Source organism: Burkholderia cepacia, from assembly GCF_029962485.1.
Lineage (GTDB): Bacteria > Pseudomonadota > Gammaproteobacteria > Burkholderiales > Burkholderiaceae > Burkholderia.
Genome location: NZ_CP073637.1, coordinates 2,783,540 through 2,838,767 on the forward strand (window position 1 = coordinate 2,783,540; position 55,228 = coordinate 2,838,767).

The 55,228-nt window shown below is 66.5% G+C and carries 57 protein-coding genes, 1 tRNA gene, 1 other RNA gene and 1 riboswitch (2 of these 60 cut by a window edge); of the genes, 27 read left to right on the plus strand and 32 right to left on the minus strand.

The features are described 5' to 3' along the window. A protein-coding gene (locus tag KEC55_RS12970; protein ID WP_432625513.1) for a FecCD family ABC transporter permease crosses the window boundary here: on the minus strand, positions 1-1,017 show its 5' portion. It extends 99 nt beyond the left edge of the window; only the first 1,017 of its 1,116 coding nucleotides appear in the window; it begins with the start codon at positions 1,015-1,017; the stop codon falls past the left edge of the window. Between the two features lie 42 nt (positions 1,018-1,059). After that, a riboswitch (cobalamin riboswitch) is annotated at positions 1,060-1,311 on the minus strand. A gap of 154 nt (positions 1,312-1,465) precedes the next feature. Here KEC55_RS12970 and KEC55_RS12975 point away from each other — a divergent pair. From KEC55_RS12975 to KEC55_RS12995, 5 genes are all read left to right on the plus strand, one after another. Then, positions 1,466-1,816, plus strand: a complete 351-nt coding sequence (locus tag KEC55_RS12975; RefSeq protein ID WP_282505779.1) for an ATPase — start codon at positions 1,466-1,468, stop codon at positions 1,814-1,816. Further along, complete coding sequence (locus tag KEC55_RS12980) at positions 1,813-2,127, plus strand: cell division protein ZapA (RefSeq protein WP_006478091.1); 315 nt, start codon at positions 1,813-1,815, stop codon at positions 2,125-2,127. The genes KEC55_RS12975 and KEC55_RS12980 overlap by 4 nt, the downstream gene beginning before the upstream one ends. Before the next feature lie 81 nt (positions 2,128-2,208). Next, a non-coding RNA gene (gene ssrS / locus KEC55_RS12985) (6S RNA) lies at positions 2,209-2,390 on the plus strand. Positions 2,391-2,461: 71 nt separating this feature from the next. Next, positions 2,462-2,923 carry an EVE domain-containing protein gene (locus KEC55_RS12990; RefSeq protein ID WP_282505780.1) on the plus strand — a complete coding sequence of 154 codons (462 nt, stop codon included), beginning with the start codon at positions 2,462-2,464 and terminating at the stop codon, positions 2,921-2,923. Positions 2,924-3,104: 181 nt separating this feature from the next. After that, complete coding sequence (locus KEC55_RS12995; RefSeq protein WP_034186272.1) at positions 3,105-3,845, plus strand: SIMPL domain-containing protein; 741 nt, start codon at positions 3,105-3,107, stop codon at positions 3,843-3,845. Positions 3,846-3,956: 111 nt separating this feature from the next. Here KEC55_RS12995 and lgt read toward each other — a convergent pair whose 3' ends face one another. Both lgt and KEC55_RS13005 read right to left on the minus strand, forming a co-directional pair. After that, complete coding sequence (gene lgt, locus KEC55_RS13000; protein WP_282505781.1) at positions 3,957-4,847, minus strand: prolipoprotein diacylglyceryl transferase; 891 nt, start codon at positions 4,845-4,847, stop codon at positions 3,957-3,959. A gap of 88 nt (positions 4,848-4,935) precedes the next feature. Further along, on the minus strand, positions 4,936-5,850 hold the full coding sequence (locus KEC55_RS13005; RefSeq protein ID WP_282505782.1) for a LysR substrate-binding domain-containing protein: 915 nt from the start codon (positions 5,848-5,850) through the stop codon (positions 4,936-4,938). Positions 5,851-5,984: 134 nt separating this feature from the next. On the opposite strand from KEC55_RS13005, the gene ilvD reads away from it, so the two are divergent. Next, complete coding sequence (gene ilvD / locus KEC55_RS13010; protein ID WP_282505783.1) at positions 5,985-7,658, plus strand: dihydroxy-acid dehydratase; 1,674 nt, start codon at positions 5,985-5,987, stop codon at positions 7,656-7,658. Between the two features lie 126 nt (positions 7,659-7,784). Further along, positions 7,785-8,111, plus strand: coding sequence for a c-type cytochrome (locus KEC55_RS13015; protein ID WP_282505784.1), 327 nt, complete (start codon positions 7,785-7,787; stop codon positions 8,109-8,111). 143 nt (positions 8,112-8,254) lie between these two features. On the opposite strand, the gene KEC55_RS13020 is transcribed toward KEC55_RS13015, so the two are convergent. The 3 genes from KEC55_RS13020 to KEC55_RS13030 are packed head-to-tail and all read right to left on the minus strand — an operon-like array spanning position 8,255 to position 10,989. Beyond that, a complete protein-coding gene (locus KEC55_RS13020; protein ID WP_282505785.1) occupies positions 8,255-9,001 on the minus strand; it encodes a DUF2486 family protein in 747 nt (248 codons plus the stop codon). 25 nt (positions 9,002-9,026) lie between these two features. Continuing rightward, complete coding sequence (locus KEC55_RS13025) at positions 9,027-9,443, minus strand: DNA polymerase III subunit chi (RefSeq protein ID WP_282505786.1); 417 nt, start codon at positions 9,441-9,443, stop codon at positions 9,027-9,029. Positions 9,444-9,477: 34 nt separating this feature from the next. Continuing rightward, positions 9,478-10,989 carry a leucyl aminopeptidase gene (locus KEC55_RS13030; protein ID WP_176050656.1) on the minus strand — a complete coding sequence of 504 codons (1,512 nt, stop codon included), beginning with the start codon at positions 10,987-10,989 and terminating at the stop codon, positions 9,478-9,480. A gap of 122 nt (positions 10,990-11,111) precedes the next feature. Between KEC55_RS13030 and lptF the strand changes: the two genes are divergently transcribed. The 3 genes from lptF to KEC55_RS13045 are packed head-to-tail and all read left to right on the plus strand — an operon-like array spanning position 11,112 to position 13,766. Next, on the plus strand, positions 11,112-12,203 hold the full coding sequence (gene lptF / locus KEC55_RS13035) for an LPS export ABC transporter permease LptF (protein ID WP_282505787.1): 1,092 nt from the start codon (positions 11,112-11,114) through the stop codon (positions 12,201-12,203). Between the two features lie 3 nt (positions 12,204-12,206). Then, positions 12,207-13,355, plus strand: a complete 1,149-nt coding sequence (gene lptG, locus KEC55_RS13040) for an LPS export ABC transporter permease LptG (protein WP_176050658.1) — start codon at positions 12,207-12,209, stop codon at positions 13,353-13,355. 27 nt (positions 13,356-13,382) lie between these two features. Beyond that, on the plus strand, positions 13,383-13,766 hold the full coding sequence (locus KEC55_RS13045) for a sirohydrochlorin chelatase (RefSeq protein ID WP_282505788.1): 384 nt from the start codon (positions 13,383-13,385) through the stop codon (positions 13,764-13,766). An 81-nt stretch (positions 13,767-13,847) separates the two neighbouring features. Here KEC55_RS13045 and cobA read toward each other — a convergent pair whose 3' ends face one another. The 6 genes from cobA to KEC55_RS13075 form a co-directional block, all read right to left on the minus strand. After that, a complete protein-coding gene (gene cobA / locus KEC55_RS13050; protein ID WP_176050660.1) occupies positions 13,848-14,597 on the minus strand; it encodes a uroporphyrinogen-III C-methyltransferase in 750 nt (249 codons plus the stop codon). 86 nt (positions 14,598-14,683) lie between these two features. Next, a complete protein-coding gene (locus tag KEC55_RS13055; RefSeq protein WP_282505789.1) occupies positions 14,684-16,000 on the minus strand; it encodes a sulfate adenylyltransferase subunit 1 in 1,317 nt (438 codons plus the stop codon). A 22-nt stretch (positions 16,001-16,022) separates the two neighbouring features. Continuing rightward, complete coding sequence (gene cysD, locus KEC55_RS13060) at positions 16,023-16,985, minus strand: sulfate adenylyltransferase subunit CysD (RefSeq protein WP_282505790.1); 963 nt, start codon at positions 16,983-16,985, stop codon at positions 16,023-16,025. 76 nt (positions 16,986-17,061) lie between these two features. Next, the gene (locus tag KEC55_RS13065; RefSeq protein ID WP_282505791.1) at positions 17,062-17,805 is read right to left on the minus strand and encodes a phosphoadenylyl-sulfate reductase; all 744 of its coding nucleotides are present in this window, start codon (positions 17,803-17,805) and stop codon (positions 17,062-17,064) included. Next, a complete protein-coding gene (locus tag KEC55_RS13070; RefSeq protein WP_282505792.1) occupies positions 17,802-18,353 on the minus strand; it encodes a DUF934 domain-containing protein in 552 nt (183 codons plus the stop codon). The genes KEC55_RS13065 and KEC55_RS13070 overlap by 4 nt, the downstream gene beginning before the upstream one ends. A 25-nt stretch (positions 18,354-18,378) precedes the next feature. Further along, positions 18,379-20,058, minus strand: coding sequence for a nitrite/sulfite reductase (locus tag KEC55_RS13075; protein ID WP_176050665.1), 1,680 nt, complete (start codon positions 20,056-20,058; stop codon positions 18,379-18,381). A 215-nt stretch (positions 20,059-20,273) separates the two neighbouring features. On the opposite strand from KEC55_RS13075, the gene KEC55_RS13080 reads away from it, so the two are divergent. From KEC55_RS13080 to KEC55_RS13095, 4 genes are all read left to right on the plus strand, one after another. Further along, entirely contained in the window at positions 20,274-21,215 is a 942-nt protein-coding gene (locus KEC55_RS13080) for a CysB family HTH-type transcriptional regulator (protein WP_282505793.1), read from the plus strand. Positions 21,216-21,279: 64 nt separating this feature from the next. Next, entirely contained in the window at positions 21,280-22,437 is a 1,158-nt protein-coding gene (locus KEC55_RS13085) for an ABC transporter substrate-binding protein (protein ID WP_282505794.1), read from the plus strand. A 96-nt stretch (positions 22,438-22,533) separates the two neighbouring features. After that, positions 22,534-22,618 (plus strand) — tRNA-Leu (locus KEC55_RS13090). A 150-nt stretch (positions 22,619-22,768) separates the two neighbouring features. Then, positions 22,769-22,936 carry a hypothetical protein gene (locus KEC55_RS13095; RefSeq protein ID WP_282505795.1) on the plus strand — a complete coding sequence of 56 codons (168 nt, stop codon included), beginning with the start codon at positions 22,769-22,771 and terminating at the stop codon, positions 22,934-22,936. A 40-nt stretch (positions 22,937-22,976) separates the two neighbouring features. On the opposite strand, the gene KEC55_RS13100 is transcribed toward KEC55_RS13095, so the two are convergent. Continuing rightward, positions 22,977-23,867 carry an alpha/beta fold hydrolase gene (locus tag KEC55_RS13100; RefSeq protein WP_282505796.1) on the minus strand — a complete coding sequence of 297 codons (891 nt, stop codon included), beginning with the start codon at positions 23,865-23,867 and terminating at the stop codon, positions 22,977-22,979. Between the two features lie 106 nt (positions 23,868-23,973). Between KEC55_RS13100 and KEC55_RS13105 the strand changes: the two genes are divergently transcribed. After that, positions 23,974-24,870 (plus strand): LysR family transcriptional regulator, encoded by an 897-nt coding sequence (locus tag KEC55_RS13105; protein ID WP_282505797.1) that lies wholly within the window; start codon positions 23,974-23,976, stop codon positions 24,868-24,870. Between the two features lie 23 nt (positions 24,871-24,893). Here the strand turns inward: KEC55_RS13105 and KEC55_RS13110 are convergent, their stop codons facing one another. The 4 genes from KEC55_RS13110 to copC form a co-directional block, all read right to left on the minus strand. Beyond that, the gene (locus tag KEC55_RS13110) at positions 24,894-25,829 is read right to left on the minus strand and encodes a LysR family transcriptional regulator (RefSeq protein ID WP_282505798.1); all 936 of its coding nucleotides are present in this window, start codon (positions 25,827-25,829) and stop codon (positions 24,894-24,896) included. Positions 25,830-26,015: 186 nt separating this feature from the next. Continuing rightward, complete coding sequence (locus KEC55_RS13115; protein ID WP_124456186.1) at positions 26,016-26,789, minus strand: SDR family oxidoreductase; 774 nt, start codon at positions 26,787-26,789, stop codon at positions 26,016-26,018. Between the two features lie 179 nt (positions 26,790-26,968). Beyond that, positions 26,969-27,469 carry a DinB family protein gene (locus tag KEC55_RS13120; RefSeq protein ID WP_176050671.1) on the minus strand — a complete coding sequence of 167 codons (501 nt, stop codon included), beginning with the start codon at positions 27,467-27,469 and terminating at the stop codon, positions 26,969-26,971. Between the two features lie 65 nt (positions 27,470-27,534). Then, a complete protein-coding gene (gene copC / locus KEC55_RS13125; RefSeq protein ID WP_282505799.1) occupies positions 27,535-27,909 on the minus strand; it encodes a copper homeostasis periplasmic binding protein CopC in 375 nt (124 codons plus the stop codon). 114 nt (positions 27,910-28,023) lie between these two features. Here copC and KEC55_RS13130 point away from each other — a divergent pair, with 114 nt between their 5' ends. Then, positions 28,024-28,740 carry a pseudouridine synthase gene (locus KEC55_RS13130; protein WP_282505800.1) on the plus strand — a complete coding sequence of 239 codons (717 nt, stop codon included), beginning with the start codon at positions 28,024-28,026 and terminating at the stop codon, positions 28,738-28,740. 106 nt (positions 28,741-28,846) lie between these two features. Further along, positions 28,847-29,035: a hypothetical protein gene (locus KEC55_RS13135; RefSeq protein WP_166961267.1), complete on the plus strand. Its 189-nt coding sequence runs from the start codon at positions 28,847-28,849 to the stop codon at positions 29,033-29,035. Here KEC55_RS13135 and KEC55_RS13140 read toward each other — a convergent pair. Next, positions 29,018-30,055 carry an NAD-dependent epimerase/dehydratase family protein gene (locus tag KEC55_RS13140; protein WP_282505801.1) on the minus strand — a complete coding sequence of 346 codons (1,038 nt, stop codon included), beginning with the start codon at positions 30,053-30,055 and terminating at the stop codon, positions 29,018-29,020. The genes KEC55_RS13135 and KEC55_RS13140 overlap by 18 nt on opposite strands. A 107-nt stretch (positions 30,056-30,162) precedes the next feature. On the opposite strand from KEC55_RS13140, the gene KEC55_RS13145 reads away from it, so the two are divergent. The 3 genes from KEC55_RS13145 to KEC55_RS13155 all read left to right on the plus strand — a co-directional run bounded on the left by KEC55_RS13145 (position 30,163) and on the right by KEC55_RS13155 (position 33,143). Further along, the gene (locus KEC55_RS13145; RefSeq protein ID WP_174942003.1) at positions 30,163-31,194 is read left to right on the plus strand and encodes a CDP-6-deoxy-delta-3,4-glucoseen reductase; all 1,032 of its coding nucleotides are present in this window, start codon (positions 30,163-30,165) and stop codon (positions 31,192-31,194) included. A 295-nt stretch (positions 31,195-31,489) separates the two neighbouring features. Next, a complete protein-coding gene (locus KEC55_RS13150; RefSeq protein WP_176050676.1) occupies positions 31,490-32,674 on the plus strand; it encodes an acetylornithine transaminase in 1,185 nt (394 codons plus the stop codon). A gap of 13 nt (positions 32,675-32,687) precedes the next feature. Beyond that, a complete protein-coding gene (locus KEC55_RS13155; protein WP_282505802.1) occupies positions 32,688-33,143 on the plus strand; it encodes a GNAT family acetyltransferase in 456 nt (151 codons plus the stop codon). 24 nt (positions 33,144-33,167) lie between these two features. Here the strand turns inward: KEC55_RS13155 and KEC55_RS13160 are convergent, their stop codons facing one another. The 8 genes from KEC55_RS13160 to KEC55_RS13195 all read right to left on the minus strand — a co-directional run bounded on the left by KEC55_RS13160 (position 33,168) and on the right by KEC55_RS13195 (position 40,373). Then, positions 33,168-33,839, minus strand: coding sequence for a DUF2278 family protein (locus KEC55_RS13160; protein ID WP_176050678.1), 672 nt, complete (start codon positions 33,837-33,839; stop codon positions 33,168-33,170). A gap of 285 nt (positions 33,840-34,124) precedes the next feature. Beyond that, the gene (locus KEC55_RS13165; protein ID WP_282505803.1) at positions 34,125-34,841 is read right to left on the minus strand and encodes an ABC transporter ATP-binding protein; all 717 of its coding nucleotides are present in this window, start codon (positions 34,839-34,841) and stop codon (positions 34,125-34,127) included. Continuing rightward, complete coding sequence (locus tag KEC55_RS13170; protein ID WP_059233415.1) at positions 34,841-35,617, minus strand: ABC transporter ATP-binding protein; 777 nt, start codon at positions 35,615-35,617, stop codon at positions 34,841-34,843. The genes KEC55_RS13165 and KEC55_RS13170 overlap by 1 nt, the downstream gene beginning before the upstream one ends. A gap of 23 nt (positions 35,618-35,640) precedes the next feature. Next, positions 35,641-36,810: an ABC transporter permease subunit gene (locus KEC55_RS13175; protein WP_282505804.1), complete on the minus strand. Its 1,170-nt coding sequence runs from the start codon at positions 36,808-36,810 to the stop codon at positions 35,641-35,643. An 18-nt stretch (positions 36,811-36,828) separates the two neighbouring features. Next, positions 36,829-37,779 (minus strand): branched-chain amino acid ABC transporter permease, encoded by a 951-nt coding sequence (locus KEC55_RS13180; RefSeq protein ID WP_006488946.1) that lies wholly within the window; start codon positions 37,777-37,779, stop codon positions 36,829-36,831. Between the two features lie 211 nt (positions 37,780-37,990). After that, entirely contained in the window at positions 37,991-38,665 is a 675-nt protein-coding gene (locus KEC55_RS13185; protein ID WP_282505805.1) for an amino acid-binding protein, read from the minus strand. A gap of 269 nt (positions 38,666-38,934) precedes the next feature. After that, a complete protein-coding gene (gene ispH, locus KEC55_RS13190) occupies positions 38,935-39,915 on the minus strand; it encodes a 4-hydroxy-3-methylbut-2-enyl diphosphate reductase (protein WP_011352949.1) in 981 nt (326 codons plus the stop codon). Positions 39,916-39,917: 2 nt separating this feature from the next. Beyond that, positions 39,918-40,373, minus strand: coding sequence for an FKBP-type peptidyl-prolyl cis-trans isomerase (locus tag KEC55_RS13195; RefSeq protein WP_006488950.1), 456 nt, complete (start codon positions 40,371-40,373; stop codon positions 39,918-39,920). A 135-nt stretch (positions 40,374-40,508) separates the two neighbouring features. On the opposite strand from KEC55_RS13195, the gene radC reads away from it, so the two are divergent. The 4 genes from radC (at position 40,509) to nadB (ending at position 43,685) form a co-directional block, all read left to right on the plus strand. Continuing rightward, on the plus strand, positions 40,509-41,282 hold the full coding sequence (gene radC, locus KEC55_RS13200; RefSeq protein ID WP_282505806.1) for a RadC family protein: 774 nt from the start codon (positions 40,509-40,511) through the stop codon (positions 41,280-41,282). A 237-nt stretch (positions 41,283-41,519) separates the two neighbouring features. Further along, positions 41,520-41,753 carry a 50S ribosomal protein L28 gene (gene rpmB, locus KEC55_RS13205; protein WP_004186391.1) on the plus strand — a complete coding sequence of 78 codons (234 nt, stop codon included), beginning with the start codon at positions 41,520-41,522 and terminating at the stop codon, positions 41,751-41,753. Between the two features lie 17 nt (positions 41,754-41,770). Next, positions 41,771-41,938 carry a 50S ribosomal protein L33 gene (gene rpmG / locus KEC55_RS13210; RefSeq protein ID WP_006478046.1) on the plus strand — a complete coding sequence of 56 codons (168 nt, stop codon included), beginning with the start codon at positions 41,771-41,773 and terminating at the stop codon, positions 41,936-41,938. 160 nt (positions 41,939-42,098) lie between these two features. Then, the gene (nadB, locus tag KEC55_RS13215; protein ID WP_176050682.1) at positions 42,099-43,685 is read left to right on the plus strand and encodes an L-aspartate oxidase; all 1,587 of its coding nucleotides are present in this window, start codon (positions 42,099-42,101) and stop codon (positions 43,683-43,685) included. Between the two features lie 99 nt (positions 43,686-43,784). Here the strand turns inward: nadB and nadC are convergent, their stop codons facing one another. From nadC to purN, 6 genes are all read right to left on the minus strand, one after another. Further along, complete coding sequence (nadC, locus tag KEC55_RS13220) at positions 43,785-44,666, minus strand: carboxylating nicotinate-nucleotide diphosphorylase (protein ID WP_282505807.1); 882 nt, start codon at positions 44,664-44,666, stop codon at positions 43,785-43,787. Further along, complete coding sequence (nadA, locus tag KEC55_RS13225; RefSeq protein ID WP_282505808.1) at positions 44,663-45,799, minus strand: quinolinate synthase NadA; 1,137 nt, start codon at positions 45,797-45,799, stop codon at positions 44,663-44,665. The genes nadC and nadA overlap by 4 nt, the downstream gene beginning before the upstream one ends. Positions 45,800-46,067: 268 nt before the next feature. Continuing rightward, positions 46,068-47,264 carry a DesA family fatty acid desaturase gene (locus KEC55_RS13230; protein ID WP_176050685.1) on the minus strand — a complete coding sequence of 399 codons (1,197 nt, stop codon included), beginning with the start codon at positions 47,262-47,264 and terminating at the stop codon, positions 46,068-46,070. 221 nt (positions 47,265-47,485) lie between these two features. After that, positions 47,486-48,868, minus strand: coding sequence for a mechanosensitive ion channel family protein (locus KEC55_RS13235; RefSeq protein WP_282505809.1), 1,383 nt, complete (start codon positions 48,866-48,868; stop codon positions 47,486-47,488). Between the two features lie 18 nt (positions 48,869-48,886). Beyond that, a complete protein-coding gene (locus KEC55_RS13240; RefSeq protein ID WP_282505810.1) occupies positions 48,887-50,152 on the minus strand; it encodes an RsmB/NOP family class I SAM-dependent RNA methyltransferase in 1,266 nt (421 codons plus the stop codon). Continuing rightward, complete coding sequence (purN, locus tag KEC55_RS13245; protein ID WP_282505811.1) at positions 50,149-50,811, minus strand: phosphoribosylglycinamide formyltransferase; 663 nt, start codon at positions 50,809-50,811, stop codon at positions 50,149-50,151. The genes KEC55_RS13240 and purN overlap by 4 nt, the downstream gene beginning before the upstream one ends. Before the next feature lie 122 nt (positions 50,812-50,933). Between purN and KEC55_RS13250 the strand changes: the two genes are divergently transcribed. From KEC55_RS13250 to lspA, 3 genes are all read left to right on the plus strand, one after another. Continuing rightward, positions 50,934-51,926 carry a bifunctional riboflavin kinase/FAD synthetase gene (locus KEC55_RS13250; protein WP_059233405.1) on the plus strand — a complete coding sequence of 331 codons (993 nt, stop codon included), beginning with the start codon at positions 50,934-50,936 and terminating at the stop codon, positions 51,924-51,926. 102 nt (positions 51,927-52,028) lie between these two features. Beyond that, positions 52,029-54,866 (plus strand): isoleucine--tRNA ligase, encoded by a 2,838-nt coding sequence (gene ileS / locus KEC55_RS13255; protein ID WP_282505812.1) that lies wholly within the window; start codon positions 52,029-52,031, stop codon positions 54,864-54,866. 2 nt (positions 54,867-54,868) lie between these two features. Continuing rightward, positions 54,869-55,228: the 5' portion of a signal peptidase II gene (gene lspA, locus KEC55_RS13260; protein WP_282505813.1), read on the plus strand. The gene runs 141 nt beyond the window's last position; only the first 360 of its 501 coding nucleotides appear in the window; its start codon is at positions 54,869-54,871; the stop codon falls past the right edge of the window.

The window sequence follows — 55,228 nt, forward strand, 5'->3', positions numbered from 1 at the left end:
GCGCGCGAGCAGGTCGGCCGCCATCACGCCGCCGCCGCCCGCGAGCATCGCGGCCGGCAGCAGCATCCGCTGGTCGTTGCCGAACGCGAGCCGCAGCGCATGCGGCACGACGAGGCCGACGAAGCCGATCGTGCCGGCCGTCGTTACCGCAGCCGCGGCGGCCAGCGACGCGACGAGATAGATTCGCACGCGCAGGCGCGCGACGGGCACGCCGAGCGCCTGCGCGGTCGCATCGCCGCGCAGCAGCACGTTCAGTTGCGGCGCGACCGGCAGCGCGACGCAGACGGCCAGCAGCAGCGCGCCCCATGCGAACCACGGCGTCGTCACGCCGTTCAGGTCGCCCGTGAGCCAGAAGATGATGCCGCGCAGCCGCGCATCGGGTGCGAGCGACAGCAACAGCGTGACAAGCGCGCCCCACCCTGCCGCGATCACGACACCCGTGAGCAGCAGACGCGGCGACGCGTCGCGCGAATCGCCGCGCCACAGCTCGCGGCGCGCGAGGCCGAGCACGAGCGCGACCGAGACGAGCGAGCCGGCAAATGCGGATGCGTCGACGAGCCACCACGCGCCGCCCGCGATCATCGCGACGAGCGCGAAGCCGGCCGCGCCGCCGGACACGCCGAGCACGTAGGGTTCCGCGAGCGGATTACGCAGCAGCACCTGCAGCAGTGCGCCGGCCAGCGCGAGCAGCGCGCCGCACGCGAAGCCCGCGAGCGCACGCGGCAGACGCAGCGTGCGGACGATATCGGCAAACAGCGCATCGCCGCCGTGCGGCACGAGCGATGCAAGTGCCTGCCACGGCGACATCGGCACGCTGCCGATCGACAGCGATGCGACGAACAGCAACGCGACCATGGCGGCCAGCGCGGCCCAGATTGCGGCAGCGCGCGCGGCGCTCATGCCGTGCACGGCCGCGCGCATGACGCGCGGCGCATCCGCTTGAGGTTGCCGGCCGGACGTGACAGGGACGCCGCGCGGACGATTGGGGTCAGCATCGAAGAACATTCCGTGAAGCATTGCGCGCCCCGCCTCCCCGCAGGCCGCGTGTCACGAAGCCCGTGCGGGCTTCCCGTCTCGGCCGGTATCCGGGCTGGCGGCGGTCCGGCTCGCCTTCCCGCGCGTTTCACGCGCAGTGGCCCGCGCCCGCGTGCGACACCTGCACGCAAAACGCGCCCGAGCCGGCCTGCGTCGGGAGACGCGGCCGCTTACCGTTGCGGGGGCAGCGCAGGTTGGCACGCTCTCGAAGCGCACGCCCTGCTTCCCGTTTAACCGCGCGTGCCACGCGCGAGCACCGAGGCGGCGCCAGTTTAGGAGCCGGTCGCGCGAGCGTCAAGGAAGCGTCAGGACACGTACGGGAAGCACCGATTCACGGCAAGAAGCAGGGGTGTTACGACTGGAAACGATACAGATGTCGGATTGCGCGTTATTCCGCGCTAAAATGCTGGGTCTTTAGAGGACGCAGCAAATGCTCAACGAACTCGAAACCTTATCTCAAAATATTGGCCGTCTGATTTCGCTGAACAAGCGCTATCACGCGGAACGGCTCGCGCTCGAGGAGCAGGTCGCGCAATTGCGCGCGGAAGCGGACACGGTCCGCGCGGAACTCGCGGAACTTCGCGACGAACGCAATGCACTCGCGGCCGAGCGTGACACGCTGTCGGCAAAGATCGACGACGCCCAGGTGAAACTGAACGCGATTCTCGAAAAGCTGCCGCGCTCGAAAAGCGCGGAGCAAGCCGACAACCAGCTCGACCTGCTGGATGCGCAGGCGCGTACGGATGGCGATGACGCGGCCAGCCACGGAGAACATGCATGAGCACCAAGCAGATCGAAGTCTCGATTCTCGGCCAGCCCTATCGGTTGGCCTGTTCGGCCGAGACCGAAGCGGCGCTGCTCGAGGCAGTCGCGCGTGTCGACGCCGAAATGTCGAAAATCCGCTCGAACAGCTCGGTACGCGGCACCGATCGCATTGCGGTGATGGCGGCGCTGTCGCTCGCATCGGAATTGCTGCGGCTGCAAACGAGCGTGCGGCACGGTGAAGCATTTCCGGCGGAGGAAATCCGTCGTACAATGCACCAGATGAACGAACAGCTCGGCGCGGTGCTCGCACAGCACGAGACGCAGTAACGTTTTAATCGATACGTCGATTCCCCTTGATCTCGGCGGTCAACGGTGGTCAAATTGGCGCATCGAATCACAGTTCAGTCAGCTTCCCTGCCTGGTTCGCCAAGGTCATATATTCCTTGAACCAATGCCATGTGCACGGTTGCGGAAATTTGTAGCACGGGCGCGCGCGTCACTCTGTCTGATGTACCCGAAGTGCTGCTAACTGCGACCAATTCTGAACCCCAGGTTCAGGATGCCGGCCTAGCGGCCAAGGCGGGGACCTATCCAACGGCATCGGGCACGTCCCGGTGCCGTTTTCTTTTGTAGCAGCCTCTTTCTGCGTCGATCACGATCCATGCAATACTGGCTGATGAAGTCCGAACCGGACGAAGCAAGCATCGACGATCTCGCCAACGCACCGCAGCGCTCGCTGCCGTGGACCGGCGTGCGCAACTATCAGGCGCGCAATTTCATGCGCGACACGATGAAGATCGGCGACGGCGTGCTGTTCTATCACTCGAGCTGCCCCGAGCCGGGCATCGCTGGCCTCGCCGAAGTATCGTCGACGCCCTACCCCGATCCCACGCAGTTCGATCCGGCAAGCCCCTATTACGACCCGAAATCGACGCAGGAAGCGCCGCGCTGGCTGCTCGTCGACGTGCGCTACGTGAAAAAGTCGCCGCTCGTGCCGCTCGCCGCACTGCGCGAACACGACGAACTCGCCGACATGCGCGTGCTGGCTCGCGGCAACCGGTTGTCGATCACACCCGTGACGCGCACCGAATGGCGCTTCATCACCGAAAAGCTGATGAAGTAGGCCTGCGCCAAAGGTCAAATCTGGTCAGCACACGCGGCCGACACGGAACTCGCGGGTCTTTTGCGCAGCCTAAGCAACCGCTGTCGGCCGATCAGGCCGGCCGTGGTTTATTTCGTCGCGCGGTACGCCCGCGTCGTGCACGCGTGATCCGCGTGCGCGCCCTCGCACAAGGAGTCCAACAATGACCAAGAAATCCGCACTCGCGCTGTCGCTCGCCCTCGCCGCCGCCGTTCCCGTCGCGCTGACGCTCGCGTCGCCGGCCGCGCACGCGCAGACCGCAAACCCGCATTTCCCCGAGCCGGCGGGCGTGCTGTCGCTGTCGTCGCAGGCCAGCGCCGACGTGCCGCAGGACATCATCCACATCACGCTGTTCTACGAGCAGCAGGCCAAGGATCCGGGCAGCCTCACGGCGCAGTTGAACCAGCGCGCCGACGCAGCGCTGTCGCAGGCGAAGGGCGTGTCGGGCGTCACGGCGCACACGGGTGCGTTCTCCGTGTATCCGAGCACCGATCGCGACGGCAAGATCTCCGCGTGGCGCGGCCGTACCGAAGTGGCGCTCGAATCGCGCGATTTCGCCGCGGCGTCGAAGCTCGCGGGCCAGTTGTCGAACCTGATGCAGGTCGCGAACGTCGAGTTCTCGCTGTCGCCTGAAGCGCAGCGCACGGCCGAGCAGAAGCTCACGACCGAGGCGATCAAGTCGTTCCGCGCACGCGCGGACGAAGCCGCGAAGGCGTTCGGCTACAGCAGCTACACGATTCGCGACGTGAACGTCGGCAGCGGCCGCAACGTGCAGCCGTACCCGCGCATGATGGCGATGGCCGCAGCACCGATGGACAGCGCGAAGATGAGCGCGCCGATCGCGGTCGAAGGCGGCAAGGCCACCGTGTCGGTTACCGTCAACGGCTCGGTGCAGATGAAGTAACGCACCACGCGCCGCTGTCGCAAACGAAAAACGCCGGCCCGAGGGCCGGCGTTTTTTATGTGCCTGCGCGTTATCGATGCACGCATCGATTGCGCGCGCATCGATTTCGCATCACACCGCAGCGTTTGCCGCGCGACGGCGATACGCCCAGACCATCAGCGCGACACCCACGAGGATCATCGGCAGCGACAACCACTGCCCCATCGACAGGCCGAGCGCAAGCAGGCCGAGGAAGTCGTCGGGCTCGCGCGCGAACTCGACCGTGAAGCGTGCGAGGCCGTAGCCGATCAGGAACAGCGCGGACACGGCGCCCATCGGCCGCGACTTGCGCGAGAAGAAGAACAGCGCGAAGAACAGCACGATGCCTTCGAGCACGATTTCATAGAGCTGCGAAGGATGCCGCGGCAGCATCTGGTACTGCATGAACACGTCGGCGAGATGCCACTTCTCGACGAGTTCCGGATGCTTCGGCAGCCACGCCGCATCGTCGCGCATCGCGCCCGGGAACAGCATCGCCCACGGTGCGGACGGATCGGTCACGCGGCCCCACAGCTCGCCGTTGATGAAGTTGCCGAGCCGCCCGGCCGCGAGCCCCGTCGGCACCATCGGCGCGACGAAATCGGTGACCTGCAGCCAGTGGCGCTTGCGCTGCCACGCGAACAGCATCATCGCGAGCGTGACGCCGAGGAAGCCGCCGTGAAACGACATGCCGCCTTCCCACACCTTGAACACGTCGAGCGGATGCGAGAAATAGAAATCGGCCTTGTAGAACAGCACGTAGCCGAACCGGCCGCCGAGCACGGTGCCGAGCACGCCGTAGAACATCATGTCGTCGATGTCCTTGGCAGTCCAGCCCTGCGCCGCGACGTGCGGCAGCTTCAGGCGGATCCGGCCGACGACGATCGCCGCGATGAAGCCGACGAGATACATGAGGCCGTACCAGCGTACGGCCAGCGGCCCGAGATGGATCGCAACGGGGTCGAAATTCGGGTGAATGATCATGGGTTAGCGAAGAAGTTTTCGAATGCGGTACGGCTGTCGCACTGCGCAGCACCGCGCATTGGACGGCACCGGTGCACCATCGTTCACGTCACGCGGCAAGGCCCTGCGCGCGCACGACGTCGATGAAGCCGGCCAGCACGGGGCTCACGTCGCCCGTGCGCCACACGAGGCCTGTCTCGACGGCCGGCGCATAACCGGCAAGCGGCCGGTAGACCACGCCGGTGCGCCGCAGGTTACGCAGCGATTGCGGCACCAGTGCGACGCCCATGCCGGCCGACACGAGACTGACGATCGTCTGCATCTGGATCGCCTCCTGGCCGATGCGCGGGGTTTCCCCCGCCGCGCCGTAGCAGCCCGTAATGATGTCATAAAAGCCGGGCGCCAAACGGCGCGGAAAGATCACGAGCGGCAACGCGGCCACTTCGGCGAGATGCACGGGTTCGTCTTCGGGTGCATCCGACGCCGCTGCCGGCATCGCGACCACCAGCGGCTCGCGCACCACGGGCAGGTACGACAGGCCGGCTGCGTGGCGCGGCGGCACCGGCGGAATGACGAGCCCCGCGTCGATGCGGCCGGCGACGAGCTCGTCGATCTGCACGTCGCTCGTCGCCTCCGCGAGTTGCAACCGAACCTGCGGATAACGTGCGCCGAACGCGCGCAGCAGCGACGGCAGCAGCCCGTAATCGGCGGTCGACACGAACGCGAGCGACAGCGAGCCGGCCTCGCCGCGCGCGAGCCGCCGCGCGAGCGGCGGCAGCGCATCGGCCGACGCCAGCAGCCGGCGCACGTCGGGCAACAGCGCCGCACCGACCGCCGTCAGCGCCACCGAGCGCTTGGTGCGCACGAACAGCGCGACGCCCAGCGCGTCCTCGAGTGCGCGGATCGCTTGCGACAGCGGCGGCTGCGTCATCGACAGGCGCTCGGCCGCGCGGCCGAAATGGCGCTCTTCGGCGACGGTCGCGAAATAGCGCCACTGGCGCAGGTCGGGTGTCGGATCGGCCATGCTCGACTCATTCGTGAAACGACTTAATAAGCGACAAATAATATATTGGACATCCCAATCCGGAAACTCCATTCTTGATTGATCCGAACCGGCGCGCCCTCACGAGCGACGCCCATACAACGATGGAGTCCCCCATGTCGTACAACCGTCGCTCGAAGCACATCACGCAAGGCGTGGCCCGTTCGCCGAACCGCTCGATGTATTACGCACTCGGCTACCAGAAGGACGATTTCGACAAGCCGATGGTCGGCATCGCGAACGGCCATTCGACGATCACGCCCTGCAATTCCGGCCTGCAGCGCCTGTCGGACGCGGCAGTCGAGGCCGTGAAGGCGTCCGGCGCGAACCCGCAGATCTTCGGCACGCCGACGATTTCGGACGGCATGTCGATGGGCACCGAGGGGATGAAGTACTCGCTCGTGTCGCGCGAGGTAATCGCCGACTGCATCGAGACCTGCGTACAGGGCCAGTGGATGGACGGCGTGGTGGTGGTCGGCGGCTGCGACAAGAACATGCCGGGCGGCATGATCGCGCTCGCGCGCCTGAACGTGCCGGGCATCTACGTGTACGGCGGCACGATCCGCCCCGGCCACTGGAAGGGCCGCGACCTGACGATCGTGTCGTCGTTCGAGGCCGTCGGCGAATTCACCGCGGGCCGGATGTCGCAGGAAGATTTCGAAGGGGTCGAGAAAAACGCGTGCCCGACGTCGGGGTCGTGCGGCGGCATGTACACCGCGAACACGATGAGCTCGTCGTTCGAGGCGCTCGGGATGTCGCTGCTGTATTCGTCGACGATGGCGAACCCCGACCAGGAGAAGGTCGATTCGGCCGCCGAATCGGCGCGCGTGCTCGTCGAGGCCGTGAAGCGCGACCTGAAGCCGCGCGACATCATCACGAAGGAAGCGATCGAGAATGCGGTGTCGGTGATCATGGCGACCGGCGGCTCGACCAATGCGGTGCTGCACTATCTCGCGATCGCGCACGCGGCCGAGGTCGACTGGACGATCGACGACTTCGAGCGCATCCGCAAGCGCGTGCCGGTGATCTGCGACCTGAAGCCGTCCGGGAAGTATGTCGCGACCGATCTGCACCAGGCCGGCGGGATTCCGCAGGTGCTGAAGATCCTGCTCGATGCGGGGCTGCTGCACGGCGACTGCATGACGATCACGGGCCGCACGATCGCCGACGAACTGAAGGACGTGCCGAGCGTGCCGCGCGCCGACCAGGACGTGATCTACCCGATCGACCGCGCGCTGTACAAGGAAGGCCACCTGGCGATCCTGAAGGGCAATCTCGCGGAAGACGGCGCGGTCGCGAAGATCACCGGCCTGAAGAACCCGGTGATCACGGGCCCAGCCCGCGTGTTCGACGACGAACAGAGCGCGATGGATGCGATCCTCGGCGACCGGATCCGTGCCGGCGACATCCTCGTGCTGCGCTATCTCGGCCCGCAGGGCGGCCCCGGCATGCCCGAAATGCTCGCGCCGACGTCCGCGATCATCGGCAAGGGGCTCGGCGAATCGGTCGGCTTCATCACGGACGGCCGCTTCTCGGGCGGCACCTGGGGCATGGTGGTCGGCCACGTCGCGCCGGAGGCGTTCGTCGGCGGCACGATCGCGCTCGTGCAGGAAGGTGACTCGATCACGATCGACGCGCACCGGCTGCTGCTGGAGCTGAATGTCGACGACGCGGAACTCGCGCGCCGCCGCGCCGCGTGGCAACAGCCGGCGCCGCGCTACACGCGCGGCGTGCTCGCGAAATTCGCCGCGCTGGCCCAGCCGGCGAACAAGGGGGCCGTCACCGGTTGAGGGCAGCCCGCCTTAACATGCGACCCCAATAGACATGGCCGCGGGGAAACGCGCAAAACGCGCTTTCCCTTTGCTTTTATAATGCGCGGACCATGAAGCCGGCCGTCCCCGCCGGCGGAGAACCGCATGAAACAGACGATATTGCGCGCGCTGCTCGTGACGCTGCTGACCGGCAGCGCGGTGGCCGCGCGTGCCGACCAGGCCGACGGGCTCACGCTGGCGCAGCGCAAGAACTGCATGGCCTGCCACGCAGTAACCAAGCCGCTGATGGGCCCGTCGTTCCGCGACATCGCCGGCAAGTATGCGGCGCGCGGCGACGCCGTCGACTACCTGGCCCAATCGATCGTGAAAGGCAGCGTCGGCGTATGGGGCAACGTGCCGATGCCCGCCAATACGCAACTGACGAACACCGAAGCCCATACGCTCGCGCAATGGGTGCTGTCGCTGCGCTGAACCGGATGCCCCGGACGGCGATCGCCGTTGCGCCGGGCGCTGCCGACAGGCGGGCCTGTACCGGCTGACCGGCGCCCTGACGGCCGCGTCACCGGTACCGACTGGAACCGCACCCTCTTTTCCGCCACGGATCGACCGTGCGCTCAGCCGGAGTGACTGGTGCGGCGGCGCGCGATCTCTTCATCGACCGCGTCGCGGACCCAATCCATCACCTCGGTTTCCAACGCGAGCGCCACCTCGCGCGTAACCTGGCCGACGAGCCAGGCCGAATGCTCATGCAGCGCGTCGCGGCAGCGTGCCTCGATCGCGTCGCGGCCGGCTCCGGTCAGATAGTTCGTCAGCCGATTGCGCAGGCGCTCGGCGATATGCTGCGCGTCCTCCGGCGTCAGCCCCGCGGCAGCCGCTACATCCGGCTGCGGCGCCACGGCCGGTACGACCGCCTCCGGCAGCACGGTTTCAGGTGCCTGCCCGGCCGCTTCGTGCGCCATCGCGGCAGACACGTGCCGCGGCACGGCGTCGTGTACCAGCGACGACTGCAGCGGCGCATTCATCACCACCGCATCTTCGGCGACCACGTGCTCCGCGGCGCCCGGTTCGGCCGGCGCATCGGTCTCGCCCATCGCGGCCGCCTCGGCGGTCGCCACGTCGCCCGGCAGCTCGATCGCCGGCACGTGCGGCGTCGGCACCGGCTCGACGATGACGGCTTCGGGGTCGGCCCCGGTTTTCATGGAATCACCTGACGCGATCACGTCGGTGAGCACCGGAATCGCCGCGCGGTCATGCGACTGCGGCTGCGGTGCGTCGGGCGCGGACGCGCGCGCCGGCACCGGCTTGCCCGGCACCAGCACGTCGGTAAGCGTCGGGATCGAGGATGAATCGGCTTCTGTCACGGCAACACTCCGTCGACGGTTGCGGTTAGCTGCCCTGCTTGTAGTTGTTCAGCGCGTATCCGCGGTCGCGGTAGAACCGGTAGCGGTCGCGGCCCGCGGCCAGTTCGTCCGGCGCGTTGCCGACCACTTCGAGCAGGCGCTCGAAGCGGGCGAACTGCGCGGGCACGGCCGCGCCGAGGTTCAGCAGCACATGGTGATGCGGCGCGCGGTCGAGATCGGCGGCCAGCACGATCGGCGTGCCGGCTGCGTGCTCGCTGTCGACGCTGCAATGCGGGATGAAATCGAGCGGCGAGAACGTCCAGAGCTGCTCGTCGAGCGCGCGCAGGCGCGCGGGCTCGGCGAGCACGACGACCGGCTGCCCGGCCTGGTAGGCCTTGCGCAGCAGCCGGCACGCGTACGCGAGCGAATCGCCGACGTTCGAGTGGAAATCGATCCGCGTCATTGCCCGCGTACCCGCATCGTCGTCAACCCCACCATCACTGGCCGGCGCGGTCGATCAGGAACTGCGCGAGCAACGGCACCGGACGGCCCGTCGCCCCCTTCGCCGCACCACCCTTCCATGCGGTACCCGCGATGTCGAGGTGGGCCCACGGATAGCTCTCGGTGAAGCGCGACAGGAAGCACGCGGCCGTCACGGCGCCGGCCGGACGCCCGCCGATGTTCGCGAGATCCGCGAAGTTCGACTTCAGCTGGTCCTGGTACTCGTCGTCGAGCGGCATGCGCCATGCCGGGTCGTTCGCCTCGCGCGATGCGTCGAGCAACTCGCCCGCGAGCGCGTCGTCGGTCGAGAACAGGCCGCTGTTGTGGCCGCCCAGCGCGATCACGCAGGCGCCCGTCAGCGTCGCGACGTCGATCACCGCCGCCGGCTTGAAACGCTCGGCATACGTGAGCGCGTCGCACAGGATCAGGCGGCCTTCGGCGTCGGTGTTCAGCACTTCGATCGTCAGGCCCTTCATGCTGGTGACGATGTCGCCCGGCTTCGTCGCGTTGCCGCCCGGCATGTTTTCGCAGGTCGGCACGATCGCGACGACGTTGATCTTCAGGCCCATCTCGGCGACCGCACGCATCGTGCCGAGCACCGAACCCGCGCCGCACATGTCGTACTTCATCTCGTCCATGCCCTCGCCCGGCTTCAGCGAGATGCCGCCCGTGTCGAACGTGATGCCCTTGCCGACCAGCACGACCGGCGCGGCCTTCGCGGCGGCGCCCTGGTAGTGCAGCACGATGAATTGCGGCGGCTCGACCGATGCACGCGCGACCGACAGGAACGAGCCCATCTTCAGCGCCTGGATCTGCTTGAGCCCGAGGACTTCGGCCTTCAGGCCCCAATCCTTCGCGATCTTCTTCGCGGTGTTGCCGAGGTAGGTCGGCGTGCAGACGTTGCCGGGCAGGTTGCCGAGATCGCGGGTCAGATCCATGCCGTTCGCGAGCGCGACGGCCTGCTTGACCGCGACCTTCGCGGCCTTCTCGTCGGCCGGGTCGACGCTGAACACGACACGCTTGAGCGTGTGCGACGCCGGTTCCGGCTTGCTCTTCATCTGCGTGAAGCGGTAGGTCTCGTTGCGCAGCGCGAGAATCGCGGCACGCACGCCCCAGTCGGAGCTGCGCTCGTCGACCGGCAGTTGCGCGAGCGAGAACGTGACCTGGACCACCTTGGTCGCCAGCAGCGCGCGCCACGCGGCCGTCACTGCGTCGTTATAGGCTTTCTGATTGAAAGCATCCTGCTTGCCGAGGCCGACGAGCAGCACGCGCGATGCGCCGATGCCCGACACTTCGTGCAGGAACAGCGTCTTGCCGCGCTTGCCGTCCATGTCGCCGGCCTTCACCACGCGCGAAATCAGTCCCTTGGTGGCCGTGTCGATGTCGAGCGCCGCGCCCGAAAGCGTCTGCGCCTCGAAGATGCCGAGCACGATGCAGTCGGATTTCCCGGTCAGGAACCCCTTGGCCTCGCCTTTGCTCCAATCACAGCCTTTTATGCTAAAGTCCATCGCGCTTGTCCTCGGATAAAATCTGGGCTAAGGATGAAAGCCGCAATTATCCGCTATTTTTCCCTCGGCGGCGCGAGCGCTCCACCACGCGTGCGCAGCCTCCCGCCCTCTTCTCATCAAGAATGATCTTCGAACGCTCCCTCCAGCGCGAGCTTGCGTATACGGCTGGCGCCGTGTTCATGGTGCTGCTCACGATCATGCTCACGACGATGATGATCCGCATCGTCGGCTACGCCGCGTCCGGTGAAATCGATCCGCGGGACGTGCTCGTGCTGATCGGCCTGACCGTGATCGGCTACCTCGCCGTGATGCTCGTCGTCACGCTGTTCGTGTCGATCCTGTTCGTGCTGACCCGGTGGTACCGGGATTCCGAAATGGTGGTGTGGCTCGCGTCGGGCGTGAGCCTCACGCGCCTCATCAAGCCGATCGGCGTGTTCGCCACGCCGATCATCCTGCTGATTGCCTTCTTCGCGTTCGTCGGCTGGCCGTGGTCGAACCAGCAAAGCAAGATGATCAAGGCACGCTTTCAGCAGCGCGACGAGATCTCGCTGCTCGCGCCGGGCCAGTTCCGCGAGTCGGCCGCGAACCACCGCGTGTTCTTCATCGAGAAGATGACGCCCGACCAGAGCAAGGTGCAGAACGTGTTCGTCACGTCGACCGAGAACGGCAAGGTCAACGTGGTCGTGTCGCAGACGGGTCACACCGAAACGCACGACGGCAGCCGCTTCGTCGTCCTGGAGGACGGCCGCCGCTACGACGGCACGCCCGGCCAGCCGAACTTCAAGATCATGGAGTTCGAGCGCTACGGCGTGAAGATCACGAGCACGCCGGTCACCAACGTGCCGACCACGAACAGCACGTCGACGCCCGACCTGCTGCGCAACCCGACGCGCGACAACCTCGCGGAATTCGCGTGGCGCGCGGGGCTGCCGCTGATCGCGATCAACCTGCTGGTGCTCGGCATCCCGCTGTCGTACCAGAACCCGCGCCGCAGCCGCACGATCAACCTCGTGATGGCCGTGCTGATCTACCTCACGTACTCGAACCTGCTGAACGTCGTGCAGGCGCAGATCGAGCAGGGCAAGATGTCGTTCGGCGTCGGCCTCGTCGGCCTGCACCTCGTCGTCGCGGCGATCGTCGCGGTCATCTTCTGGTTGCGCGTGCGCAATCGTCCGCTGTTTACACGCGCGCTGTTCGGCCGCTCGGGAGCATGATCGATGCGGCTCTATGAAAAGTACTTCGCGCGACAGATCTACGTCACGTTCGTCTTCATCCTGTTCGCGTTCTCGGGCCTGTTCTTCTTCTTCGACCTGATCAGCGAACTGAATTCGGTCGGGCACGGGAACTACAAGTTCGGCTACGCGGTGCTGCGCGTCGCACTGCAGACGCCGTCGCGCTTCTACGAGATCATCCCGGTCGCCGCGCTGATCAGCGCGATCTACGTGTTCGCGCAGATGGCCGCGAACTCGGAATTCACGATCTTTCGCGTGTCGGGTCTCGCGACCAACCAGGCGCTGCGCTCGCTGCTGAAGATCGGCATACCGCTCGTGATCGTCACCTACCTGATCGGCGAATTCGTCGGCCCGTACGCCGATCAGTTGTCCGAACGCGTGCGGCTGCAGGCGCTCGGCGCCTCGGTGTCGTCGAACTTCCAGTCGGGCGTGTGGGTGAAGGACACGCTCGCGGCCCGCGACAACGGCGAGCAGGTCACGCGCTTCGTCAACGTCGGCAGCCTGTCGCCCGACTCGACGATCAGCAACGTGCGCATCTACGAATTCGATTCGAAGTTCCAGCTGCAGAACGTGCGGATCGCGCAAACGGGGCGCTACGAGCCGCCCGGCCACTGGCTGCTGAAAGGCGTCACCGAGACCGAGCTGACGCCGATCAAGCCGATCAGCGGCCAGCCGACCGACGCGCTGAACCCCGTGTACCGGTCGCAACAGGTATCGCTGCCCGAATACCGGCTACGTTCGGACCTGACGCCACAGATCCTGTCGGTGCTGCTCGTGTCGCCGGAGCGCATGTCGATCATCAACCTGTTCCGCTACATCCAGCACTTGCGCGAGAACCAGCAGGACACGCAGCGCTACGACATCGCCCTGTGGCGCAAGCTGCTGTATCCGTTCGCCGTGTTCGTGATGCTCGTGCTGTCGCTGCCGTTCGCGTACCTGCACACGCGTGCGGGCGTGGTCGGCATGAAGGTGTTCGGCGGCATCATGCTCGGCATGAGCTTCCAGCTCCTCAATACGCTGTTCTCGCACATCGGCACGCTGAGCGCGTGGCCCGCGCCGCTCACCGCTGCGACCCCGGGGCTGATCTATCTCGCGCTCGGCCTGTTCTCGCTCAAGTGGGTCGACCGGCACTGAGCGCTGCGTCATGACGGAGGCTTCGACATGAGTTCGCACGGCATCGTCCTGTTCGGCCACGGCGCCCGCGATCCGCGCTGGGCCGAGCCGTTCGAGCGGCTCGCCACGCGGCTGCGCGGCGCCGGCTCCCCTGCCCCGCACGTGTCGCTCGCGTTCCTCGAACTGATGACGCCGTCGCTCGCCGACGCGGTGGCCGCGCAGGTCGCCGCCGGCTGCACGCGCATCACCGTCGTGCCCGTGTTCTTCGGCCAGGGCGGCCATGTCCGCCGCGACCTGCCGCAGCTCGTCGATGCATGCCGCGCCGCGCATCCCGCGGTCGAGATCCGCTGCGCGACGGCCGTCGGCGAAGACGACGGCGTGCTCGACGCGATCGCCCGCTACTGCATCGACCAGCTCGGCAGCGACGCGTAAGCCACGTACTCCCCGCACACAAAGAAAAAGCGCTGGCATCTGCCAGCGCTTTTGTCGTTTCGGACTGCGGTCGAGCCGCCCTCAGGCGGCATTGCGCATCGGGTCCCCCGCTTTCGCCTGCCGTGCGCGCTCGGCGAACGCATCGCCGATCATCAGCAGGCTCGGTTCCGCGGGATCGAGCCACGCCTGCGCGTCGCCCGCCGCCATCTGCGCAAGCGTCAGCGTCAGCGAGCGCTCGCGCGCGGTGCTGCACGCCTCGACGATCGCGACGGGCGTCGCCGGCGCACGGCCGGCGTCGATCAGTTCCTGCGCGATGCCGGGCGCGCTGTCGCGGCCCATGTAGTAGACGATCGAATCGGCGCGCGCGGCTTCGCGGATCTCGTCGCTGCCCGGCGCACGGCTGTGCGTCGCGAACGCGACGCTGCGCGACACGCCGCGCAACGTCAGCGACCGCTTCAGCGTCGCCGCACCGGCCAGCGCCGCGGTGATGCCCGGCACGACCTCGTAGTCGATGCCGGCCGCTTCCAGCGCGCGCATCTCCTCTTCGGCGCGACCGAACAGCATCGGGTCACCGCCCTTCAGCCGCACGACGCACGCGTGTTCGCGCGCCGCATCGACGATCTGCTTGTTGATGAAATGCTGCGCGGTCGAACGCTGCCCGCAGCGCTTGCCGACCGCGATCCGGCGCGCATTCGGCGCGTAGTCGAGCATCGCGGGCTCAACGAGCGCGTCGTGCAGCACGACGTCGGCCTGCGCGAGCAGGCGCGCGCCGCGCACCGTGATGAGGTCCGCCGCGCCCGGCCCTGCTCCGATCAGATACACCTTGCCCATGTTTGTCGCTTCGCTTCGTCCGTGCGGACGTTTGCGTACGGCCCGCGCCGCCGTGTGGCGGCGCGGTTTGCCGCGCAGATTGACGATTACGCCGAGAACGCCCGGATCATGCCCGCGGCGACCGTGTGGTGCGTCGCTTCGTCGATCAGCACGAACGCGCCCGTGCCCGGATGCGCATCGTACGTATCGCAGACGATCGGCTTCTGCAGCGTCAGCGCGACGCGGCCGATGTCGTTCATCTTCAGGTCGTGGCGGTCGGTCGCGTGCGACAGCGTATGCACGTCGAGCACCTGCTTGACCGCGCCGATCTTCGCGAACACCGTGCTCGTGGTCTGCTTCAGCAGGTACTTGCGCTGCGGCGACAGCGGCGTCTCGTCGAACCAGCACAGGTCGGCCTCGAGCTTCTTGGCCGGCTCGACCGGCTCGGCGGTCGTGACGAACATGTCGCCGCGCGACACGTCGACATCTTCCTCGAGACGAATCGTCACCGTCTGGCCCGCGAACGCGTGCGCGACCGACGCGGTGCCGCCCGGCACCGGCGCGACGATCTCGGCGACCGTTGCCGTGCGGTTCGACGGCAGCACGACGATTTCGTCGCCAACCTTCACTTCGCCCGACTCGATCCGGCCCATGTAGCCGCGGAAATCGTCGGCCGAGCTGCCGTCCTGGCGCGCGACCCACTGCACCGGGAAGCGCAACGCGTCATGCGCCTGCGTCTCGACCGGCAGCGATTCGAGCACGTCGAGCAACGGCTCGCCCGCGTACCACGGCATGCGCTCGCTCGCGCCGACGATGTTGTCGCCCTTGAGCGCCGACACCGGCACGAAGCGCACGTCGGTCAGGCCGAGCTGCTTCGCGAGCGTGACGTACGCGTCGCGGATCTCGTTGAAGCGCGCTTCGCTGTAGTCGACGAGGTCCATCTTGTTGATCGCGACGATCACGTGCTGCAGGCCGAGCAGCTTGACGATCGCGCTGTGGCGCTTGGTTTGCGGCAGCAGTTGCACGACGCCGTTCTCGACCGTGATGCGCGTCGCATCGATCAGGACGATCGCCGCGTGCGCGGTCGACGCGCCCGTCACCATGTTGCGTGTGTACTGCTCGTGGCCCGGCGTATCGGCGATGATGAACTTGCGCTTCGCGGTCGCGAAGTAGCGGTACGCGACGTCGATCGTGATGCCCTGCTCGCGCTCGGCTTCGAGGCCGTCGGTCAGCAGCGCGAGGTCGAGCTCGTCGCCGACCGTGCGCTTGTTCTTCGCGCGCGACAGCGCGGACAGCTGGTCGGACAGCACGGCCTTGCTGTCGTACAGCAGGCGGCCGATCAGCGTGCTCTTGCCGTCGTCGACGCTGCCTGCGGTGATGAAGCGCAGCACGCCGAGGTCTTCGGTGTTCTCGATGATGCTCATGATGTGAATGTCCTCGTGTGCTTCAGAAATAACCTTGCTTCTTGCGCGTTTCCATCGCGGCTTCGGACGCCTGGTCGTCCATCCGGGTCGCGCCGCGCTCGGTGATCTCGGTCACCGCCGTCTCGGCGATGATCTTCTCGACGTCGTCCGCGTCGCTCTCGACCGGGCACGTGCAGGAAATGTCGCCGACCGTGCGGAAGCGCACCTGCGCGAGCTCGCTCGACTCGCCTTCACGCATCGGCGTGAGCGGCGTGACGGGCACGAGCAGCCCGTTGCGGCGCACGATCTCGCGCTGGTGCGCGTAGTAGATCGACGGCAGTTCGAGGTTTTCGCGCGCGATGTACTGCCACACGTCGAGTTCGGTCCAGTTCGAGATCGGGAACACGCGCAGGTGCTCGCCCTTGTGCAGGCGGGCGTTGTACAGGCTCCACAGTTCCGGGCGCTGCGCCTTCGGATCCCACTGGCCGAATTCGTCGCGGAACGAGAAGATGCGTTCCTTCGCGCGCGCCTTCTCTTCGTCGCGGCGCGCGCCGCCGATCAGCGCCGTGTAGGCGTGCTCCTCGATCGTCTCGAGCAGCGTGACGGCCTGTGCGGCGTTGCGCGAATCGGTTTCGCGGCGCAGCACGACCGTGCCGCGCTTGATCGAATCCTCGACGTGACCGACGACCAGCTCGGCGCCCAGTTCCTGCGCGCGGCGGTCGCGGAAGTCGATCACTTCCTCGTAGTTGTGGCCCGTGTCGATATGCACGAGCGGGAACGGCAGCGCCGTCTTGCGGTTCGCGCCGAGGCCGAACGCTTTCAGGGCCAGATGCAGCACGACGACCGAATCCTTGCCGCCCGAGAACAGCAGTGCCGGCTTGCTGCACTCGGCAACCAGCTCGCGCAGGATGTGGATCGACTCGGCTTCGAGCCAGTCGAGGTGGCCCATGCGGTTGTCAGCGCCGGTGGCCGGGGCAAAGGCGGATTGCTCGAGCGTCGTGCTCATGATTTCAGTCCTTCTCTTCTGGGTTCGTGCCGCCCGCTGTCGCGGGCGGCGCAATATTCAGTTTCTTGTCAGGCTTTCAGTGCGAGGCGCCGGCAACGGCTTCCGCAGGAATCGGCGTGATCGTGATGTGCAGGCCGCATTCCTTCGTATCGCGCGATTCCCACCACCAGCGGCCCGCGCGGCTGTCCTCGCCAGGGCGGATCGCGCGCGTACACGGCTCGCAACCGATGCTCGGGTAGCCGCGAGCATGCAGCGGGTTGACCGGCACGTCAAACGCGCCAAGGTACGCCCATACGTCGGCTTCCGTCCAGTCGGCCAGCGGGTTGTACTTCGCGATCCCGCGCGCGTCGTCCTGTTCTTCCTCGTGCAGCTCGGCCCGCGTGACCGACTGCTCGCGGCGCTGGCCGGTGACCCACGCGCCGACGTCGGCCAGCGCGCGGTTCAGCGGCTCGACCTTGCGGATGTGGCAGCACGACTTGCGCAGCTCGACGCTCTCGTAGAACGCATTCAGGCCGTGCTCGGCGACATACTGGTCGACGGCTTCCGGTTGCGGGTGGAACTGCTCGATCTCGTAGCCGTAGCGCTCGCGCACGCGGTCGATCATGCCGAGCGTTTCCGCGTGCAGGCGGCCCGTATTCAGCGAGAAGATGCCGATCGACACGCCCTTCGACAGGATCGCGTGCGTGAGCAGCATGTCTTCCGCCGCGAGGCTGCTCGCGAACTTCACCTTGTCGTGACGGGCGCCGATCCGCGCGAGCAGTGCATCGAGGCGCTCGACCTTCGCGGCGAGTTCCGGCGTCAGCGCGGTGGCGGTGCTCATGCGCTCACCTTCGCGTCGGGCGTCGCTACGTCGGCCGCACGGCGGCGGAACAGCGGCGCCGGCTCGTCGAACGCGCCCTGGTAACGCTGCGTGAATTCCGTGAACGCGTTCAGCGCGTCGTGGATGTCCTTGTCGGCGCGCACCGCGAATGCGTCGAAGCCGCAACGCGACATGTACAGCAGCTGGTCGCGCAGCACGTCGCCGATCGAGCGCAGCTCGCCCGTCCAGCCGTGGCGCTCGCGCAACAGGCGCGCGATGCTGTAGCCACGGCCGTCCGCGAAGCGCGGGAAATCGACGGCGATCAGCGAAATCGCGCCGAAGTCGGCCACGAGATCGGCCGGCTCGCTGTCCGGCGCGAGCCACACACCGAGTTCGTCCTTCGTCTTCGCGGCGACGAGCGCCGCGCGCTCGGCCTGCCACAACGCGAACGGCACCAGCACCTTGCCGGCCGGCAATGCGTCGACCGCGGGCAGCGCACCGTCTTCCGCCGCGCGCACGACCTGCCATGCATCGTCGATCACTGCGCGGTTCTTGATAATCGAAGCCATCTGCTAATTCCTTGTACCCGGTTGGTTACGCGTTCACTGCCTGGCGCGCCGCATACACGCGCTCCTTGAACGGCGCGATGCCGATGCGGTCGTACGTGTCGACGAAGCGCTCGCCGTCGATGCGCGATTCGACGAATGTGTCGATCAGCTTCGCAATCACGTCCGGCACTTCTTCCGCCGAGAACGACGGTCCGATCACGCGGCCGAGGCGCGCGCCGTTCTGGCCCGTGCCCTGCTCGCCGCCAAGCGACACCTGGTACCACTCGGCGCCGTCCTTGTCGACACCGAGGATGCCGATGTTGCCGACGTGGTGGTGACCGCACGAGTTCATGCAACCGGAAATGTTCAGCGACAGGTCGCCGAGGTCGTACACATAGTCCAGATCGTCGAAACGCTGCTGGATCGCCAGCGCGATCGGGATCGACTTCGCGTTCGCGAGCGAGCAGAAATCGCCGCCCGGGCACGCGATGATGTCGGTCAGCAGGCCGATGTTCGGCGTCGCGAAACTCGCCGCCTTCGCCTTTTCCCACACCGCGAACAGGTCGCGCTTCTTCACGTTCGCGAGAATCAGGTTCTGCTCGTGCGACACGCGCAGCTCGCCGAGCGAGTATTCGTCGGCCCAGTCGGCCACCAGCTCCATCTGCGCGTCGGTCGCATCGCCCGGCGCCACGCGGTGATCCTTCAGCGACAGCGTGACGGCGGCATAGCCGGCCACCTTGTGCGGCGCGACGTTACGCTCGACCCAGCGCGCGAACGCCTTGTTCTCGAGCAGGTGCTGTTCGAACGAAGCGTCGGTATCGGCCAGCTTTTCGTACACGGGCGGCTGGAAGTACTGCGACACGCGATCGACTTCCGCCTGCGTGAGCGTCGACGGGCCGTCCTTCAGGTGCTGCCACTCTTCCTCGACCTGCTGCGCGAACTTCGCCGGCGACAGCGCCTTCACGAGGATCTTGATCCGCGCCTTGTACAGGTTGTCGCGGCGGCCGTAGCGGTTGTACACGCGCAGCACGGCTTCGCAGTAGGTCAGCAGGTGCTGCCACGGGAGGTCTTCCTTGATCACCGCGCCGATGATCGGCGTACGGCCGAGGCCGCCGCCCGCGAGGATGCTCGCGACCACTTCGCCCTGCGCGTTCTTCTTCAGGTACACGCCGAGGTCGTGGATCTGCACGGCCGCGCGGTCGTCCTTCGAGCCCGACACCGCGATCTTGAACTTGCGCGGCAGCCACGCGAATTCGGGATGGAACGTCGACCACTGACGCAGGATTTCCGACCACGGACGCGGATCGATCTCTTCGTCCTGCGCGACGCCGGCGAACTGGTCGGCCGTGATGTTGCGGATGCAGTTGCCCGACGTCTGGATGCCGTGCATCTGCACCGATGCGAGCTTCGCGAGGATCTCGGGCGTGTCTTCCAGCTCGATCCAGTTGAACTGGATGTTCGAGCGGGTCGAGAAGTGGCCGTAGCCGCGATCGTGTTCGCGGGCGATGCGCGCCAGCATCCGGAGCTGGTCGCTGCGCAGGTTGCCGTACGGAATCGCGATGCGGTGCATGTACGCGTGGCGCTGCATGTACAGGCCGTTCTGCAGGCGCAGCGGACGGAATTCTTCTTCGCTCAACTCGCCCGACAGGCGGCGGCGCACCTGATCGCGGTACTGCGCGACACGCTCGTCGACGATCGTCTGGTCGTATTGGTCGTACTGATACATTCGGGGACCCCAGGGGTTTTCGTGGTGACCGCGCGACGTCCTAGCCACGTCGCGCCCGAATCTCCGTTCCGCCGTCACCGCCCCCATCCGCCACCGGATGGATTGCTAATGACGAAAACAGATATCCATATTTGAAAAACTCCGGTGAATCGTAATAAACTCGCCTTATATTTCAAACGACTAAAAAATTCTGTTGATATGCGGAAGGGTTATAAATGAACCTGCACCAATTTCGCTTCGTGCGCGAGGCCGTCCGGCAGAATTTCAACCTCACCGAGGCCGCGAAGGCGCTCTACACGTCCCAACCGGGGGTATCGAAGGCGATCATCGAGCTCGAGGACGAGCTCGGCGTGGAGATCTTCACGCGGCACGGCAAGCGCGTGCGCTCGCTCACCGAGCCGGGCAGGATCATCCTCGCGTCGGTCGAGCGGATCCTGCAGGAGGTTGAAAGCCTTAAAAGGGTCGGGAAAGATTATGCCGCACAGGACCAGGGCAACCTGACCATCGCCGCGACCCACACGCAGGCCCGCTACTCGCTGCCGGCCGCGATCGCCGAATTCAAGAAGCGCTTCCCGAAGGTGCACCTGTCGATCCTGCAAGGCAGCCCGACGCAGGTGGCCGAGATGGTGATCCACGACCAGGCCGATCTCGCGATCGCGACCGAGGCGATCTCCGACTACAAGGAGCTCGTGTCGCTGCCCTGCTTCCAGTGGCACCACGCGGCCGTCGTGCCGGCCGACCATCCGCTGCTCGAACGCAAACCGGTCACGCTCGACGATCTCGCGCAGTACCCGCTGATCACCTATGACGATGCGTTCGCGGGCCGCAAGAAGATCAATCACGCGTTCGCACTGCGCGGGCTGTCGCCGGACATCGTGCTCGAGGCGATCGACGCCGACGTGATCAAGACCTACGTCGAACTCGGCCTCGGCGTCGGGATCATGGCCGACATCGCGTTCAACCCGGAGCGCGACCGCAGCCTGCGGCTGATCCCGGTCGGCCACCTGTTCGGCAGCAACGTGACGCGCGTCGCGCTCAAGCAGGGTGCCTACCTGCGCAGCTATGTGTATACGCTCGTCGAACTGCTGTCGCCGACGCTGAATCGCAAGCTGATCGAACAGGCGCTCAAGGGTGAAGCCGAATCGTACGAGCTCTGAGCCGCGTGTATAAACAGAGGGGCGCATATCGCGCCCCTTTTTGCTGCCCGACGGAGATTCCCGCATGACGCTTCCCGCCCTGCTGCGCCGCGCCGCCGGCACCGCCCTCGTGCTGGCCTGCGCGGCCGCGCATGCCGACCTGAAGGTCGGTGTCGACCTGTCGTCGACCGGCCCGGCCGCCGCGATCGGCATCACGAGCAAGAACGCGATCCTGATGTGGCCGAAGACGATCGCCGGGCAGCCCGTCCAGGTGACGGTGCTCGACGACGCGTCCGATCCCGGTACCGCGGTGCGCAACATCCGCAAGCTGGTCGACGAGGATCACGTCGACGTCGTGGTCGGGCCGAACATCACGCCGGCCGCGCTCGCGGCACTCGACGCGGTCGCTGCCGCACAGACGCCGATGATCACGCTGGTCGGCTCCGGCGCGATCGTCGAGCCGCAGGAAGGCGCGCGGACCTGGGCGTTCAAGATGGCGCAGAGTGACCGCGCGATGGCCGACGTGATGACGCGCTACATGGCGAATCACGGCGTGAAGACGGTCGGCTTCATCGGCTTCGCGGACAGCTACGGCGACAGCTGGCTGAACGAATTCACGCGCTTTGCCGATTTGCGCAAGATCCGTGTCGTCGCGACCGAGCGCTTCAACCGCACCGACGCGAGCGTCACGGGCCAGGCGCTGAAGCTGATCGCGGCGAAGCCCGACGCGATCCTGATCGCGGGCTCGGGCACGCCGGCCGTGCTGCCGCAGCGCACGCTGATCGAGCGCGGCTACAAGGGCCCGGTCTACCAGACGCACGGGATCGCGACGCCGGAATTCATCAAGCTCGGCGGCAAGGACGTCGACGGCACGCTGTTTCCGACGCAGCCGGTGGTCGTCGCGCGTACGCTGCCGGCCGACCATCCGGCCCGCAAGGCCGCGCTCGCCTTCGTCGACGCATACGAGGCGAAATACGGCGCCGGCACGGTCACGCAGTTCGCGGGCGACGCGGCGGGCGTCTACCCGCGCCTCGCCGACGCGGTCGGCCGCGCGCTGAAGGCCGCGCAGCCCGGCACGCCCGCGTTCCGCGCGGCGCTGCGGCGCGAGCTGGAACGCGCGCACGAGCTCGTCGTGCCGAACGGCGTCGTCAATGCCAGCGACAAGGATCATGTGGGGCTCGATCAACGTGCGAGTGTCATGGGGATCGTGAAGCAGGGCCGATTCGTCTACCTGAGCCAGTGACGTGCGCGACCGGCACCCGGGCAGCTTGCCCGGCGTCGGGATTTCGGACATAATCCGCGTTTCGCCGCGCGCAATTGCATGCGCGGTCAGGATTAAGCCCAGGTGGTGAAATTGGTAGACGCAGGGGACTCAAAATCCCCCGCCGCAAGGCGTGCCGGTTCGATTCCGGCCCTGGGCACCAGTATTTCGCAGCGTCATGCGCTGCACCGTCGAAACCCGCGCAAGCTCACCGCTTCGCGGGTTTTTTGTTTTGGCCGCACGCGATGCCCGCCGCAACGCGCACCCTTCCGCGACTGTCCAAGCATCAGGGAACGCAGCAAGGAGGCAAGCCATGTCCAAGCGCGTCATTTCAATCCCGATCCGCGTCGGCATGCTCGTCGCACTGCTGTCGATCATGTTGGGCGGATGCGACCTGCTCCGCGAGCCGCCCGTACCCGACTGGCCGGGGCCGCATGCGCCCTACCCGTTCCCGGACAACATTCCGCATCGCACCGAATGACCACGCCGGACGGCCACGCGCCGCGGCACGGGCCGCGCGTTCAGTCGCGCTCGCAGAACCGCAGGATCGCGTCCGCGACGGCCGCCGGCGCCTCGCGTTGCGGAAAGTGCCCGACCGCATCCACGATCTGCCGCTCGTAGCGGCCAGCGAAGAACCGTTCTCGCCCCGCCGAGCTGTCCTGATGATTGCAGGTATCCGTGCCGCCGTGCAGCACGAGCGTCGGCACCGCCAGCACGGGCGCCGGGTTCAGCCGCGCATTGTCGTCGGCATAGGTCGGCGTGCCCGGCGCGAAGCCCCACCGATGCCGGTACGAATGCAGCACGACGTCGATCCAGTCGGGCCCGTCGAACGCGGCGGCCGCCGCGTCGAAATCGCTGTCGCGATACCAGCCAGTCGGCGACCACGTGTCCCACATCAGGCGGGCAAACGCACGGCGGTCGTCACGCAAGGCCTGCTCGCCGCGCGGCGTCGCCATGAACCAGTGATACCAGTAATTGCGCGCCTGCTGCAGCGACAGCGGCTGGCCGGGATCGTTGGTGCCGTAACCGACCGACAGCATCACGAGATGCGAAGCGGCGCCGTCACGCAACCCACACGCGTTCGCGGCCGCCCGGGCGCCCCAGTCATGCCCGACCAGCACGGGCCGCTCGACACCGAGCGCATCGGCGAATTCGAGCAGGTCGCGCCCGAGCGCAGCGAGCTCGCCGCTGCGCGGCACGGAGGCATCGCGAAAGCGCGTCGGCGCAAAGCCGCGCAGCGCGGGCGCCAGCACGCGGTAGCCGCGCCCGGCGAGCGCTGCCGCCACTGCTTCCCAGCCGACAGGACTGTCCGGCCACCCGTGCACAAGCACGGCCACGCGCTCGCCGCGCGGGTTCCATTCGAGATAGGCAATATCGAGCGACGCGGTCGTCGCATGCGCATAGGTCGTCATCGTGTACTCCGTTGGGTCAGCCTGAGCGCACGATGGTAGGCCGGCCTTTCATCACGATTCACGGAGTATCATGATTCATTCTTTGAATTTCACGTTGAATCGACTGATGGAACCGCTGACCGATCCCGCGTCGACCGCACTCGACATCACGCTGCTGCGCACCTTCCTCGAAGTCGTCGACAGCCGCGGATTCGCGCCGGCCGCGGAACGTCTCGCGCTCACGCCCTCCGCCGTCAGCGGCCACATCAAGCGGCTCGAACAGGCGGCCGGCACCGTGCTGCTCGCGCGCACGACACGCCGTATCGCGCTCACGCCGGCCGGCGACACGCTGTACGCCTACGCGCGCAACATCGTCGACATGGAGCGCGAAGTGCGCGCGCGGCTGCGCGGCGCGCCGGCGCACGGGCCGCTGCGGGTCGGCGCGTCGGAGGACTTTGCCGGTGCGTGGCTGCCGCACGTGCTGCGCACGTTTCGCGACCGCCACCCGCGTACGTCGATCGAGCTGAAGGTCGGGATCACCGCATCGCTGCTGCGCGAACAGACGCTCGGCCGGCTCGATGTCGTATTCGGCAAGCAGTGTCGGCAGGTCGACACGCCGGGCGAATTGCTGTGGGAAGAGCCGCTCGTGTGGGCCTTCGCGTCGGACCGCACGCTCGACGCGGGCGGCGAAGTGCCGCTCGCGCTGTTTCCGCAGCCGTGCGTCTATCGGGAGGCGGCCGTCGCGGCACTCGCCGCCGCGCTGCGGCCGTTCCGCGTACTGTTCGAGAGCAGCAGCATGGCCGGCTGCGTGTCGGCCGCGCTCGCCGGCTTCGCGGTCACCGCGCTCGCGCGCAGCCAGTTGCGCGACGGCCTGCGCGAATGCGGTCCGCAGGACGGCCTGCCAGCGCTGCCGGCCGCACGCTTCTATGCGTTCGCGGCGAAGCCCGACGGCCCCGGCGCGGCGTTGATCGACGCGGTGCGGGACGCCGGGCGCCACCGGCGGTTCGCGGCGCTAGGCGATTGAAACGTACGCGACGGCTGCCGCGATCAGTCGCCGTCCGCGCCCTGCCCGGCCGCCGTCTTCGTCAGCGCATCGGCCATCAATTCGCCGAACCAATCGATGAATGCATTGAGCCGGCGCGACCGATGGCGGCGGTGCGGATACACGGCCGACACGTCCATCGGCTCGGCGCGGTAACCGGGCATCACGTCGACGAGTGCGCCGCTTTCCAGCAGATGTTCGACGTCGAACCGCGGTATCTGGATCAGCCCCATGCCGGCAATGCAGCCGGCGATATAGGTTTCGGCGTTGTTGACGATCACGCGGCTCGGCAGCGTCAGCGTGTGCCGCTGGCCGTCCGCGCAGTATTCCCACCCGAGTTCGCGCCCCGTCGTCGGCGACGCATAGCCGATCGCCCAGTGCCCGTGCGCAAGCGCATCCGGGTGCTCGGGTACGCCGCACTCGCGCAGATAGTCGGGGCTCGCGCAGTTGATCAGCGTGAACTGCCCGAGCGGCCGCACGACGAGGCTGCTGTCCGCGAGCCGCCCGACGCGGATCGCGCAATCGACGCCTTCCTGCACGAGATCGATCGAGCGGTCGGTCGAGCCGAGCGACAGTTGCAGCTTCGGGTAGCGGTGAAACAGTGACGGCAGTGCGGGCGCGACGACACGGCGCGCGATCCGGCTCGGCACGTCGACGTTCAGCCGTCCGACGACGTCGCGGTCGCGACGCCGAAACAGGCGGTCGAGATCGTCGGCTTCCGCAAGCAGGCGCCGGCCGCGTTCGAGCAGCAGCGTGCCGTCGGCCGTGAGCTGCACCTGACGCGTCGTGCGATGCAGGAGGCGCGTGCCGAGCCCCATCTCGAGCTGCTGGACGGCCGCCGACACGGTCGCGCGCGGCACGTCGAGCGCATGCGCGGCCTTGATGAAGCTGCCCATTTCGGCAACCTGCAGGAAGATTCTGACCTGATCCAGCTTGTCCATCGGTGGGGAGCGTGGGTTTGGAAGATCGTCGCCGCCGGCTGTTGCGCGTCGCGGCGAGGTCCGGCGGCACAAAAAAACGGGCGCGCAGCCGCAGGGCCGCGCGCCCGTCCATTGTCCACGCAAACGCGCCATTGCGGTTCGCGACACGCCCGCGACGGCCGCCGGCGCGGCCCGTCGCAGGCCCGGTTACTTGGTCGTGTAGCCGCCGTTGATCAGGATCGTCTGGCCGGTGATCCACCAGCCGTCGGTCACGAGATGGCGGATGAACGGCACGACGTCCTCGATGTCGGTCAAGCCCGTCTTGCTGAACGGCGACAGCGCGGCCGCCGTCTTGTGATAGGCAACCGCATCGGCGCCTTCGGCCGGATAGAAGAACGGCGTATCCATCGGGCCCGGCCCGACGGCCGTCACCGAGATCCCGCGTGCGCCGTATTCCTTCGACGCCGCGCGCGTGAAGTGCTCGACCGGCGCCTTCGACCCTTCGTACGCCGCATAGAACGGCGTGAACGCGCCGAGCAGCGACGTCACGAGCGTGACGAGCTTGCCATGATCCTCGAGGTGTCGCCCGGCCTCCTTGATGAAGAAGAACGCCGACTTGCTGTTGACCGCGAACATCTCGTCGTACTCGGCCTCGCTGATCTCGGTGAACGGCTTCTTCAGCACCTTGCCGACCGTGTTGATCGCGATGTCGATCTTGCCGAAGCGCTGCTTCGCGTCGTCGAACAGCTTCTCGACCGCGGCGGCCGTGGTCAGGTCGGCCTGGAACGTTGCGGCTTCCGCGCCGGCCGCACGTACAGCGGCGGCCGTCTCCTCGGCCTGCGCCTGCGACGCCGCGCTGTTGTAGTGAATCGCCACCGCCTTCGCGCCGTGGCTCGCCAGGTCCCGCGCGATCAGGCCGCCGAGATTCTTTGCGCCGCCTGCGATCAGGACGACCTTGTCTGCGAGCGTGTGAGTTGCCACGGTTGACTCCTTTTTCCGTTGAACGAAGCTAGGAGTGTAGGCACGCGCGACGCGCCGGTCAGCCGGTCGCGGCTGGATGGATTATCCAGAAAAGCGATCCAATCGGAGCGATGCAATGTGGTCGGCCGCACCGACAGCGGCCGCGGCTTCCGAGCCAGGCCGTACGGACGCCAGCCGTCTCAGCGAGCGTAAAGCGCCGCGTCGATCTTGCCGAGCAGCCACTGCATGCCGGCCAGATGCTGCTGGTCGTGGCTGCACAGGTAGTGGACGAGCCCGCGCACGGTCAGCGAACCGTAGCCGTCGAACTCGCCGGTGCGCTCGAACTGCTCGGGCGTCACGCGCGAGAGCAACTCCAGCGTTTCGCGTCGCGCTTCGCGGATCGCGGCGAGCACGTCGGACGCATACGCATCGTTGTAGCGGCGCTCGATCGCGAGCGCGTCGCCGTCGATCGACGCGAGCAGCGGCCGGTCCTCGTCGAGCATCCGCCGCAGCCGCACGTGATAGCCGTCGATCTCGATGTCGCGCACGTGGCAGAGCTGCCCGAGCGGCGAGAAATGCTCGCTCGGGATCCCGGCCCAGTCGTCGGGCGTCCAGCGCGCGTAGCCGTCGGGGACGGCCGCGAAATGCGCTTCGAGCTGACGGGGGAAATCGGCGAGTGCATCGAGCGTCGTCGGATTCATGCGGGAAACTCCCTGTCGGATGAGGGCGACGACAACCCTGGCACGGGCCTGCCGCCGCCGTTGCGTCACTTCACGCTGAAGCCGTACGCACCCTGCGTGCGGTGCCCGTCGGTCGCGACGGCCACCCATTTCACCGTATAGGCACCGGCGCCGATTGCCGTCAGCGGCACCGTCATCCGCTTGCGGTTCGACGCGTCGATGCGCGCGCGGCCGTCCGACACCGTGTTGCCGCCGCCGTCGACGACGACGATCGAGCTGAATGCCGGCTCCAGCGGCTCGGTGAAGTCGATCGTGACGGCAGCCGGTGCGGCGGCCACCGCCGCGCCTGCCGCCGGATCGCTCTTCGCGAGATGCGCGTGCGCGAACGCGGCCGACGAGACGGTCGTGGCAACGATGATGGCGGCTGCCTGGCGGCCGAACGGGAATGAATCGAAACGCATGGACTTTCCGTGAAGAGTGAACGGGCGCCGCACCCCGCGCGGCGTTCCGGCAGCTTACCAGCGCATGCGCGTTCATGCCGGTCATCGGCCGCCGCTTGATAGAATGCGCGCGCTATGGATCTCGAAAGCATTCTCTACACTCAGGGCTTCGGCTCGCGCCGCCAATGCCGCGGCCTGATCGAAGCGGGCCGCGTCGCCGTCGCGGGCACCAGCGCGACCGACCCCGACGCCACGTTCGACACCGACGGCCTCGTGTTCTCGGTCGACGACACGAGGTGGCCGTTCCACGCGCGCGCGTATCTCGCGCTCAACAAACCGGCCGGCTACGAGTGCTCGCGCGATCCGCAGCACCACGCGAGCGTGTTCAGCCTGCTGCCCGCGCCGCTCGTCGCGCGCGGCGTGCAGTGCGTCGGCCGTCTCGACCAGGACACGACCGGCCTGCTGCTGCTGTCCGACGACGGCCAGTTCGTGCATGCGTACACGTCGCCGAAGCGCAAGGTGCCGAAGACCTACGTCGCGACCGTGCGCCACCCGCTCGACGATGCGCAGCTGAATGCGCTGCGTAGCGGCGTGCAGCTGCACGGCGAGCCGAAGCCGATCGCGGCCGTCGCCGCCGACGCGCGCGACACGCACGCGCTCGCGCTGACCGTCCTCGAAGGCAAATACCACCAGGTCAAGCGCATGGTGGCGGCGGCGAGCAATCGCGTCGAGTTGCTGCACCGCGAAAGCATCGGCGGCTTCACGCTGCCGGACGATCTCGCACCGGGCGCGTGGCGCTGGCTCGATGACGCCGACCTTTCAGCACTGCGCAATCCCGTCAAAACCCTGTAAGGGAAAATCCGCACGACCGTTCGGTGCCCGGCCGCGTCTCGGTCGCATGTTCCCCCGCTATACTGAAATCACAAGCTGCAAGAGCAGCGATGCAGGGGGAGATACCATGAACATCAACCATTCTTTCGAACTGTCGTCCGTGATGATCGCGTTCGCGGTCATCGGTGTCGTCGTGATCGGCGGCCTGCTGGCCATGATGCACGCGAAGCACAAATATCATCCGAACCTGATTGGCGCGCTGATCGGTGCGCTGCTGTGCTTCCTGCTGATCGAGGCGTTACCGGCGCTGACCTGACGCGCTGCCCGGCGCGAGCGTTTGAAGGAAATCGTCTACGGTCGGATATCGCAACGTCACGCACAATTCGGCCTTGAGCCGTGCGTTGGACAGGCGTCGCGACTCGCGCATGAACGACAGCAGTGTCGGTTCGAGCTGACGCTCGGCGTCCGCGCGGCTCACGCGCGGCGGCCTCGGCAGGCCGAGCACCTGCGCGACCCGGTCGAAATACTCCCCCATCCGCAGTTCGCTGTCGTCCGACGCGTGCACGGCGCGCGCCGGTCTGCCGCGCTCGGCCGTGCGGCGCAGGATCGCCGCGAGATCGTCCGCGTGGATGTGGTTCGTGTACACGTCGTCGGCCGGTTCAAGCGCCGGCGTGCCGCGCTCGAGCCGCGCGACCGGCAGACGGTTCGCCGCGTAGATGCCGGGAATGCGCACGATGCGCGCGGACAGCACGCCGCGCACCGTCGCCGCACGCAGTTGCCGCTCGGCCGACACGCGCCGGAACGCGCGCGGATTGGCGGGGCGCAGCGGGTGCGTTTCGTCGATGCGCGCGCCGCCGCAGTCGCCGTATACGCCCGTCGTGCTCGCGTAGACGAGCCTCGGCGCGCGAAGGCCGTCGGGTACAATACGCGCTCCCCGAACGGGTGCGCCGGCCTGCCGTGCAGCGGTGCGCAGCGTTCGGAGCCGGCCGACCGCCGGTGCCGGCGGGGTCGATGGCCGACGCGCGGGCATGGACGTTGCGGCGATCAGCGCACGCGTGCGCCGGTCGTCACGGCCATCGGATTGCGGCGGTGCGAGATGCAGGATCGTGCGGGCAAGGCCCGCGAGGCGGCCGAGCGTCGCCCGGCGATCGAGATCGCCGACGATCGGCGTCGCGCCTGCGGCGCGCAGTTCGTCGCGGCGGGCCGGGTGGCTCGTCAGCGCGAAGATCCGCAGGTTGCGGCGCGCGTCACGCCATTGCGCGACGCAGCGCATGCCGACGTCGCCGCAGCCGACGATCAGTGCGCGCGGCCGGCGCAGGATTCGTGTCGCGATCATGTTGGTTGCGAAATCAGTAGCGGCCGTTGCGCGACGCGCAACGGTCTTGCATTGTAGCTGCCGTGCGCGACATGCACGGTCCCCACATTTTGTTCTAGTTTGGTTCTATGGCATTCAACGTCACTCTCAAGCAAAGCGGCCGGCAATTCCAGGTCGAGTCGGACGAAACCGTGCTGGCCGCCGCGCTGCGCCAGAACGTCCATCTGCCGTACGGCTGCAAGAACGGCGCGTGCGGCTCCTGCAAGGGCCAGATCGTGTCGGGCCAGATCGAACAGGGCCCGCACGCCGCGTCGGCACTGTCCAACGACGAACGCACGCGCGGCCTCGCGCTGCTGTGCTGCTCGAAGGCCCAGTGCGACCTCGAAATCGACGTGCGTGAAATCGCCGGCGTCGACGGCGTGCAGGTCAAGAAGCTGCCGTGCCGGATCGCCGCGCTCGAGCGCAAGGCCGACGACGTGATGGTCGTGAAGCTGCAACTGCCCGCCAACGAGCGCCTGCAGTACCTCGCGGGCCAGTACGTCGAGTTCATCCTGAAGGACGGTTCGCGCCGCAGCTACTCGATGGCGAACGCGCCGCACGAGGAAGGCCCGATCGAGCTGCACATCCGCCACATGCCGGGCGGCAAGTTCACCGACCACGTGTTCGGCGCAATGAAGGAGCGTGACATCCTGCGCTTCGAAGGCCCGCTCGGTACGTTCTTCCTGCGCGAGGATTCCGACAAGCCGATCGTGCTGCTCGCGTCGGGCACGGGCTTCGCGCCAATCAAGGCGATCATCGAGCATGTGAAGCACTCGGGCATCACGCGCCCGATGACGCTTTACTGGGGTGCCCGCCGCAAGAAGGACATCTACCTCGACGAACTCGCCGAGCAGTGGGCGCGCGAGATCCCGAACTTCAAGTACGTGCCGGTGCTCTCCGAGCCGGACGCCGGCGATCAATGGACGGGCCGCACGGGCTTCGTCCATCGCGCGGTGATCGAGGACCTGCCCGATCTGTCGGGCCATCAGGTGTACGCATGCGGTGCGCCGGTGATGGTCGAATCCGCGCAGCGCGACTTCACGCAGCATCACGCACTGCCCGCCGACGAGTTCTACGCGGACTCGTTCACGAGCGCCGCCGATCTCGCGCATCCGGTCTGAGCGCCAGGGCCGCCCGCGTCCCGAGCCGCACGCTGCGATGTCACATCCGTGGCATCGCAGCGGTTTACAGTGAGGCGCGGGATGCCTTATGCTTGCGCACATGAACTGCTTCCTGTCCACCCTTCGACGTCGCCGCTCGCCGCTCCGCCCGGATGCCGCAGGCTCGTCACGGACTCGCGCGTAACCTCCACACCGCTTCACCGGTTACGCACAAGCTGTTCGAATCCACCAGCCACGGCCTTCCGTGGCTTTTTTATTGCCCGTTCCCTTTCAACGTCCGCTGGAGTCTGCTGCCATGCCCCTGAACGATTTTCCGATCGACTCGCTGATGTACATCACGAACCGCCCCGACATCGTGTTCACGCACGGCAAGGGTTCGTGGCTCTACGATCACACGGGCAAGCGCTATCTGGACTTCATCCAGGGCTGGGCCGTCAACAGCCTCGGCCACTGCAACGACGGTATCGTCGAAGCACTGAAGACTCAGGCCGAAAAGCTGCTGAACCCGTCGCCGGCGTTCTACAACGAGCCGATGGCGAAGCTCGCGGGCCTGCTCACGCAGCACAGCGTGTTCGACAAGGTGTTCTTCACGAACAGCGGCGCCGAGGCGAACGAAGGCGCGATCAAGCTCGCGCGCAAGTGGGGCCGCAAGTTCAAGAACGGCGCGTACGAGATCATCACGTTCGACCACAGCTTCCACGGCCGCACGCTCGCGACGATGTCGGCCAGCGGCAAGCCGGGCTGGGACACGATCTACGCGCCGCAGGTGCCGGGCTTCCCGAAGGCCGAGCTGAACGACATCAACTCGGTCGAGAAGCTGATCACCGACAAGACCGTCGCCGTGATGCTCGAACCGATCCAGGGCGAAGGCGGCGTGATTCCGGCCACGCGCGAATTCATGCAAGCGCTGCGCGCGCTGACGAAGCAGCACAACCTGCTGCTGATCGTCGATGAAGTGCAAAGCGGTTGCGGCCGCGCGGGCACGCTGTTCGCGTACGAACTCGCCGGTATCGAGCCGGACGTCATGACGCTCGCGAAGGGCATCGGTGGCGGCGCGCCGCTCGGCGCACTGCTGTCGAAGGCCGACGTCGCGGTATTCGAGGCGGGCGATCAGGGCGGCACCTACAACGGCAACCCGCTGATGACGGCGGTCGGCTATTCGGTGATCTCGCAGCTCGTCGCGCCCGGATTCCTCGAGGGCGTGCGCGCACGCGGCGAATACCTGAAGCGCAAGCTGCTCGAGCTGTCGGAAGAGCGCGGCTTCGAGGGCGAACGCGGCGAAGGCCTGCTGCGCGCGCTGCTGCTCGGCAAGGACATCGGCCCGCAGATCGTCGAGAAGGCGCGCGATATGCAGCCGGACGGCCTGCTGCTGAACGCCGCGCGGCCGAACCTGCTGCGCTTCATGCCCGCGCTGAACGTAACGACCGAAGAAATCGACCAGATGATGGCGATGCTGCGGTCGATCCTCGACACGCTCTAAGGAGACCGCCGCGATGGATGCCACCGCCGATGCTGTCGCCATCCGCCCGTTCGAACGCGCCGACACCGATGCCGTGCTTGCGGTATGGCGCGACGCGTTCCCGCAATACGAAGACACCGATGCGCCACCGCATCGCGATCCGCTGCGATCGATCGAGCTGAAGCTCGCGACGCAGCCGGAACTGTTCTTCGTCGCGACCAGCGGCGCGCGCGTCGTCGGCACGCTGATGGCGGGTTTCGACGGACATCGCGGCTGGCTCTACTCGTTTGGCGTCGCAAACGACGCGCGTCGGCTCGGCGTCGGCCGCGCGCTGATCGCGCACGCGGAACGTGCGCTGGCCGCGCGCGGCTGCCTGAAGATCAACCTGCAGGTGCTGCCCGGCAACGACGACGCGTGCCGCTTCTATGCGGCGCTCGGTTATCGCGTCGAGGAGCGCATCTCGTTCGGCAAGACGCTGCCGGCAGCGTGACGCCAAAGCCGGCAGCCGGCGATCTCAGCGCGTGATCGGCCCCGCGCCCGGCAGCGGATTGCCGAGCGCGTCGGTTGGCACGGCCTGCTGCTCGAACGCCGCGAAATACGCGGCCCACTGCGACTGGCTCACGCGCACGATCAGCGCGCCGTCCTGCCACACGTCGTTGTGGTCGTTATGGTCGTCGCCCGCGCGATGCAGGTAGTTCGGGCCTGTCGAGCCCTGGTTCATGTGCGTATCGTGAATGCCGTTGCCTTCCGTATAGGTGCGGCCGAACACGACGACGTCGAGGCCCTGCGACTGCGCGGCGTTCACGAGCCGCAGCAGCGACGGAATCGGCTCCGGATTTTCGGTGCCGTCCATCACCGCACTCGCGCGCCACGCGCCCGTCTCGTTCAGGATGTCGCTGCGCAGGTAGTCGAGCGCGGGCAGCGCGGTCTGCCCCGTGAGGTCGGTGTAGCCTTCGGCCGCGGCCGCGAGCGTCTCGGTGACGGGATGATGGAAATCGTAGACGAGCTTGTAGTTCAACAAGTCGTCCGCATCGCTGGTGCCGACATTGATCGCGACATCCCAGTCGCCCGACGGCAGCGCCAGTGTCAGGTGGATGTGATACTGGATCTCGCTGCCATGCGGCGAGCCCTTCAGCGTCGCCACCGATGTCACCTTCGCCTTCACGAAACCGTAGTCCAGACTCATGCGTGCCCTCCGTGTTCGGATGGGCCGTCGATGCTACGCGGCCCGTGTGTCGGTTTGTGGGCCACCGGCATCGAACCACCTGCCGCCGGCCTGCGTTCCACCATTCCCGCGCCGGATGCGCGGCGCAACAGTCGAATGGAGTCGCGTTCACGCGCACAGTTCGGCACGAATCGCACAACATGAAAAAAAGGCTGTCACGGCATCCCGTGACAGCCTTTCGAAAGCCCTGGTGCGTCGCCCGCGGCACAGGCCGCCACGCGTCACCGGACTCGCTCGTTCACACGCTCATTCACCCAGATACGCGGCGCGCACCTTCGGATCGTCGAGCATCTTCTTCGCGTCGCCTTCCATCGTGACCGTGCCCGAATCCATCACGTAGCCACGGTCGGCCGCCTGCAGCGCGAGGCGCGCGTTCTGCTCGACGAGCAGCACCGTGATGCCCTCCTTCGAGATCTCGCGCACCACTTCGAAGATCTTCTCGACCATGATCGGCGACAGCCCCATCGACGGCTCGTCGAGCAGCAGCAGCTTCGGCTTCGACAGGATCGCGCGCGACATCGCCAGCATCTGCTGCTCGCCGCCCGACAGCGTGCCCGCGAGCTGCGTCGCACGCTCCTTCAGGCGCGGGAAGAAGCCGAACATCCGCTCGACGTCCTTCTTGATCTGGTCGTTGTCGTTGCGCAGGTACGCGCCCATCTGCATGTTCTCGATGATCGACATCCGCGCGAAGATCCCGCGGCCTTCCGGCACCATCGCGAGGCCGCGCTTGAGCAGTTCGTGCGACGGCACGCCCTTGATCGACTTGCCGTCGTACTCGATGTCGCCCGCCGAATACGGCTTCAGACCCGTGATCGCCTTCATCGTCGTGGTCTTGCCTGCGCCGTTCGCGCCGATCAGCGTCACGAGCTCGCCCTGACGGACTTCCATGTCAACGCCCTTGACGGCCTGGATGCCGCCGTAGTTGACCTGCAAGCCCTTGATTTTCAACATTGCCGCTGCCATCAGTGCACCCCTGCGCCGAGATATGCCTCAATCACCTTCGGATTCTTCTGCACGTCCTGCGGCAGACCCTCGGCGATCACCTTGCCGTAATCGAGCACCGTCATCCGGTTGCACAGCCCCATCACGAGCTTCACATCGTGCTCGATCAGGAGAATCGTGCGGCCGTCCGAGCGGATCTTGTCGAGCAGGCGCGTGAGTTCGACCTTCTCGGTCGCGTTCATCCCGGCCGCCGGCTCGTCGAGCGCGAGCAGCTTCGGGTCGGTCGCCAGTGCGCGCGCGATCTCGAGACGGCGCTGGTGGCCGTACGACAGGTTGCGCGACGTGTAGTCCGCGTACTGCAGCACGCCCACGTATTCGAGCAGCTCGATCGCGCGTTCCTTGATCTCGCGCTCTTCCTGACGTTCGGCCGGCGTCTGGAACACCGCGCCGAGCAGGCCGTGCTTGGTCCGCACGTGGCGGCCCACCATCACATTCTCGAGCGCCGTCATCCCGCCGAACAGGCGGATGTTCTGGAACGTGCGCGCGATGCCGGCCTTGGCCACCTGGTGCACGGCCGTCGGCGTGTAGTTCGTGCCGTCCAGCTTGAAGTCGCCGGAATCCGGCGTGTAGAGGCCCGTGATCACGTTGAAGAACGTCGTCTTGCCGGCGCCGTTCGGGCCGATCAGGCCGTAGATCTCGCCTTCCTTGATCTGCAGGCCGACGTCGGACAATGCCTGCAGGCCGCCGAAGCGTTTGTTCACGCCCTGCACGGACAGTCGGATTTGCTTGTCGCTCATGTGGATATCCCCTTGTCCGTTCGTTACGCGCGCACCGGCTTCTTGCTGGCGCGCTTCGCCAGTTTCGCGATCTTGTCCTCATGCTTCGGCGCGGGCCACAGGCCTTCCGAGCGGTACAGCATGATGACCACCATCGCGAGGCCGTACAGCGCCTGACGAATCACTTCCGTGTCGACGATGTCGTGACCGAACAGCGCATGCTGCAGCGGGCTCATCGTCGAGCGCAGGAATTCCGGGAAGATCGCGAGCAGCACCGCGCCCAGGATCACGCCCGGGATGTGGCCCATGCCGCCCAGCACCACGCACGCCAGCACCACGATCGATTCCCAGAACGTGAACGATTCCGGCGACACGAAGCCCTGGAACGAACCGAACATCGCGCCCGACAGGCCGCCGAACGATGCACCCATCGCGAACGCGAGCAGCTTCACGTTACGGGTGTTGATGCCCATCGCCTTCGCGGCGATTTCGTCCTCGCGGATGGCTGCCCATGCACGGCCGATACGCGAGTGCTGCAGGCGCGTACACACCCAGATCACCAGCAGCGAGCACAGCACGAACAGGTAGTAGTACATGTAGACCGACGGCAGCTGCAGGCCGAACAGCGAGTGCGTCTGCGACAGGTTGAAGCCGCCGACATGCACCGGATCGATGCCCGTGATCCCCTTCGGGCCGTTGGTGATGTTCACCGGACGGTCGAGGTTGTTCATGAAGATCCGGACGATTTCACCGAAGCCGAGCGTCACGATCGCCAGGTAGTCGCCGCGCAGGCGCAGCGTCGGCGCGCCGAGCAGGATCCCGAAGGTCGCCGCCAGCGCCATCGCGATCGGCACGATGATCAGGAACGGCACATGCAGGCCGTTCGGCGCGATCGCCGCGATCCACTCGAACTGCGAGCTCAGGTGCGGCGAGCTGAGCAACGCCGCCGTGTATGCGCCCACCGCGTAGAACGCGATGTAGCCGAGGTCGAGCAGGCCGGCGAAGCCGACCACCACGTTCAGGCCCAGCGCGAGCATCACGTACAGCATCGCGAAGTCGAGCACCCGGACCCAGTAGTTGCCGCCGGCCGAGCCGATGATGATCGGCGCCGCGATCACGAGGACGGCGGTCAGCAGGCCGATGACGACGGTCTTGGCGGTGTTGCGCTCTTCGACGAGCGACGTCGAGGATTCGATCGGTTGAATGGATGTCATGTTGTTTGCTCCCTTCCGTTACGCGCGATCCGCGACCCGTTCGCCCAGCAGGCCCGACGGACGGAACACCAGCACGATGATCAGCACGATGAAGGCGAACACGTCCTGGTAGTTACTGCCGAACACGCCGCCCGTGAGGTTGCCGATGTAGCCGGCCCCGAGCTGCTCGATCAGGCCGAGCAGCACGCCGCCGACCATCGCACCGCCGAGGTTGCCGATCCCGCCCAGCACCGCCGCCGTGAACGCCTTCATGCCGGGGATGAAGCCCATGTAGAAGTGCACGTTGCCGTATTCGGACGCGATCATCACGCCGGCCAGCGCGGCGAGCGCGGAGCCGATCATGAACGTCGCGGAGATCACGAAGTTCGGGTTCACGCCCATCAGGCTCGCGGTGTTCGGGCTTTCGGCGATCGCGCGCATCGCGCGGCCGAGCTTGGTCTTGTGCACGAGCAGCAGCAGGCCGCCCATCACGATGAACGCAACGGCGATGATCACGATTTCAGTGACCGAGATCACGGCGCCGGGCGTCGTGTCGGTCGCCTTGATCACGTTGATCGGATCGGTCGGCAGCAATTGCGGGAACGGCAGCGGGTTGCGCGACCAGATGATCATCGCGGCGGTCTGCAGCAGGATCGACACGCCGATGGCGGTGATCAGCGGTGCGAGACGCGGTGCGCGGCGCAGCGGCCGGTATGCGACGCGTTCGATCGTGAAGCCGACGAACGCACAGACGACCGCGGCGATGCCCAGGCCGATCGTCAGCGTCGCGACGTTGCCGAGTCCGGGGAAATGGTTCTGCAGCACGGTAATGGCCGACAGGGCGACCATCGCGCCGATCATCAGCACGTCGCCGTGCGCGAAGTTGATGATGCCGAGAATGCCGTACACCATCGTGTAGCCCAACGCGATGATGGCGTAGACACTGCCGAGCACCAGCCCGTTGAGAACCTGCTGGACGAAAATATCCATTTAAAGCTCCTTGGCCCGTGCTGCCGGAGGACGTTGCGCCCCGCGGGTAAGCGAGGAATCGCGCCTTCTCGGCGACACTGCGAGTACTAGTCGATACCGGTAAGGGTGGATCGTCCCGGCGCGCGCCGCCCGGCCTGTACGGCCGGACCTGCCGCCGGAGCGGATACAAAAACGGCACCGCACTGTCCCGGTGCCGTCATGAGTCCCGTCGCTAAATCGTCACGACATCGAGGACGGTGTTCGTGGCCTCCTTGAAGTCGTGGGACAGCATGCCGAGACGGCCTTCGTCCGGTTTCCCGGCATCCGTGCCTTGGCCCGTCCGACGCGACGCAAGCGCCACACCCGGACGGATCGGATTCCGCGCCGCGCCGCCCGCCGGGGCATTGCGCAAGCCGCACCCGACATTCGTCAGGACTGCGTCGGAATCCGTCGTACGAACCAGACCGCGCGCCAGGACCCGACCGGTCGTGGCGGCACGCTGTTTCATCGAATTGAAATGAAGGGGGGCCGGTGACATCTGCGCGTCGCCTGCAGCGCCGCGACCGGCCGGCATCCGTCGATCGGCGCGTACGGTCACCGTCGCGCCACGATCGGCGGCTTGCCGCGACGCAACCGGCATGCCCGCTGCCGGACCGTTCGTCACGCCAAGCGCGTTGATTTCGTCAATCGTCAAACGTGCCCCGTATTCCTTGTCGTTGCCCAATTGCGCGATACGGCACGCCGACGGCGCCGCACGACCGGTTCCGGCGACGCGCACGCCGCTGGCCGGCGGTGCCGCGAACGCCGCAGCCTCCCTGCCCGCCCCGTCGTCGCTCTTTTTGCTGCATCCGGCAAGCATTGCAACCGGTACGGCGACGGACTCGGCGTAAGCCAACTTCACATGCATTGAATGGTCTCCCGCGCCTTGCCAAAACCCGATTTCAAAGCCATTCCGGCTTGAAAACGGGCGCATTGTAACTCCATTTATAGGACGCCAATAATCCTGATTCGATGGGGTTTTCCTGCATTGCAACCAATTTTGAGAGGCAGTTAGGAACGAACGGAGCAACCGGGTTGCACCACGACGGCGAATAATGGTTGCGATTACAATTTCGAAACGCAAAAAAAAGCGCGCCGGGAGGCGCGCTTTGGTGTTCCGCGGGTGCGATGCGGCAATCAGGCGGCGGGCGGCAGGTTCAACCCGCGCGGCAGCGGAAACGACACGTTTTCCTCGATGCCGTCGAGCGCGCGGACATTGCGCACGCCGAGTTCGCGCAGCCGCGCGATCACGGCCTGGGCGAGCACTTCCGGCGCCGACGCGCCGGCCGTCACGCCGATGCGGCGCTTGCCGGCGACCCATGCCGGATCGATCTGGTCGGGTGCATCGACCATGTACGCGTCCACACCGCGCTTCTCGGCCACTTCACGCAGGCGGCTCGAATTCGAGCTGTTCGGGCTGCCGACGACGATCACGACATCGCACTGCGGCGCCATGAACTTCACCGCGTCCTGGCGGTTCTGCGTCGCGTAGCAGATGTCCTGCTTCTTCGGCTCGCGAATTTTCGGATACTTCGCCTTCAGCGCCCCGATGATCTCCGCGGCGTCGTCGACGGACAGCGTCGTCTGCGTGACGAGCGCGATGCGCTCGGGATCGGCGAGCTCGAGCTTCTGCACGTCCTCGACGCTCTCGACGAGATGCATGCCGCGCTCGACCTGCCCCATCGTGCCTTCGACTTCAGGGTGGCCCTTGTGCCCGATCATGACGATGTCGACGCCGTCCTGGCGCATCTTCGCCACTTCGACGTGCACCTTCGTGACGAGCGGGCAGGTTGCGTCGTAAATGCGCAGCCCGCGCACGTCGGCCTCGTCGCGCACGGCCTTCGACACGCCGTGCGCACTGAAGATCACGGTGTTGCCGGCCGGCACTTCCTCGAGTTCCTCGACGAAGATCGCGCCTTTCTTCTTCAGATCCTCGACCACGTACTTGTTGTGGACGATCTCGTGACGGACGTAGATCGGCGCACCGTGCATCGCGATTGCGCGCTCGACGATCTCGATCGCGCGGTCGACGCCCGCACAGAAGCCGCGCGGCTGGGCCAGCAGGATTTCGGCATCGGCCGCGACGGTCTGCCCGGACAGCGTATCGGTGGTGCTCATGATTACAGGATTCCGATGATTTTCACTTCGAACGTGAGCGCCTGGCCCGCGAGCGGATGATTGAAGTCGAACAGCGCCGAGGTCTCGCTGACTTCCTTCAGCACCCCCGCGTACCGGCCGCCGTCAGGCGCGTTGAACTCGATCAGCTCGCCCGGCGTGAAATCGTCGCCGACCATCCCGTTCTCGCGCAGCGTCGACAGCGTCACGCGCTGGAGCATGTCGGGATTACGGGGACCGAACCCTTGATCGGGGGCTAGCTGAAAAGTCGAATGGTCGCCGACCCGGAGCCCGAGCAGAATCTGTTCAAGCGAGGGCGCCAGTTGCCCCGCGCCCAGCAGCAGCGTGGCCGGCTTGTCGGAGAAGGTGTTGACGATGTCGGCGCCGTCGGCCAGTGCCAGCCGGTAATGCAACGTGACATGGGAACCGGGCTTCACTTCGGATAGATCGATGAGGCTCATGAATTACTCGTTCGGTCGGCGCCCGATACGGCCGAATGGCCCGGCGCAAAGCCAATATTGTAAGTCACCTGAGCGCGCAAGGCGGAAAGTGCGACGACGTCGCGCATACCGCCCTGCCGCCAATGGAGTTCGAGCATGACGTCACCCTGCCTCGCCCTGTCGCCGGTCGAATGCTGCGACACCACCGATGCGCCGGCCAATCCGCCGGGCCGTGTCCTACCGATCCGCCCGCGCAAGCGCCGCACCGGCGACTGGCGGCCCGAGCGGCCGCGCGAGCGATTGCTGGAGCGCGGGCCGGCCGCGCTGACCGACGACGAACTGATCGCGCTGCTGCTCGGCACGGGCAAGCCCGGGCACGATGTATTCGTCACTGCCCGCGCACTGGTCGGTCAGTTCAAGACGTTACGCGGGCTGCTCGAAGCGAGCACCGACGATTTCGAGGCACACCCCGGCATCGGCCCCGCGCGCGCCGCACGGCTGGCCGCAATCGTCGAGATCGCGCGGCGCGTGCTGAACGAGAAGGCGCAGGTACGGACGCCGATCGACTCACCCCGGGCCGTCGAGGATTGCCTGCGGCTGAGGATCGGCTCTCGTGCGCACGAAGTGTTCATCGCGGTGTATCTCGATGCGCGCAACGGCCTGATCGACATGGAGGAAATCACGCGCGGCTCGCTCACGCGCATGGCCGTCTACCCGCGCGAGATCGTGCGACGCGCGATGATGCACAACGCCGCGTCGCTGATCGTCGCGCACAACCATCCGTCGGGCGCCGTGCAGCCGAGCGCGGAGGACCGTCGCCTGACCCGCGTGCTGAAAGACGCGCTCGAACTCGTCGACGTGCGGCTGCTCGACCACGTCGTCGTCGGCGTCGATGACACTTTTTCGTTCGCACGTGCCGGTTGGCTGTAGACTGTGCCGCGGCAGCCCACCCCGGGGCGCCGCAACGACGTAGCGAAATTAGGTTTGATTTTTCTGAACTTTTTCTGCTAGAATCGTCGTCTGTCTTTTTTCCAACCAGTTCTAGCCATCGAAGGGCCTTGTCTGTAAGGGCTACGGCGTTCTGAGTGCAGCCATGGATCACGTGGCGGTGCGATGGAACCTTCACCGGCGATCGAACCCCGAATTTAGCGTATTAGGAGTGCTCTCATGGCACGCGTATGCCAAGTAACTGGGAAAGCGCCGATGAGCGGCAACAACGTTTCCCACGCCAACAACAAGACCAAGCGTCGCTTCCTGCCGAACCTGCAAAACCGCCGGTTCTGGGTTGAGAGCGAAAACCGCTGGGTGCGCCTGCGCGTCTCGAACGCCGGCCTGCGCCTGATCGACAAGAACGGCATCGATTCCGTGCTCGCTGACCTGCGCGCACGCGGCGAAGCCTAAGCCCAAGGAGCACAATCATGGCAAAAGGCGCCCGCGACAAGATCAAGCTTGAGTCGACCGCTGGTACGGGTCACTTCTACACGACCACGAAGAACAAGCGCAACATGCCGGAAAAGATGGCGATCAAGAAGTTCGATCCCGTCGTCCGCAAGCATGTGGAATACAAAGAAACCAAGATCAAGTAATCTCCGGTTTCTGCCAGCCTGACGGCAACCGAAAAGCCCCGCTCCTGCGGGGCTTTTTGTTTTGCGCGCACGCTCGGGCCCGACGCGGTATGCTCTCCCCTTTCCGCGGCCCTGGCCGCCGGAACGCACAAGATCAAAAGCGTAACGATGGAGATGCAGCATGAAATTCGACGTGGCGATCGTCGGCAGCGGCCTGGCAGGGCTGTCGGTCGCACTCAACCTGGCCAGCACGCGACGTGTCGCGCTGATCGCGAAACGTTCGATGATGGAGGGGGCAAGCGATAACGCGCAAGGCGGCATCGCGGCGGTCCTCGACTCGGCGGACAGTATCGAGAACCATGTCGACGACACACTGGTCGCCGGTGGCGGGCTGTGCGACGAAGGCGCGACGCGCTACATCGTCGAGCACGGCCGCGAAGCGATCGAATGGCTGATCTCGCAAGGCGTGCCGTTCACGAAGGACGACGCGGCCGAACTCGGCTTTCACCTGACGCGTGAAGGCGGCCACAGCCACCGCCGCATCATCCACGCGGCCGACGCGACCGGCCACGCGGTGCTGGCGACGCTGTCGGAGCGTGCACGCCAGCATCCGAATATCACGTTCTTCGAAAACCACCACGCGATCGACCTGATCACGTCGGACCGGCTCGGCCTGCCCGGCCGCCGCTGTCACGGCCTGTATGCGCTCGACGTCGACCACGACCGCACGATCACGATCGAGGCGCCGCATACGGTGCTCGCCACGGGCGGCGCCGGCAAGGTCTATCTGTACACGACGAATCCCGACACCGCGACCGGCGACGGCATCGCGATGGCGTGGCGCGCGGGCTGCCGCGTGTCGAACATGGAATTCATCCAGTTCCACCCGACCTGCCTGTTCCACCCGTATGCAAAGTCGTTCCTGATTTCGGAAGCCGTGCGCGGCGAAGGCGGCCTGCTGAAGCTGCCCGACGGCACGCGCTTCATGCCCGCGCACGATCCGCGTGCCGAGCTCGCCCCGCGCGACATCGTCGCGCGCGCGATCGACTTCGAGATCAAGAAGCGCGGGATCGACTGCGTGTATCTCGACATCAGCCATCAGCCGGAAGCGTTCCTGCGCGAACACTTCCCGACGATCCACGCGCGCTGCCTCGAATTCGGCATCGACATCGCGAAAGAGCCGATCCCCGTCGTGCCGGCCGCGCACTACACGTGCGGCGGCGTCGTCACCGATCTCGCCGGGCGTACCGATCTCGCGGGCCTGTATGCGGTCGGCGAAACGTCGTACACGGGGCTGCACGGCGCGAACCGGCTCGCGAGCAACTCGCTGCTCGAATGTCTCGTGATCGGCCGCGCAGCCGCCGAAGCGATCGAGGCGGCCGGCTTCGACGCCGAAACACCGTCCACGCTGCCCGCATGGGACGAAAGCCGCGTGTCGGATGCCGACGAGGAAGTCGTCGTCGCGCACAACTGGGACGAACTGCGCCGCCTGATGTGGAACTACGTCGGCATCGTGCGCACCGACAAGCGCCTCGAACGCGCCAAGCACCGGCTGTCGCTGCTGCGCGACGAAATCCACGAGTACTACGCGAATTTCCGCGTGACGCGCGACCTGCTGGAACTGCGCAACCTCGTCGACGTGGCGACGCTGATCGTGAAGAGCGCGCACTCGCGCCGCGAAAGCCGCGGGCTGCACTACAGCCGCGACTGGCCGCACTCGCTGCCGAAAGCATTGCCGAGCGTGCTCACGCCGCGCGCGCGCCGCTGAGCGACACCCCTTCCCGGCCGCGGCCGGGTCACGCACAAGAAAAAAGCCGCTGGCGTTTGCGCGCCAACGGCTTTTTTTGTCTGACTGGACGATGTTCCGTCAGTCGACGATCCGCATCGAATAGTCGGTCGCGCGCACGTCCTTCGTCAGCGCGCCGATCGAGATGCGATCGACGCCCGTTTCCGCGAACGCTCGCACCGTCTCGAAATTGACGCCGCCCGACACTTCGAGCACGGCCTTGCCGGCCGCCACGCGTACGGCTTCACGCATCATGTCGAGTGTGAAGTTGTCGAGCAGCACCGACTGCGCGCGATGCGCGAGCGCCGTGTCGAGCTGCGCGAGCGTCTCGACTTCGACCTGCACGGGCACGCCCGATTCCAGCGCGAATGCCGCATCGAGCGCTTCGCCGACACCGCCTGCCGCCGCGATGTGGTTCTCCTTGATCAGGATGCCGTCGTACAGCGCAAGACGCTGGTTCTCGCCGCCGCCGACGCGCACCGCATACTTCTGCGCGAGCCGCAGGCCCGGCAGCGTCTTGCGCGTATCAAGGATCTTCGTGCGCGTGCCTTCGACGCGATCGACGTAGCGGCGCGTCGCGGTCGCGACGCCGGACAGCAGCTGCAGGAAGTTCAGCCCGTTGCGCTCGGCCGTCAGCAGTGCGCGCGCCGGCCCGTCGAGTTCGCAGACGATCGAATCGGGCGTCATGCGTTCGCCCTCGCGATAGCGCCATTGCACGGTGATCGACGGATCGATCCGGGCGATCACGGCCTCGAACCAGGGCACGCCGCACAGCACAGCTTCTTCGCGCACGATAATGCGCGCGCGGCGGCGCCCGCCGGCCGGCACGAGCCGCCCGGTCTGGTCGCCGGCGCCGACGTCTTCCGCGATCGCGTCGGCCACGTTGCGCACGATCGCGTCGTCGAACGCCGCGCCGTATTGCTCACGAACGATGTCGAACAGCGGGGATACTGCCTCGCTCATGCGGCCCCCACGTTCGCAAACAATTGCTGGTCGCGCTGCAGATCGCCGCTCGCCTGCACGCGCTTCTTGTGCGCGGCCGCGAATTCGAGCATCCGGTCGATCGGCAAACGCGCACGCTGGCCGATCGCGGGATCGACGAAGATCTCGTTGTGACCGCGCTCGAGCACGTCGGCGAGGTTCGCGAGGCCGTTCATCGCCATCCACGGGCAGTGCGCGCAGCTCTTGCAGGTCGCGCTGTTGCCGGCCGTCGGCGCGGCGATGAAGGTCTTGCCGGGCGCCGCGAGCTGCATCTTGTGCAGGATGCCGAGATCGGTCGCGACGATGAAGTGCGTGGCATCGAACTTGACCGCCGCATCGATCAGTTGCGTGGTCGAGCCGACGACATCGGCCTGCGCGACGACGTTTTCCGGCGATTCGGGATGGACGAGCACCTTCGCGTCCGGGTATTCGGCGCGCAGCAGGTCGAGCTCGATGCCCTTGAACTCGTCGTGGACGAGGCACGAGCCTTGCCAGAGCAACATGTCCGCGCCGGTTTTTTTCTGGATATAGCTGCCGAGATGGCGATCGGGCGCCCAGATGATCTTTTCGCCGCGTGCGTGCAGGTCGGCCACGATCTCGAGGCCGATCGACGACGTGACCATCCAGTCCGCGCGCGCCTTCACGGCCGCACTGGTGTTTGCGTAGACGACGACGGTGCGATCCGGATGGGCATCGCAGAACGCCGAGAATTCGTCGACCGGGCAGCCGAGGTCGAGCGAACAGGTCGCGTCGAGATCGGGCATCAGGATCCGTTTGTTCGGGCTCAGGATCTTCGCGGTTTCGCCCATGAAGCGCACGCCGGCGACGACCAGCGTCTGCGCGTCGTGATCGCGGCCGAAGCGTGCCATTTCGAGCGAATCGGCAACGCAGCCGCCCGTTTCGTCGGCCAGCTCCTGCAGCTCGGCATCCACGTAGTAGTGGGCGACCAGCACGGCCTTTTCACGGACGAGCAGCGCCTTGATGCGCGCCTTCAGTGCAGCCCGCTCCTCGGCGGACGGCGTGTCGGGCACCTTGGCCCATGCCTGCCCCACGCCGCACACGGTCCCTGCTGCGACGGGCCGGTCGTACTCGACGGGTTTGATCGTCGATTGCATCTCCATATCTCCTGTCGACCAGAGTTAGCGCTTTAGCGCTTACTTTGGTCCCATGCTTCGCGGTCGACCAGAGTTAGCGCCTTAGCGCTTACTCGGGTCCCATGCTTCGCGGACGACCAGAGTTAGCGCCTTGGCACTGGCTCCAGCCCCGTCTCCTCTGGTCATACAAATTCCGCCCTGCCGACGTCCATCAAAAACCGGCGGCCCAAATGAAAAAACCCCGCCAACGCGGGGTTTGTGACGTCCTGAGATTCTAATCGATTTCGAATCAGGCGTAGCGGCGCAGGCGCGTCGCGAATTCCTGCAACGCCTTGATGCCGCTTTGTTCTGCGCGATGGCACCAATCCTGCAATTGCGCGAGAAGCTGTTCGCGCGACGCGGTCGAACGATCCCAGATCGCGGCCAGATCCTGGCGCAGCTGGAAGTACGTATGCAGCTTCTGGCTGTTCGCGAAGATTTCCGGCAGCAGCTTCTTCTGCGGCTCGTCGAGGCCGTCGGCGTCCTTGTGGAACCACTTGCGCGCGCCGCGCATCAGCTGGTACTTCTCGCTCGAGCCGAGTTCCTTCAGGTGCGCGAGCTCCTGCGCATACGCACGCTTCACGGCCTTGCCGTAGCGCGCCATCACTTCGTAGCGGTTCGACAGCACGGCCTGCAGCGTTTCCTGGTCGAGCACCGTCTTCGGCTTGTTCAGGCGCGGGGTCGGCGCGACCTTCTTCACCTTCGCAAGACCGAACGCCGACATGATGCGGATGTACATCCAGCCGATGTCGAACTCGTACCACTTGTTCGACAGCTTCGCCGACGTCGCGAACGTATGGTGGTTGTTGTGCAGCTCTTCGCCGCCGATCACGATGCCCCACGGGAACAGGTTCGTGCTCGCGTCAGCCGAGTTGAAGTTGCGATAACCCCAGAAGTGACCGAAGCCGTTGACGACGCCAGCCGCCCAGAACGGAATCCAGACCATCTGCACGGCCCACACGGTGAGGCCGAGCACGCCGAACAGCGCGACGTCGATCACCATCATGATGCTGATGCCGAGAATCGGGTACTTCGAATAGACATTGCGCTCAACCCAGTCGCTCGGCGTGCCGTGACCGAACTTGCGCATCGTCTCTTCGTTCTTCGCTTCCGCGCGATACAGTTCCGCGCCTTCGAGGAACACCTTCCAGATGCCGCGCGTCTGCGGGCTGTGCGGATCTTCCTCGGTCTCGCACTTCGCATGGTGCTTGCGGTGAATCGCGGCCCACTGACCCGTCAGCATGCCGGTCGTCATCCACAGCCACAGGCGGAAGAAGTGGCTCGCGATCGGATGCAGTTCCAGCGCACGGTGCGCCTGGCAGCGGTGCAGATAGACCGTCACGCCGATGATCGTGACGTGCGTGACGGCGAGCGCGAACAGCGCGACCTGCCACCACGAAAAATGCAGGAGCCCGTGGGAAAGAAAATCGAGCAGGGAATTCAACAAGGCAGGTACCTGTGATGAGAGCGACACCGGCTCGCGCCGAGCGTCAGAAAAATGAAAGCATACCGCGTACAGACTTGAATTTTACTTCAACCGTTCCAAGTCTTTGTAAAAAATGAATATTTTCTTGCCCTGGCGCAACTGGAGCAGTCCACGGGCGGACTTGGAAAGGCCCGCGATCCGGTTCCGGTCGCGGGGTCAAACCATTTGACGGCCGGTGCGCGCTACGCAGCCGGTGCGCGCCCGTCCGCCGCACCGTTCACGGCCGCCGGATCGAGCCCGGCCGTCGCACCCGCGGCGGAAAAACCGTCCGGCAATCCGACCACACGCACCTCTCGCTGCGGGAACGGAATCGAAATCCCGTGCTCGCTGAACAGCCGCCAGATGTTGCGGTTCACGGTCGAACGCACGCCCGACGTGCCTTTCGCGGAATCCTCGATCCAGAAGCCAAGCTCCAGGTCGATCCCGTCCGCACCGAAACTCACCAGATACGGCGTCGGCGCGGGCTCCGCCAGCACGCGCGGCACGCCCTTCGCCGCGTCGGCGAGCAGCGCAAGCGCGTGCTCGACGTCGCTCGTGTACGCGACCTGCACCGCGACCTTCGCATAGCCCCGCGTCAGGTACGACGACTGGTTCTGCACGACGTCGGTGATCAGCTTCTCGTTCGGGATCAGCGTCTCGTTGCCGTCGAGCCCGCGCACGACCGTATAGCGCGTGCGGATCTGCGTGACGATGCCCTGCAGCCCGCCGACGCTGATCGCGTCGCCAAGCCGCAGCGAGCGGTCGAGCAGGATGATGAAGCCCGACACGTAGTTGCTCGCGATCTTCTGCAGCCCGAAACCGAGGCCGACACCCACCGCACCGCCGAACACGCCGAGCACCGTCACGTCGATGCCGACCAGCGACAGCCCGATCAGGATCGCCGCGAACACGAGCAGCGCGCGGCCGACCCGCGACAGCACGACCTTCAGGTTCGCGTCGAGCGTGCTCGCGCGGGTGAGGCGATCCTCGAGCACCGAGCCGAGCCACATCGCGACCATCAGCGTCACGCACACCCACAGCGCGCCCGAGATCAGCGACAGCAGCGTGAGGTGCGCATTGGCGACGCGGAACTGCACGCTGTCGAGCCAGCCGAGCACGTCGCGCTGGATGCCGAGCACGGTCAGCACCATCGCGGCCCACACGACGGTCGACACGATCTTCTCGACGATCGACAGCCACGCATGCGTGTGGCCGTCGCGCGCGAACACGCGCCGCGCGAAGAAGAACAGCACGTAGATCAACCCGATGCCGAACAGCGGCACGAGCGCGAGCGACAGCAGCGACGTCGACATGAACGGGTCGAACGCGAGTTGCGCGGCGCCGACGAAGACACTGCCGAACAACGGGAACAACGCGCGCTTCAGGCTTTGCGCACCCGCACCGGGCGCGCGGCCGGCTGCCCGGCGGCGCGCATCGATGCGGCCGTGCACGAAGCGCGCGGTCACCCATGCGAAACACAGCGCGCCGACCAGGATCGCCGCCTGCCAGATCATCACCGGCTGGTGGAAGTCACGAATGACCGATGCCAGCCGGTGCGACAGCAGGCGGCTCTGCAGATTTTCCATCGTCCGTCCGGGCCGCCGTTACTGCGCGGCGCGCCGTTCGAGCACCGCGGCGAAGAAGCCGTCGGTCGCGTGACGATGCGGCCACAGCGACAGGTAGTCGCCCATCTCGAGCTCGATGCGCTGCTCAGCCAGCACCTGCTGCGCCGGCACCAGCACGAATTCGGGATGATCGGCCAGGAACTGCTCGACGATCCGCTCGTTCTCGGCATCGAGCACGCTGCAGGTCGCGTACACAAGCCGGCCGCCCTTCTTCACGAGGCGCGCGGCGCTCGCGAGGATCGACGCCTGCTTCGGCGTCAGCTCGTCGATCGCCGTACGCGTCTGACGCCACTTCAGGTCAGGATTGCGGCGCAGCGTGCCGAGGCCGCTGCACGGCGCATCGACCAGCACGCGGTCGATCTTGCCGGCGAGCCGCTTGATCTTCGCATCGTGCTCGCTGTCGATCAGCACCGGGTTCACGTTCGACAGCCCGCTGCGCGCGAGGCGCGGCTTCAGCTTCGCGAGGCGCTTTTCCGACACGTCGAACGCATAGAGGCGCCCGGTCGAGCGCATCATCGCGCCCAGCGCGAGCGTCTTGCCGCCAGCACCCGCACAGAAATCGACGATCATCTCGCCGCGGCGCGGCGCGACGAGCGAGCACAGCAGCTGGCTGCCTTCGTCCTGCACCTCGATCTGGCCTTCCTCGAACAGCTTCAGGCGCGTCAGCGCCGGCTTGCCGACGACACGCACGCCGAACGGCGCGAACGGCATCGCACCCGCATCGATGCCGTTCGCACGCAGCGCGTCGATCACCTGGTCGCGGGTCGCCTTCTGCGCGTTGGCGCGCAGGTCGAGCGGCGCCGGGTAGTTCAGCGCGGCGGCGAGCTGCGCGAGTTCCTCGGCGTCGAATCGGGCCGACAGCGCCTGGTGGATCCAGTCGGGCAGGTTCGTGCGCACGCGCACCGGCAGGCTCGCCGGATCGATCTTCGACACGTGCTCGAGCCACGCGGACTCGGTGTCGGACAAAAACGGCCTCAGCGCGTTGCGGCCGGCCGTCTGCATCAGGCCGAGCAGCGTGAGACGCCGCGCGGGCGTGCCCGTGCCGCTCTCGGCCAGGTGCGAAAACTCCATCTTGCGGCGCAGCACCGCGAAGACGGCCTCGGCGATCACGCCGCGCTCGGCATGCCCGAGCTTCGGGTGCGCGCGGAAGAACCGGCTCGTCGTCGCGTCGGCGGGGCCGGCGAACTTCAGCACCTCGGCCAGCAAGGTCTCGGTCTGGCCAATCAGGAATCCGTGCAGCTTCATACGCCCTCACTCGTTTCGGTATGCGGTTGATCCGCGAAAATCCAGCGTGCTTCTTCCGGCGCCACGACGGCACGGCCGTTCTCGAGGCGCAAGCGCCCCTCGACGAACCAGCGCACCGCGCGCGGATACAGCACATGCTCGACGGTCAGCACGCGCTGCGCGAGCGCGGCCGCGTCGTCGCCCGCGCGCACGGGCACCGCGCCCTGCGCGACGATCGCGCCGCTGTCGAGCTCGGGAATGACGAAATGCACGCTCGCGCCATGCAGCGCGACGCCCGCGTCGAGCGCCTGCTGATGCGTATGGATGCCCTTGAAGCTCGGCAGCAGCGACGGATGGATGTTCAGCAGCCGGCCTTCGTATCGTCTGACGAATGCGGGCGTGAGGATGCGCATGAAGCCGGCGAGGACGACGAGATCGGGGGCGAAACGGTCGATCTCGGCGGCGAGCGCCGCGTCGAAGCTGTCGCGGCCGTCGAACGACCGGTGGTCAACCACCGCCGTCGCCACCCCGTGCGACGCGGCAAAAGCCAGCCCGCCCGCATCGGGCCGGTTGGCGATCACGGCGGCAATCTCGGCCGGCCAGCGTTCCTGCGCGCACGCGCGAACGATGGCCTCCATGTTGCTGCCGCGACCGGAAATCAGGATCACGAGTTTTTTCATCCGCGAATTTTACCATTCGCCCCCGCGTTTCCCGCCTTCTCGGCCGCCGACCCGTCCGAACGTTTATAATCTTCTGCTTTGCGGCATCCCACCGCCCATTCCCCGACGCTGCATCCGCTATCGTGAAAGTCTTCCGCGGCCTGCCCAACGCCGAGAGCCGCGCCCCGTGCGCGCTGACGATCGGCAACTTCGACGGTGTCCATCGCGGCCACCAGGCCCTGCTCGCGCGCGTGCGCGCGGCAGCGGACGCACGCGGCCTGCCCGTGTGCGTGATGACGTTCGAGCCGCACCCGCGCGAATTCTTCAACCCGGCCGGCGCGCCGCCGCGCATCGCGATGCTGCGCGACAAGCTCGAGGCGCTGCGCGATCACGGTGTCGACCGCGTCGTCGTCGAGCACTTCAACCATACGTTCGCGAGCCAGTCGCCGCAGGCGTTCGTCGAGCGCACGCTGGTGAACGGGTTGCACACCCGCTGGATGATGGTCGGCGACGATTTCTGCTACGGCGCGAAGCGCGCAGGCACCTTCGACACGCTGAAGGCGGCCGGCGAGCAGCACGGCTTCGAAGTCGAGCAGATGGGCACGGTGGCCGGCAGCGATGGCACACGCATCTCCAGCTCGGGCGTGCGCGCGGCGCTTGCGGCCGGCGATCTCGATGCGGCCGCGCAGGCGCTCGGCCACGGCTATGCGATCAGCGGCCACGTCGCGCACGGGCTGAAGCTCGGCCGCGACCTCGGTTTCCCGACGCTGAACCTGCCGATTGCGCACAAACGACCGGCGCTCGCGGGCATCTTCGTCGTTCAAGTGCACGGCCTCGGCCCCGAGCCGCTGCCGGGCGTCGCGAGCCTCGGCCTGCGCCCGACCGTCGACGATTCGGGCCGTGTGCTGCTCGAAGTCCACCTGCTCGACTGGCACGGCGACGCGTACGGCAAGCTCATCCGCGTCGAATTCCTGAAGAAGCTGCGCGACGAGGCGAAATTCGACGATCTCGAGGCGCTGTCGCGCGCGATCGCACTGGACGTCGCGAATGCGCGCGCGTACTTCATCGAGCGCGACCGTGCGCCGGGCAGCCGCGCCACGGGCTTCTCGACGTCGGCCACCGACCGAATTAGCTGATCCGGACGGCGGCGCCTGGCGCCGCACCCTCGCGCCGCCCACTCGCGCGCATCCCCGATTCACGACGCCCGAGCGTCTCCCGATTTAGATAGCGATCCCATCATGAGCAACAAGAAAGCCGATTCGAAACCGCAGGCCAAGTATCCGGTCAACCTGCTCGACACGCCGTTCCCGATGCGCGGCGACCTGCCCAAGCGCGAGCCGCAATGGGTCAAGGAATGGGAAGAGCGCGGCCTCTACGAGAAGATCCGCGCAGCCAGCAAGGGCCGGCCGAAGTTCATCCTGCACGACGGCCCGCCGTATGCGAACGGCGACATCCACCTCGGCCACGCGGTCAACAAGATCCTGAAGGACATCGTCGTCAAGTCGCGCAACATGGCCGGCTTCGATGCGCCGTACGTGCCGGGCTGGGATTGCCACGGGATGCCGATCGAAATCCAGATCGAGAAGCAATTCGGCAAGTCGCTGCCGGCGGCCGAAGTGATGAGCAAGGCGCGCGCGTACGCGACCGAGCAGATCGAGAAGCAGAAGGTCGGCTTCAAGCGCCTCGGCGTGCTCGGCGACTGGGCCAACCCGTACAAGACGATGAACTTCGTCAACGAGGCGGAAGAGATCCGCGCGCTCGGCAAGATCATCGAGAAGGGCTATGTCTATCGCGGGCTGAAGCCGGTGAACTGGTGCTTCGACTGCGGCTCGGCGCTCGCCGAAGCGGAAGTCGAATACAAGGACCGCACCGATCCGACGATCGACGTGATGTTCGCGTTCGCGGAACCGGAAAAGACGGCGCAGGCATTCGGCCTGGCGGCGCTGCCGCGCGCCGAAGGCGGCATCGTGATCTGGACCACCACGCCGTGGACGATCCCGGCGAACCAGGCGCTGAACCTCCATCCGGAAATCGTCTACGCGCTGGTCGACACCGAGCGCGGGCTGCTGATCATCGCGGAAGAACGCGTCGAAGCCTGCATGACCGACTTCAAGCTGACGGGCCGCGTCGTCGCGACCGCGCCGGGCGTGAAGCTCGCCAACCTGCGCTTCCACCACCCGCTCGCCTCTGCCCACCCCGGCTACAAGCGTACGGCGCCCGTCTACCTCGGCGACTACGTGACGACCGACACCGGTACCGGCGTCGTGCACTCGTCGCCCGCATACGGTATCGAAGACTTCATGTCGTGCAAGGCGCACGGGATGACCGATTCGGACTTCATCAACCCGGTGATGGGCGACGGCCGCTATATCGAATCGCTGCCGCTGTTCGGCGGCCTGTCGATCTGGGATGCCAATCCGAAGATCGTCGAGGCGCTGAACGCGGCCGGCTCGCTGCTGCGCAGCGAGAAGTACACGCACAGCTACATGCACTGCTGGCGCCACAAGACGCCGATCATCTACCGCGCGACGTCGCAATGGTTCGCCGGCATGGACGTGACGCCGCGCGACGGCGGCAAGACGCTGCGCGAAACGGCGCTCGAAGGCGTCGATGCGACTGCGTTCTACCCGTCGTGGGGCAAGCAGCGCCTGTTCAGCATGATCGCGAACCGTCCCGACTGGACGCTGTCGCGCCAGCGCCAGTGGGGCGTGCCGATGGCGTTCTTCGTGCACAAGGAAACCGGCGAGCTGCACCCGCGCACGCTGGAACTGCTCGAGGAAGTCGCGAAGCGTGTCGAGCAGTCGGGCATCGAGGCATGGCAGTCGCTCGACCCGCGCGAGCTGATCGGCGACGACGCGAACCTGTACGAAAAGAACCGCGACACGCTCGACGTGTGGTTCGACTCGGGCACGACGCACTGGCACGTGCTGCGCGGCTCGCACAAGGATCAGCTGCAATTCCCGGCCGACCTGTACCTCGAAGGCTCGGACCAGCACCGCGGCTGGTTCCATTCGTCGCTGCTGACCGCGTCGATGATCGACGGCCGCGCGCCGTACAAGGGCCTGCTCACGCACGGCTTCACGGTCGACGGCGAAGGCCGCAAGATGAGCAAGTCGCTCGGCAACGGCATCGACCCGCATGAAGTCGCGAACCGCCTCGGCGCGGAAATCATCCGCCTGTGGATCGCATCGACCGACTACTCGGGCGAACTCGCGATCTCCGAGGAAATCCTGAAGCGCGTGACCGAAGGCTATCGCCGCATCCGCAACACGCTGCGCTTCCTGCTCGCGAACCTGTCCGATTTCGACTTCGCGCAGCACGCAGTGCCGGTCGAGGAATGGCTCGAGATCGATCGCTATGCGGTTGCGTTCTCGCAGCAGCTGCAGACGGAACTGCTCGGCCACTACGAGCGGTACGAATTCCACCCGGTCGTCGCGAAGCTGCAGACCTACTGCTCGGAAGATCTCGGCGGCTTCTACCTCGACGTGCTGAAGGACCGCCTGTACACGAGCGCGGCCGATTCGCGCGCACGCCGTTCCGCGCAGACCGCGCTGTACCACCTGACGCACGGCCTGCTGCGCGTGCTCGCGCCGTTCCTGTCGTTCACGGCCGAGGAAGCGTGGAAGGTGTTCCAGCCGGCCAGCGACACGATCTTCACGGAAACCTACTACGCGTACCCGGAAGTCGCCGGCTCGGCCGCGCTGATCGAGAAGTGGGCGCTGCTGCGCGATGTGCGCGGCAACGTGACGAAGGCGCTCGAGGAAGCGCGCACCGCGAACCGCATCGGTTCGTCGCTGCAGGCCGAAGTCGCCGTGCATGCGAGCGGCGCGCGTTACAACGCGCTCACGAGCCTCGGCGATGATCTCAAGTTCGTGCTGATCACGTCGGCCGCGACGGTCGTCAAGGTCGACGACGAAGCACAGGAAAGCGTCGACGTAGCCGCGTCGAAGTACCAGAAGTGCGAACGCTGCTGGCACTACCGCGAAGATGTCGGCGCGCACGCCGATCATCCGACGCTGTGCGGCCGCTGCTTCTCCAACCTGTTCGAAAACGGCGAAATCCGGAGCGCTGCATAAATATGGCGAAGACCCTGTCGAAACCGGCCAGCGGCGCGCTTGCGCCCTGGCTCGGCATTTCGCTGATCGTGATCCTGTTCGACCAGCTGTCGAAGATCTCGATCCTGAAGACGTTCGCTTACGGCGCGCAGCACGAGCTGACGTCGTTCTTCAACCTCGTGCTGGTGTACAACCGCGGCGCGGCGTTCGGCTTCCTGTCGACCGCCGGCGGCTGGCAGCGCTGGGCGTTCACCGCGCTCGGCATCGCCGCGACGCTTGTGATCTGCTTCCTGCTGAAGCGCCACGGCCAGCAGCGGCTGTTCAGCCTGTCGCTCGCGCTGATCCTCGGCGGCGCGCTCGGCAACGTGATCGACCGGCTCGTC

Bases quoted from the DNA above. Each gene is read 5' to 3' on its own strand.
- KEC55_RS13165 (WP_282505803.1), bottom strand. From the start codon at position 34,841: ATGGCAGCGGCAATGTTGAAAATCAAGGGCTTGCAGGTCAACTACGGC.
- KEC55_RS13065 (WP_282505791.1), bottom strand. From the start codon at position 17,805: ATGAGCACCGCCACCGCGCTGACGCCGGAACTCGCCGCGAAGGTCGAG.
- KEC55_RS13145 (WP_174942003.1), top strand. From the start codon at position 30,163: ATGGCATTCAACGTCACTCTCAAGCAAAGCGGCCGGCAATTCCAGGTC.
- KEC55_RS13070 (WP_282505792.1), bottom strand. From the start codon at position 18,353: ATGGCTTCGATTATCAAGAACCGCGCAGTGATCGACGATGCATGGCAG.
- rpmB (WP_004186391.1), top strand. From the start codon at position 41,520: ATGGCACGCGTATGCCAAGTAACTGGGAAAGCGCCGATGAGCGGCAAC.
- radC (WP_282505806.1), top strand. From the start codon at position 40,509: ATGACGTCACCCTGCCTCGCCCTGTCGCCGGTCGAATGCTGCGACACC.
- KEC55_RS12975 (WP_282505779.1), top strand. From the start codon at position 1,466: ATGCTCAACGAACTCGAAACCTTATCTCAAAATATTGGCCGTCTGATT.
- KEC55_RS13055 (WP_282505789.1), bottom strand. From the start codon at position 16,000: ATGAGCATCATCGAGAACACCGAAGACCTCGGCGTGCTGCGCTTCATC.
- KEC55_RS13155 (WP_282505802.1), top strand. From the start codon at position 32,688: ATGGATGCCACCGCCGATGCTGTCGCCATCCGCCCGTTCGAACGCGCC.
- KEC55_RS13150 (WP_176050676.1), top strand. From the start codon at position 31,490: ATGCCCCTGAACGATTTTCCGATCGACTCGCTGATGTACATCACGAAC.
- lgt (WP_282505781.1), bottom strand. From the start codon at position 4,847: ATGATCATTCACCCGAATTTCGACCCCGTTGCGATCCATCTCGGGCCG.
- KEC55_RS12990 (WP_282505780.1), top strand. From the start codon at position 2,462: ATGCAATACTGGCTGATGAAGTCCGAACCGGACGAAGCAAGCATCGAC.
- cobA (WP_176050660.1), bottom strand. From the start codon at position 14,597: ATGGGCAAGGTGTATCTGATCGGAGCAGGGCCGGGCGCGGCGGACCTC.
- KEC55_RS13100 (WP_282505796.1), bottom strand. From the start codon at position 23,867: ATGACGACCTATGCGCATGCGACGACCGCGTCGCTCGATATTGCCTAT.
- KEC55_RS12995 (WP_034186272.1), top strand. From the start codon at position 3,105: ATGACCAAGAAATCCGCACTCGCGCTGTCGCTCGCCCTCGCCGCCGCC.
- nadC (WP_282505807.1), bottom strand. From the start codon at position 44,666: ATGAGCGAGGCAGTATCCCCGCTGTTCGACATCGTTCGTGAGCAATAC.
- KEC55_RS13110 (WP_282505798.1), bottom strand. From the start codon at position 25,829: ATGGACAAGCTGGATCAGGTCAGAATCTTCCTGCAGGTTGCCGAAATG.
- cysD (WP_282505790.1), bottom strand. From the start codon at position 16,985: ATGAGCACGACGCTCGAGCAATCCGCCTTTGCCCCGGCCACCGGCGCT.
- nadA (WP_282505808.1), bottom strand. From the start codon at position 45,799: ATGCAATCGACGATCAAACCCGTCGAGTACGACCGGCCCGTCGCAGCA.
- nadB (WP_176050682.1), top strand. From the start codon at position 42,099: ATGAAATTCGACGTGGCGATCGTCGGCAGCGGCCTGGCAGGGCTGTCG.
- ispH (WP_011352949.1), bottom strand. From the start codon at position 39,915: ATGAGCACCACCGATACGCTGTCCGGGCAGACCGTCGCGGCCGATGCC.
- KEC55_RS13030 (WP_176050656.1), bottom strand. From the start codon at position 10,989: ATGGACTTTAGCATAAAAGGCTGTGATTGGAGCAAAGGCGAGGCCAAG.
- KEC55_RS13185 (WP_282505805.1), bottom strand. From the start codon at position 38,665: ATGCATGTGAAGTTGGCTTACGCCGAGTCCGTCGCCGTACCGGTTGCA.
- copC (WP_282505799.1), bottom strand. From the start codon at position 27,909: ATGCGTTTCGATTCATTCCCGTTCGGCCGCCAGGCAGCCGCCATCATC.
- KEC55_RS13170 (WP_059233415.1), bottom strand. From the start codon at position 35,617: ATGAGCGACAAGCAAATCCGACTGTCCGTGCAGGGCGTGAACAAACGC.
- KEC55_RS13025 (WP_282505786.1), bottom strand. From the start codon at position 9,443: ATGACGCGGATCGATTTCCACTCGAACGTCGGCGATTCGCTCGCGTAC.
- KEC55_RS13045 (WP_282505788.1), top strand. From the start codon at position 13,383: ATGAGTTCGCACGGCATCGTCCTGTTCGGCCACGGCGCCCGCGATCCG.
- KEC55_RS13075 (WP_176050665.1), bottom strand. From the start codon at position 20,058: ATGTATCAGTACGACCAATACGACCAGACGATCGTCGACGAGCGTGTC.
- KEC55_RS13130 (WP_282505800.1), top strand. From the start codon at position 28,024: ATGGATCTCGAAAGCATTCTCTACACTCAGGGCTTCGGCTCGCGCCGC.
- ileS (WP_282505812.1), top strand. From the start codon at position 52,029: ATGAGCAACAAGAAAGCCGATTCGAAACCGCAGGCCAAGTATCCGGTC.
- KEC55_RS13015 (WP_282505784.1), top strand. From the start codon at position 7,785: ATGAAACAGACGATATTGCGCGCGCTGCTCGTGACGCTGCTGACCGGC.
- KEC55_RS13005 (WP_282505782.1), bottom strand. From the start codon at position 5,850: ATGGCCGATCCGACACCCGACCTGCGCCAGTGGCGCTATTTCGCGACC.
- KEC55_RS13135 (WP_166961267.1), top strand. From the start codon at position 28,847: ATGAACATCAACCATTCTTTCGAACTGTCGTCCGTGATGATCGCGTTC.
- purN (WP_282505811.1), bottom strand. From the start codon at position 50,811: ATGAAAAAACTCGTGATCCTGATTTCCGGTCGCGGCAGCAACATGGAG.
- KEC55_RS13120 (WP_176050671.1), bottom strand. From the start codon at position 27,469: ATGAATCCGACGACGCTCGATGCACTCGCCGATTTCCCCCGTCAGCTC.
- KEC55_RS13175 (WP_282505804.1), bottom strand. From the start codon at position 36,810: ATGACATCCATTCAACCGATCGAATCCTCGACGTCGCTCGTCGAAGAG.
- KEC55_RS13105 (WP_282505797.1), top strand. From the start codon at position 23,974: ATGGAACCGCTGACCGATCCCGCGTCGACCGCACTCGACATCACGCTG.
- lptG (WP_176050658.1), top strand. From the start codon at position 12,207: ATGCGGCTCTATGAAAAGTACTTCGCGCGACAGATCTACGTCACGTTC.
- KEC55_RS13160 (WP_176050678.1), bottom strand. From the start codon at position 33,839: ATGAGTCTGGACTACGGTTTCGTGAAGGCGAAGGTGACATCGGTGGCG.
- KEC55_RS13235 (WP_282505809.1), bottom strand. From the start codon at position 48,868: ATGGAAAATCTGCAGAGCCGCCTGCTGTCGCACCGGCTGGCATCGGTC.
- lptF (WP_282505787.1), top strand. From the start codon at position 11,112: ATGATCTTCGAACGCTCCCTCCAGCGCGAGCTTGCGTATACGGCTGGC.
- KEC55_RS13240 (WP_282505810.1), bottom strand. From the start codon at position 50,152: ATGAAGCTGCACGGATTCCTGATTGGCCAGACCGAGACCTTGCTGGCC.
- KEC55_RS12980 (WP_006478091.1), top strand. From the start codon at position 1,813: ATGAGCACCAAGCAGATCGAAGTCTCGATTCTCGGCCAGCCCTATCGG.
- KEC55_RS13095 (WP_282505795.1), top strand. From the start codon at position 22,769: ATGTCCAAGCGCGTCATTTCAATCCCGATCCGCGTCGGCATGCTCGTC.
- KEC55_RS13085 (WP_282505794.1), top strand. From the start codon at position 21,280: ATGACGCTTCCCGCCCTGCTGCGCCGCGCCGCCGGCACCGCCCTCGTG.
- KEC55_RS13080 (WP_282505793.1), top strand. From the start codon at position 20,274: ATGAACCTGCACCAATTTCGCTTCGTGCGCGAGGCCGTCCGGCAGAAT.
- KEC55_RS13195 (WP_006488950.1), bottom strand. From the start codon at position 40,373: ATGAGCCTCATCGATCTATCCGAAGTGAAGCCCGGTTCCCATGTCACG.
- KEC55_RS13180 (WP_006488946.1), bottom strand. From the start codon at position 37,779: ATGGATATTTTCGTCCAGCAGGTTCTCAACGGGCTGGTGCTCGGCAGT.
- ilvD (WP_282505783.1), top strand. From the start codon at position 5,985: ATGTCGTACAACCGTCGCTCGAAGCACATCACGCAAGGCGTGGCCCGT.
- KEC55_RS13140 (WP_282505801.1), bottom strand. From the start codon at position 30,055: ATGATCGCGACACGAATCCTGCGCCGGCCGCGCGCACTGATCGTCGGC.
- rpmG (WP_006478046.1), top strand. From the start codon at position 41,771: ATGGCAAAAGGCGCCCGCGACAAGATCAAGCTTGAGTCGACCGCTGGT.